The 53,591-nt window shown below is 69.7% G+C and carries 56 protein-coding genes (1 of these 56 running past the window's edge); 31 read left to right on the top strand and 25 right to left on the bottom strand.

Translation table 11 applies throughout. The features are described 5' to 3' along the window. Positions 1-137 carry the 5' portion of an ArsC family reductase gene (locus tag ACODSY_RS07755; RefSeq protein ID WP_488951145.1) on the bottom strand. It extends 211 nt beyond the left edge of the window, so the window shows 137 of its 348 coding nt (coding positions 1-137); it begins with the start codon at positions 135-137; its stop codon lies off the left edge, out of view. A 13-nt stretch (positions 138-150) separates the two neighbouring features. On the opposite strand from ACODSY_RS07755, the gene ACODSY_RS07750 reads away from it, so the two are divergent. Further along, complete coding sequence (locus ACODSY_RS07750; protein WP_488951144.1) at positions 151-405, top strand: DUF2164 domain-containing protein; 255 nt, start codon at positions 151-153, stop codon at positions 403-405. Here the strand turns inward: ACODSY_RS07750 and ACODSY_RS07745 are convergent. Beyond that, complete coding sequence (locus ACODSY_RS07745) at positions 395-943, bottom strand: 2'-5' RNA ligase family protein (RefSeq protein WP_488951143.1); 549 nt, start codon at positions 941-943, stop codon at positions 395-397. The genes ACODSY_RS07750 and ACODSY_RS07745 overlap by 11 nt on opposite strands. Positions 944-1,034: 91 nt before the next feature. On the opposite strand from ACODSY_RS07745, the gene ACODSY_RS07740 reads away from it, so the two are divergent. Further along, entirely contained in the window at positions 1,035-1,424 is a 390-nt protein-coding gene (locus tag ACODSY_RS07740; RefSeq protein WP_488951142.1) for a DUF3597 family protein, read from the top strand. 49 nt (positions 1,425-1,473) lie between these two features. Continuing rightward, positions 1,474-1,986, top strand: coding sequence for a peptide-methionine (S)-S-oxide reductase MsrA (msrA, locus tag ACODSY_RS07735; RefSeq protein WP_488951141.1), 513 nt, complete (start codon positions 1,474-1,476; stop codon positions 1,984-1,986). A 3-nt stretch (positions 1,987-1,989) separates the two neighbouring features. On the opposite strand, the gene ACODSY_RS07730 is transcribed toward msrA, so the two are convergent. From ACODSY_RS07730 to ACODSY_RS07720, 3 genes are all read right to left on the bottom strand, one after another. Continuing rightward, the gene (locus ACODSY_RS07730) at positions 1,990-3,225 is read right to left on the bottom strand and encodes a DUF6880 family protein (RefSeq protein WP_488951140.1); all 1,236 of its coding nucleotides are present in this window, start codon (positions 3,223-3,225) and stop codon (positions 1,990-1,992) included. Between the two features lie 47 nt (positions 3,226-3,272). Beyond that, positions 3,273-4,046 carry an SDR family NAD(P)-dependent oxidoreductase gene (locus ACODSY_RS07725; RefSeq protein WP_488951139.1) on the bottom strand — a complete coding sequence of 258 codons (774 nt, stop codon included), beginning with the start codon at positions 4,044-4,046 and terminating at the stop codon, positions 3,273-3,275. 87 nt (positions 4,047-4,133) lie between these two features. Further along, positions 4,134-5,093, bottom strand: a complete 960-nt coding sequence (locus ACODSY_RS07720) for a GlxA family transcriptional regulator (protein WP_488951138.1) — start codon at positions 5,091-5,093, stop codon at positions 4,134-4,136. Between the two features lie 88 nt (positions 5,094-5,181). On the opposite strand from ACODSY_RS07720, the gene ACODSY_RS07715 reads away from it, so the two are divergent. Genes ACODSY_RS07715 through ACODSY_RS07700 form a run of 4 tightly spaced genes read left to right on the top strand, consistent with a single transcriptional unit; the run spans position 5,182 to position 8,712 of the window. Next, a complete protein-coding gene (locus ACODSY_RS07715) occupies positions 5,182-6,030 on the top strand; it encodes a dienelactone hydrolase family protein (RefSeq protein WP_488951137.1) in 849 nt (282 codons plus the stop codon). Then, positions 6,027-7,076, top strand: a complete 1,050-nt coding sequence (locus tag ACODSY_RS07710) for an alpha/beta hydrolase (RefSeq protein ID WP_488951136.1) — start codon at positions 6,027-6,029, stop codon at positions 7,074-7,076. Before ACODSY_RS07715 ends, ACODSY_RS07710 begins: the two co-directional genes overlap by 4 nt. 26 nt (positions 7,077-7,102) lie before the next feature. Beyond that, on the top strand, positions 7,103-7,918 hold the full coding sequence (locus tag ACODSY_RS07705; protein WP_488951135.1) for a PhzF family phenazine biosynthesis protein: 816 nt from the start codon (positions 7,103-7,105) through the stop codon (positions 7,916-7,918). Then, positions 7,918-8,712 carry an enoyl-CoA hydratase/isomerase family protein gene (locus ACODSY_RS07700; protein ID WP_488951134.1) on the top strand — a complete coding sequence of 265 codons (795 nt, stop codon included), beginning with the start codon at positions 7,918-7,920 and terminating at the stop codon, positions 8,710-8,712. The genes ACODSY_RS07705 and ACODSY_RS07700 overlap by 1 nt, the downstream gene beginning before the upstream one ends. Positions 8,713-8,736: 24 nt before the next feature. Here the strand turns inward: ACODSY_RS07700 and ACODSY_RS07695 are convergent, their stop codons facing one another. From ACODSY_RS07695 to ACODSY_RS07685, 3 genes are all read right to left on the bottom strand, one after another. Beyond that, positions 8,737-10,506 carry a methyl-accepting chemotaxis protein gene (locus tag ACODSY_RS07695; protein ID WP_488951133.1) on the bottom strand — a complete coding sequence of 590 codons (1,770 nt, stop codon included), beginning with the start codon at positions 10,504-10,506 and terminating at the stop codon, positions 8,737-8,739. A gap of 141 nt (positions 10,507-10,647) precedes the next feature. Beyond that, the gene (gene rpiB, locus ACODSY_RS07690; protein ID WP_488951132.1) at positions 10,648-11,088 is read right to left on the bottom strand and encodes a ribose 5-phosphate isomerase B; all 441 of its coding nucleotides are present in this window, start codon (positions 11,086-11,088) and stop codon (positions 10,648-10,650) included. A 173-nt stretch (positions 11,089-11,261) separates the two neighbouring features. Next, positions 11,262-11,612, bottom strand: a complete 351-nt coding sequence (locus tag ACODSY_RS07685) for a hypothetical protein (RefSeq protein WP_488951131.1) — start codon at positions 11,610-11,612, stop codon at positions 11,262-11,264. Between the two features lie 353 nt (positions 11,613-11,965). Between ACODSY_RS07685 and ACODSY_RS07680 the strand changes: the two genes are divergently transcribed. Beyond that, complete coding sequence (locus ACODSY_RS07680) at positions 11,966-12,340, top strand: hypothetical protein (protein ID WP_488951130.1); 375 nt, start codon at positions 11,966-11,968, stop codon at positions 12,338-12,340. On the opposite strand, the gene ACODSY_RS07675 is transcribed toward ACODSY_RS07680, so the two are convergent. Further along, positions 12,337-12,621, bottom strand: a complete 285-nt coding sequence (locus tag ACODSY_RS07675; RefSeq protein ID WP_488951129.1) for a helix-turn-helix domain-containing protein — start codon at positions 12,619-12,621, stop codon at positions 12,337-12,339. The two genes, ACODSY_RS07680 and ACODSY_RS07675, sit on opposite strands and share 4 nt — an antisense overlap. A 247-nt stretch (positions 12,622-12,868) precedes the next feature. On the opposite strand from ACODSY_RS07675, the gene ACODSY_RS07670 reads away from it, so the two are divergent. From ACODSY_RS07670 to ACODSY_RS07640, 7 genes are read left to right on the top strand one after another with little or no spacing between them, the layout of a single operon-like run. Continuing rightward, positions 12,869-13,474: a lytic transglycosylase domain-containing protein gene (locus ACODSY_RS07670; protein WP_488951128.1), complete on the top strand. Its 606-nt coding sequence runs from the start codon at positions 12,869-12,871 to the stop codon at positions 13,472-13,474. Beyond that, a complete protein-coding gene (locus ACODSY_RS07665; protein ID WP_488951127.1) occupies positions 13,471-13,779 on the top strand; it encodes a TrbC/VirB2 family protein in 309 nt (102 codons plus the stop codon). The genes ACODSY_RS07670 and ACODSY_RS07665 overlap by 4 nt, the downstream gene beginning before the upstream one ends. A gap of 1 nt (position 13,780) precedes the next feature. Then, positions 13,781-14,119, top strand: coding sequence for a VirB3 family type IV secretion system protein (locus ACODSY_RS07660; RefSeq protein WP_488951126.1), 339 nt, complete (start codon positions 13,781-13,783; stop codon positions 14,117-14,119). Further along, positions 14,112-16,496 (top strand): VirB4 family type IV secretion/conjugal transfer ATPase, encoded by a 2,385-nt coding sequence (locus ACODSY_RS07655; RefSeq protein ID WP_488951125.1) that lies wholly within the window; start codon positions 14,112-14,114, stop codon positions 16,494-16,496. Before ACODSY_RS07660 ends, ACODSY_RS07655 begins: the two co-directional genes overlap by 8 nt. Beyond that, positions 16,493-17,197, top strand: coding sequence for a TrbJ/VirB5 family protein (locus tag ACODSY_RS07650; protein ID WP_488951124.1), 705 nt, complete (start codon positions 16,493-16,495; stop codon positions 17,195-17,197). Before ACODSY_RS07655 ends, ACODSY_RS07650 begins: the two co-directional genes overlap by 4 nt. 8 nt (positions 17,198-17,205) lie before the next feature. Continuing rightward, entirely contained in the window at positions 17,206-17,415 is a 210-nt protein-coding gene (locus ACODSY_RS07645) for an EexN family lipoprotein (protein ID WP_488951123.1), read from the top strand. Further along, positions 17,415-18,353 carry a TrbL/VirB6 family protein gene (locus ACODSY_RS07640; protein WP_488951122.1) on the top strand — a complete coding sequence of 313 codons (939 nt, stop codon included), beginning with the start codon at positions 17,415-17,417 and terminating at the stop codon, positions 18,351-18,353. The genes ACODSY_RS07645 and ACODSY_RS07640 overlap by 1 nt, the downstream gene beginning before the upstream one ends. Positions 18,354-18,452: 99 nt before the next feature. Here ACODSY_RS07640 and ACODSY_RS07635 read toward each other — a convergent pair whose 3' ends face one another. From ACODSY_RS07635 to ACODSY_RS07615, 5 genes are all read right to left on the bottom strand, one after another. Continuing rightward, positions 18,453-18,923, bottom strand: a complete 471-nt coding sequence (locus ACODSY_RS07635; protein ID WP_488951121.1) for a DUF305 domain-containing protein — start codon at positions 18,921-18,923, stop codon at positions 18,453-18,455. A 235-nt stretch (positions 18,924-19,158) separates the two neighbouring features. Continuing rightward, entirely contained in the window at positions 19,159-20,538 is a 1,380-nt protein-coding gene (locus ACODSY_RS07630; RefSeq protein WP_488951120.1) for a calcium-binding protein, read from the bottom strand. 317 nt (positions 20,539-20,855) lie between these two features. Further along, on the bottom strand, positions 20,856-23,210 hold the full coding sequence (locus tag ACODSY_RS07625) for a heavy metal translocating P-type ATPase (RefSeq protein WP_488951119.1): 2,355 nt from the start codon (positions 23,208-23,210) through the stop codon (positions 20,856-20,858). A gap of 190 nt (positions 23,211-23,400) precedes the next feature. Then, entirely contained in the window at positions 23,401-23,553 is a 153-nt protein-coding gene (locus ACODSY_RS07620; RefSeq protein ID WP_488951118.1) for a four-helix bundle copper-binding protein, read from the bottom strand. Between the two features lie 134 nt (positions 23,554-23,687). Further along, entirely contained in the window at positions 23,688-23,930 is a 243-nt protein-coding gene (locus tag ACODSY_RS07615) for a heavy-metal-associated domain-containing protein (protein WP_488951117.1), read from the bottom strand. 171 nt (positions 23,931-24,101) lie between these two features. On the opposite strand from ACODSY_RS07615, the gene ACODSY_RS07610 reads away from it, so the two are divergent. From ACODSY_RS07610 to ACODSY_RS07575, 8 genes are all read left to right on the top strand, one after another. Continuing rightward, positions 24,102-24,326: a hypothetical protein gene (locus tag ACODSY_RS07610; RefSeq protein WP_488951116.1), complete on the top strand. Its 225-nt coding sequence runs from the start codon at positions 24,102-24,104 to the stop codon at positions 24,324-24,326. Further along, the gene (locus ACODSY_RS07605; protein WP_488951115.1) at positions 24,323-25,003 is read left to right on the top strand and encodes a VirB8 family type IV secretion system protein; all 681 of its coding nucleotides are present in this window, start codon (positions 24,323-24,325) and stop codon (positions 25,001-25,003) included. The genes ACODSY_RS07610 and ACODSY_RS07605 overlap by 4 nt, the downstream gene beginning before the upstream one ends. Next, positions 25,000-25,851 (top strand): P-type conjugative transfer protein VirB9, encoded by an 852-nt coding sequence (gene virB9 / locus ACODSY_RS07600; protein ID WP_488951114.1) that lies wholly within the window; start codon positions 25,000-25,002, stop codon positions 25,849-25,851. The genes ACODSY_RS07605 and virB9 overlap by 4 nt, the downstream gene beginning before the upstream one ends. Beyond that, positions 25,848-26,948, top strand: coding sequence for a type IV secretion system protein VirB10 (gene virB10 / locus ACODSY_RS07595; RefSeq protein WP_488951113.1), 1,101 nt, complete (start codon positions 25,848-25,850; stop codon positions 26,946-26,948). Before virB9 ends, virB10 begins: the two co-directional genes overlap by 4 nt. Beyond that, positions 26,945-27,946, top strand: coding sequence for a P-type DNA transfer ATPase VirB11 (gene virB11, locus ACODSY_RS07590; RefSeq protein WP_488951112.1), 1,002 nt, complete (start codon positions 26,945-26,947; stop codon positions 27,944-27,946). The genes virB10 and virB11 overlap by 4 nt, the downstream gene beginning before the upstream one ends. Beyond that, entirely contained in the window at positions 27,912-29,777 is a 1,866-nt protein-coding gene (locus ACODSY_RS07585) for a type IV secretory system conjugative DNA transfer family protein (protein WP_488951111.1), read from the top strand. Before virB11 ends, ACODSY_RS07585 begins: the two co-directional genes overlap by 35 nt. Further along, positions 29,770-30,345, top strand: a complete 576-nt coding sequence (locus ACODSY_RS07580; RefSeq protein WP_488951110.1) for an LPD7 domain-containing protein — start codon at positions 29,770-29,772, stop codon at positions 30,343-30,345. Before ACODSY_RS07585 ends, ACODSY_RS07580 begins: the two co-directional genes overlap by 8 nt. Before the next feature lie 146 nt (positions 30,346-30,491). Further along, positions 30,492-31,202: an alpha/beta fold hydrolase gene (locus ACODSY_RS07575; RefSeq protein ID WP_488951109.1), complete on the top strand. Its 711-nt coding sequence runs from the start codon at positions 30,492-30,494 to the stop codon at positions 31,200-31,202. 227 nt (positions 31,203-31,429) lie between these two features. On the opposite strand, the gene ACODSY_RS07570 is transcribed toward ACODSY_RS07575, so the two are convergent. Beyond that, entirely contained in the window at positions 31,430-31,987 is a 558-nt protein-coding gene (locus tag ACODSY_RS07570) for a TIR domain-containing protein (RefSeq protein ID WP_488951108.1), read from the bottom strand. Beyond that, on the bottom strand, positions 31,987-32,772 hold the full coding sequence (locus ACODSY_RS07565) for a macro domain-containing protein (RefSeq protein WP_488951107.1): 786 nt from the start codon (positions 32,770-32,772) through the stop codon (positions 31,987-31,989). The genes ACODSY_RS07570 and ACODSY_RS07565 overlap by 1 nt, the downstream gene beginning before the upstream one ends. Positions 32,773-33,341: 569 nt before the next feature. Between ACODSY_RS07565 and ACODSY_RS07560 the strand changes: the two genes are divergently transcribed. From ACODSY_RS07560 to ACODSY_RS07550, 3 genes are read left to right on the top strand one after another with little or no spacing between them, the layout of a single operon-like run. After that, complete coding sequence (locus ACODSY_RS07560) at positions 33,342-36,974, top strand: S8 family serine peptidase (protein WP_488951106.1); 3,633 nt, start codon at positions 33,342-33,344, stop codon at positions 36,972-36,974. A gap of 1 nt (position 36,975) precedes the next feature. Beyond that, positions 36,976-38,508, top strand: a complete 1,533-nt coding sequence (locus ACODSY_RS07555) for an MBL fold metallo-hydrolase (protein ID WP_488951105.1) — start codon at positions 36,976-36,978, stop codon at positions 38,506-38,508. A 59-nt stretch (positions 38,509-38,567) separates the two neighbouring features. Then, positions 38,568-39,827 carry a ComEC/Rec2 family competence protein gene (locus ACODSY_RS07550; protein WP_488951104.1) on the top strand — a complete coding sequence of 420 codons (1,260 nt, stop codon included), beginning with the start codon at positions 38,568-38,570 and terminating at the stop codon, positions 39,825-39,827. 17 nt (positions 39,828-39,844) lie between these two features. Here the strand turns inward: ACODSY_RS07550 and cap2-3 are convergent, their stop codons facing one another. The 8 genes from cap2-3 to ACODSY_RS07510 all read right to left on the bottom strand — a co-directional run bounded on the left by cap2-3 (position 39,845) and on the right by ACODSY_RS07510 (position 47,148). Next, complete coding sequence (gene cap2-3 / locus ACODSY_RS07545; RefSeq protein WP_488951103.1) at positions 39,845-42,085, bottom strand: anti-phage 6A-MBL system cap2_3 protein; 2,241 nt, start codon at positions 42,083-42,085, stop codon at positions 39,845-39,847. Then, on the bottom strand, positions 42,086-43,213 hold the full coding sequence (gene mblB, locus ACODSY_RS07540; RefSeq protein WP_488951102.1) for an anti-phage 6A-MBL system MBL-fold protein: 1,128 nt from the start codon (positions 43,211-43,213) through the stop codon (positions 42,086-42,088). Between the two features lie 714 nt (positions 43,214-43,927). Next, a complete protein-coding gene (locus ACODSY_RS07535; protein WP_488951101.1) occupies positions 43,928-44,950 on the bottom strand; it encodes a relaxase/mobilization nuclease domain-containing protein in 1,023 nt (340 codons plus the stop codon). Further along, positions 44,947-45,471, bottom strand: coding sequence for a MobC family plasmid mobilization relaxosome protein (locus ACODSY_RS07530; protein ID WP_488951100.1), 525 nt, complete (start codon positions 45,469-45,471; stop codon positions 44,947-44,949). Before ACODSY_RS07530 ends, ACODSY_RS07535 begins: the two co-directional genes overlap by 4 nt. Before the next feature lie 161 nt (positions 45,472-45,632). Continuing rightward, positions 45,633-45,977, bottom strand: a complete 345-nt coding sequence (locus ACODSY_RS07525) for a hypothetical protein (RefSeq protein ID WP_488951099.1) — start codon at positions 45,975-45,977, stop codon at positions 45,633-45,635. 4 nt (positions 45,978-45,981) lie between these two features. Next, complete coding sequence (locus ACODSY_RS07520) at positions 45,982-46,554, bottom strand: hypothetical protein (protein ID WP_488951098.1); 573 nt, start codon at positions 46,552-46,554, stop codon at positions 45,982-45,984. A gap of 1 nt (position 46,555) precedes the next feature. Next, complete coding sequence (locus ACODSY_RS07515) at positions 46,556-46,717, bottom strand: hypothetical protein (RefSeq protein ID WP_488951097.1); 162 nt, start codon at positions 46,715-46,717, stop codon at positions 46,556-46,558. 119 nt (positions 46,718-46,836) lie between these two features. Next, the gene (locus ACODSY_RS07510) at positions 46,837-47,148 is read right to left on the bottom strand and encodes a DUF736 domain-containing protein (protein ID WP_488951096.1); all 312 of its coding nucleotides are present in this window, start codon (positions 47,146-47,148) and stop codon (positions 46,837-46,839) included. A gap of 593 nt (positions 47,149-47,741) precedes the next feature. Between ACODSY_RS07510 and ACODSY_RS07505 the strand changes: the two genes are divergently transcribed. Further along, on the top strand, positions 47,742-48,050 hold the full coding sequence (locus ACODSY_RS07505; RefSeq protein WP_488951095.1) for a DUF736 domain-containing protein: 309 nt from the start codon (positions 47,742-47,744) through the stop codon (positions 48,048-48,050). Positions 48,051-48,092: 42 nt separating this feature from the next. Here ACODSY_RS07505 and ACODSY_RS07500 read toward each other — a convergent pair whose 3' ends face one another. After that, on the bottom strand, positions 48,093-48,356 hold the full coding sequence (locus ACODSY_RS07500; protein WP_488951094.1) for a helix-turn-helix domain-containing protein: 264 nt from the start codon (positions 48,354-48,356) through the stop codon (positions 48,093-48,095). A gap of 98 nt (positions 48,357-48,454) precedes the next feature. On the opposite strand from ACODSY_RS07500, the gene ACODSY_RS07495 reads away from it, so the two are divergent. The 4 genes from ACODSY_RS07495 to ACODSY_RS07480 all read left to right on the top strand — a co-directional run. Then, entirely contained in the window at positions 48,455-48,970 is a 516-nt protein-coding gene (locus tag ACODSY_RS07495; protein ID WP_488951093.1) for an RNA polymerase sigma factor, read from the top strand. 8 nt (positions 48,971-48,978) lie between these two features. Next, complete coding sequence (locus tag ACODSY_RS07490) at positions 48,979-49,980, top strand: FecR family protein (protein ID WP_488951092.1); 1,002 nt, start codon at positions 48,979-48,981, stop codon at positions 49,978-49,980. 197 nt (positions 49,981-50,177) lie between these two features. Further along, on the top strand, positions 50,178-53,189 hold the full coding sequence (locus tag ACODSY_RS07485) for a TonB-dependent receptor domain-containing protein (protein ID WP_488951091.1): 3,012 nt from the start codon (positions 50,178-50,180) through the stop codon (positions 53,187-53,189). Further along, positions 53,189-53,591: hypothetical protein (locus tag ACODSY_RS07480; protein ID WP_488951090.1), on the top strand; the 403-nt coding region annotated here is incomplete at its 3' end. The genes ACODSY_RS07485 and ACODSY_RS07480, both read left to right, overlap by 1 nt.

Raw genomic sequence — 53,591 nt, 5'->3', positions numbered from 1 at the left:
CAGCCCTCCAGGGTGGCGCGGTCGAGGCCGGCCTTCTTATAGTCGTGGAAGTGGTAGGCGACGCCGGCGCCATCGAGGAAGGTCCAGGCCTTCTTCATCGTGTCGCAGTTGCGGATGCCGTAGAGCGTCGTCGCCATCGAGGTCCTCCAGATGTCCAAGATCGAGCTGCCGAAAGAGACCCGCGACGCCCTGGCCAAGGCGCTCAGCCGCTATCTCAAGGACGAGCTGGACCTGGAAGTGACCGGATTCGACGCGGTGTTCCTCACCGACTTCGTCACCGAGCACCTCGGGCCCTACTTCTACAATCAGGGGCTGGCGGACGCCCAGGCCCTGCTGGGCAAGAAGCTGGACGAGATGGGCGAAGCCATCTGGCAGCTGGAGAAGCCGGTGAAGCTCAGCCGCTGAGGGGCACGCGGCCGACCACGTCGAAGCGCCCCTCCCCGTGGACGGCGTGGATCAGGACGAACTCGTCGACGGTCCAGCGAACGGGTTCGACGGGCGTTTCGGGTAGCTCGACCTTGTCGTAGATCAGGGTCATGTGCGGCTCGAAGGCCGGCTCGCGGCGCGGCGCCATCTCGACACGGCGCAGGGCGCGGTGGATGTCGGAGTAGAGCCCGCCCACGCCGATGACGCCCTCGTCGCCCCAGAGCACGATCGGACGGGGCGGCTCGGCGCGGGTCCAAGTTCCCAGGCGGTTGAACTCGACCATGAAGCGGCGGGTCGCGACTTCGGCCACAGCGTCCATGACCTTGTCGAACACGGGCGTTGGCGGGCGCTTGAACTCGCCGATGCCGAACAGCGAGACATGGAGGCGCGCGTGCGGGATCGGCTTCGCGGAGAGGCGCCGGCGCAGCGGATGGGCGTCGAGGCGGGCCAGCGCCTCCGCGGCCGCTTCGGGCGGGGGCTGGAGCGCCAGGTAGACGACGTGCTTGCCACGGATCATGGCGTTCCATGCCGCGCGATTTGAGCGATGCCAAGGCGGCTTGGGCGGAACCGGGCTTCAAGGCGCGGGTTTCCCGCGCTCAGGAGCCGACATGAGCCTCACGCACCGGATCATCGAACGCATCTTCCACGGCGACAACGGCCTGGCCCCGCGCGACTGGGCCGGAGCCGCGTCCGCCCACGGCCACCAGTCGCCGCCCATCGAGCGGACCGCCATGGCGCCGCCGTCCGACCTGGCCGCCGTGTTGTCGGCGCGGGCCGAGCGGGAGGGCCTGGGCGACGAATGGCGACGGTCGCTGGACGGTCTGCTGACCCTGCTGCACCTCGATGCGACGGACGAGGAGCGTCGGGCGCTGGCGGCGGACCTCAACCTCGACGCGGGCGAACCCGGCGCGCCGGGATACGACGCGGCGCTCTACGAGGCCCTGATGCAGCGGCTGGCCGAGAACGGCGCGATGGCGCCCGAGAACTTCTACAAATAGCCGGGCGAACGCCTATCTTAGCGGGGTCCATTTCCGAAGGAGCGCGCCCATGACCGCCAAGACCGAAACCGCCATCCTGGCCGGAGGCTGCTTCTGGGGCGTGCAGGACCTGCTGCGCCGCTATCCGGGCGTGCTGGCCACCCGCGTCGGCTATTCCGGCGGCGACGTGCCCAACGCCACCTACCGCAACCACGGCACCCACGCCGAGGCGATCGAGATCGTCTTTGACCCGGCGGTGATCTCGTACCGCCAGATCCTGGAGTTCTTCTTCCAGATCCACGACCCGACGACGGTGAACCGCCAGGGCAACGACATCGGGACCAGCTACCGCTCGGCGATCTTCTACCTCAGCGACGAGCAGAAGCGCGTGGCGCTGGACACGATCGCCGACGTCGACGCTTCGGGCCTGTGGCCGGGCAAGGTGGTGACCGAGGTGACCGCCGCCGGCCCGTTCTGGGAAGCCGAACCCGAGCACCAGGACTACCTGGAGCGAATTCCGAACGGCTACACCTGCCACTTCATCCGGCCGAACTGGAAACTGCCGGTCCGCGCGACGGCATAGGCCTCAGCGCAGCTCTATGGTGTCCGCCTCCTGAGTGAGGCGGTCGCACGTGGCGAAGTCGCGGCGGCGAAAGGCGGCCGCCGCGGTCTTACGCAGCAGCGTGTGGGCGGCGTTGGGCTGGCGGGCGCGCAGCTTGCCAGCCCATAGCTCGGCCTGTTCAGGCGAGATCTGAAGGTCGTCCGCGCGGGCCTGGATCAGGGTCGCGGCCTCCGGCAAGGCCGGCCATTCCATCAGGAAGGCCAGGGCGCGTCGCAGATCCAGGTCGCGAGCGGCGTGCTCGAAGGCGCGGTGTTCGGCTTCGACATCCTCGAAGTCCGGCAGGCGCCGCGCGAAGGCCCGGAGCCGCTCGGCCGAGAGCGTGCGCTCGAAGGAGGACCAGCGGGCCGCCTGCGCCGCCTCGCCCTGCCCTGCCGCGTCGAGGTAGTCGATCCAGGCGCTCTCCCAGTCGAAATCGGGCTCGGCGGTTTTGGTGGCCGCCTGGAGCAGACGGCCGGCCTCATCGACCCGCCCGGCGGCCAGCAGGCGGCGGGCGGCCTCGGCGGCGATGGCCGGCGTGCGCGCGGCCTGGGCCGTCAGGGTGGTCAGGAAAGCGTCGACATCTCCCGCGGCGTCGGCCACCTGGCGCAGGACCGCCGCCCAGCCGGGCGTTCCGCCCTGCCGCTCCCGCAGCCGGGCCAGCAGCATCTCCAGGGCGGGCTTCGGCGCCGAGGCCAGCGCGGCGGGAAGCCAAGCGGTCCAGGCGGCGGGATTGTCGGCGATGGCGTCGACGAGACCATCGATCGCCCGCGAGTCGTGGCGTTCCGCCAGAAGCCGGCCGACGTCCGCCGCGGCCCGCTCGAAGACGGCCGCGACGCCGCCGTCCTTGTCGCGCACCCGGGTCCCCAGACGACGCGCCAGCTGCATGAACGGCCACATCCGGGCCAGGGCGGCGACGGGATCCAGTTCGGCCAGCCGCTCGGCGATCAGGATGCGCAGCGCCTCGAGGTCGGCGACGAAGCTCGGCCGCTTGCGCCAGGAGACCTTGGATCGGCTACCCTCCAGGGTGGTCAGCCGTTTGTCGAGCTCCAGGGCCAGGTGCTCGGATCCCTGCGCCGCGGCCAGCTCCATCCGCAGGCGCCGCTTGAGATCGGGCCGCGTCTCGGCCGCGTCGGCCACGATGGCGGCGAGCCGCTCGGCGCCGAGCCGTGCGAGGTTCTCGGCGTTCACCTTCTTGAGACTGGCGACGGTGGGCGTCTTCATGGGGCCGTTCATCTGGCCCCGTTCAAGGGCGGCGCAAGACCCCGCGTCTAACGGCCGCCCTGCCCGTCGTCCACGCGGATGACCGTGCCGGTGACGGTCTCGGACGCCGGGCCGACCAAGTAGAGCAGCGTCGAGTCGAGCTGGGCCGGGTCGCCCAGGCGCTTCCGGGGAAAGTGCTCCGTCATGTCGCCGACGCGACTCAGCATGCCGTCCATCATTTCCGAGGCGAAGGCCCCGGGCGCGATGGCGTTCACGTTGATGTTGTAACGCGCCCACTCGACCGCCAGCACCTCGGCGGAACGGGCGACGGCCGCCTTGCTGACCGAGTAGAGCGCGGCCCCACCGCCCCCGTAGCTGAAGGCGGCGACCGAAGCGATGTTGACGATGCGGCCGGGTCGCTCGGCGGCGATCAGCCGGCGGGCGACCTCACAGGCCAGGACGAACGGCGCGCGGACATTGATGTCGAGCACCCGGTCTATCAGCTCCAGTGACATCTTGTGGGCGCGCTGGGCGTCGGGGATGCCGGCGTTATTGACCAGGATAGTCACGAGGCCGAGTTCCGCCTCGGCCTTGGCGACCGCCGCGACGAGTTGGTCGGCGTCGGTTGCATCCATCGCGATCGGCAGCGCGGTCCCGCCGGCGGCGCGGATCTCGCCAGCCAGGGCCTCCAGCTTGTCAAGGCGGCGCGCCGCGATGGCCACCTTGGCCCCTTGGCTCGCCAACACCTTGGCGAAGCGGTAGCCGAGGCCGGACGAGGCGCCGGTGACCAGGGCCACCTGGCCGGTCAGATCGGTGGAGATGTTGGGCAGCGGAAACGACATGACGGACTCCTCGTGCGTCGACTGAGCGCGGAGCGAAGGTCCGCGCCTTGACCTGAGGGGAGTCCAGGGGGCCCAGCGGCGGGGTCGCTAAAGAGCGCTGCGAATCTCGCGGGCCCCGGGCGCACCGTTCCGGCGGAGGAGTCGGCGCAGCGCCGAGGGCTCGGCGTAGCCGACGCGGGCCGCAATCTGATCGAACGAAAGACGGGTCGTTTCCAGGAGCTCGATGGCGCGTTCCACCCGCAGACGCTGCAGGAAGCGGACCGGCGAAAGGCCGGTGATGCGTTCGAGCCGCCGGGCGAAAGTGCGGGGCGCGAGGCCCGCCGCGGACGCCATGGCCGCGACCGAGATGTTTTCGTCCAGCCGCTCGGCCAGCCACCGCTCGGTCCGCGAGATCCGCTCGTCCGCCCCGCTAAGGAACGAGATCGCCATGTAGCGCGCCTGCGAGGCGCGCGCCTCGAGCAGCATGTAGCGGGCGCACCGCTCCGCCAGCGCCGCGTCGCCGTGCCGGGCGATCACCGAGAGCATGAGGTCCATCTGCGCCATCGCCGCACCCGCCGTGGTCACGCGGCCATCCGTGATCACCATGGCGTCGCTCTCGAGGTTGACGGCCGGAAACATGCGCCGGAACAGCGGCGTCAGCCACCACGACGTCGTGGCGCGCCGCCCGTCCAGGAGACCGGCCGAGGCGGTCAGGAAAACGGCCGAGCAGGAACTCGCGATCTCGGCTCCGTTCCGATAGGCGTCGACGATCTGCTGGCGGGCGGTCGAAACGTCCTTCCTCGCCAGACCTTCCGTCATGGCGCGCTCGTCCGCCAGCGACAGGCCCGGCACGACCACGACGTCCGCGGGTCCCGCGTCTCGGCTTTCGAGGGTGGAACCGAACATGACGCGGGCGGCGCGGGCGCCCGATCCCGATAGGCGCACCGCAAAGGCCGGCGAGCGCTTCGCCGTCGCGCGTACGCGGTTTGCCGTTTCGAGCAGCTCGCAGCTGATCGCGACGCTGGAAGGCGAGGCCCCCTTCAAGACCATGACCTCGATCGTCACCATGTCTGAAATCACCCGATCAATGTCGTTTCTGACACTTCGCCGCTTAGCGCGTCCGGGGCAACTTGGCCATGGATGTTGGAGGGTCCGGATGACCGACAACCTTTTGCAGGACGACGCACTGACCGACTTCGTGGCCGAGGAGATCACCCTGCTGGACGTGACCAAGCGGGTATACGTGAGCGGCCATGGTCCGGCGGTCATCGTGATGGCCGAGATGCCGGGGATCAGTCCGCACGTGGCCCGTTTCGCGCGCTGGGTGCGGGACGCGGGCTTCACCGTCTTCATGCCCTCGCTGTTCGGTTGCGACGGCGCCGTGCCAGACGCGGACACCGCCGCGGGGGTCTTTCGCCATGCCTGCGTGAGCGCGGAGTTCCGCGCCTTCGGCGCCGGCGGCTCCAGTCCCGTGACCCAGTGGCTGCGAGCGCAGGCGCGCCATGCTCACGAAGCTTGCGGAGGGCCCGGGGTCGGCGCCATCGGCATGTGCTTCACCGGCAATTTCGCGCTGACCATGATGCTCGAGCCGGCGGTCCTCGCACCTGTTCTCTCCCAGCCGTCGCTGCCGCTCGATGAGCCGGGAGGCCTGGAGATCTCGCCGGACGATCTCGCCGCCGTGAACGCACGTCTCGAGCGGGAGGATCTCACCGTTCTGGCCTATCGGTTCGCGGGCGACGCCTTCTGTCGCGCCGAACGCTTCGCGGCCTATCGGCGGGTGCTGGGCGATCGCTTCGTGGCCAAGGTGCTCCCGGACGAAGCGGCGAACCCTGGACCAAGGCCGCCCTTCTTCCAGAAGTTCGTCGGCACGCCTCACAGCGTGGTCACGGTCGACCTTGTCGACGAGGCCGGTCAGCCGACCCGTCTGGCGCGCGACGAAATCCTGGCCTTCTTCCGCGAGCGCCTTCGACCCGGGCCGTCGGCGACGCGGGAGCAAAACCAATGATCCGGGCGGGCGTGCTGGCCGCCCTCGCCGCGATCATCACGCTGCCCAGCAGCGCCCGGACGGGCGACCTGGCGCCGGAACTCGGCCACGACTATGCGCGAGCCCACGAGGCCATCGATGTGCGAGGCCGCCGCCTCAACCTGTTCTGTATGGGCTCGGGGCCTCGAACGGTTCTGTTCGACGCCGGTGGCAGCGACTGGTCGGACGTGTGGGCGTTGGTGCAGCCGGCCATAGCCACCCAGGCGCGCGCCTGCGCATACGACCGGGCGGGCCTCGGTCACAGCGATCCGGCGCCCCTGCCCCGGACGCCCGTCGAGATCGCCCAGGACCTGCACGCCCTCGTCGCCGCGGCGAAGCTCCAGACGCCCCTGGTGGTGGTCGGGCACTCCTTAGGTGGCTTCAATGTGAAGCTCTACGCGGCCATCTATCCAGACGAGGTGGCCGGGCTCGTGTTGGTCGATCCCTCCGAAGAGCGCACTCCTGAGCGGGCCCGCGCGATGCTTCGCAAGCGCTTCGGCGCCTCGATCGCGGCGCGGTCCGAACTCGCGGACCTGACGCTCTTCGCCTGGCTGACCGAGCGCTACACCCGCTGCGCGGCCGCTGCCGCGGAAGCGCCGCTGGAGGCGGCCTCGCCGATGTACCGCCGCTGCACCGACCCGGTGCGGAGGCCCCTCGGCCCCGAGATTGCGGCAGCTCGGGCCCAGATCCAGGTGACCGCCGCATACCAGCAGGCGCAAGCCTCGGAGATCCTCAACAGTGTCTACGCCGGCGAACGCGCCGACGCGGTCTACCGCGATCTCTTTCGGCCGGGAGCCCTAGGCCGCAAGCCCATGATCGTTCTGACCCACGGCCTCTATGACCCGCGCGACCCGCTCGATGCAGCCGGACAGGCCGCGGGGGTCGCGCTGCACGAGGAGACGGCGCGTCTCTCGCGGTCCGGCAAGCATCGCGTCGTTCCAGCGACGACCCATTACATTCAGCTCGACGCTCCGGACGCGGTGACGCGCGCCATCACGGAAGTGCTCGGCGCTCTGCCGCCGCCTTGACCCGCCAATTCGCCGAGAGAGCTTCCATGCGCCAGTGGACCATCGACGCCTTCACGTCCCGACCCTTCCGGGGCAACGCCGCCTGCGTGGTCGAACCCATGGACGCCTGGCCGTCGGACGACTGGATGCAGCGGCTCGCCACCGAGAATGCCGCCGGCGCAACCGCCTTCCTTCGCAGGACCCAGGTTCCGGACCGCTTCGGCCTGCGCTGGTTCACTGCGGCGACCGAGGTCCCGCTTTGCGGTCACGCGACGTTGGCGGCGGCGCATGCGCTGGTCCGCGAGATCGGGTCGGCTGCCGGGGCGTTCACGTTCGACACCGCCTCGGGACCGCTCATGGCCGAGGCTCAGTCCGACGGTTACGAACTCTCGCTGCCCCTACCCCCGTTTCGGCGCATCCCGACGCCGTCCGGCCTGGCTCGCGCGCTGGGCGCCCAGCCCGCTGAGGTGTGGGAAGCTCCGTATCTGGTCGCCCTCTTCGATGACCCCGAGGTGATCCCGCGCCTTCGCCCCGACCTGCCAGGGCTGATGGAGATCTCGATGGCGCGTGGCGGACAGGGCAATGTCGGCGTGGCGGCGCTCGCTGCGCCTTCGAGCGGCTTTCATGTCATCGACCGGTTCTTCGCCCCCGGATACGGAATCCCTGAGGACGCCGCGACGGGCTCCTTCCATGCGATCCTGACCCCTCTGCTCGCGCCTCGGCTGGGACCGGGTCAGATCCGCTTCCATCAGGTCTCCCCCGGCCGCGGCGCGGAGTTGCGCGGCCGGCTGGCCGCGGATCGGGTCAGGGTCGGCGGTGCGGCCGTCACCGTGGCCGAAAGTCGTCTGCGGGTGGCCCTGTGATGAATCGCACCGGACCTCCGACCGTCCAGCTGGAGCGCCACGGCGCCGTCTTCCACATCGTGCTCGCGAGACCCGACAAGGGGAACGCCATCGACCTCGACACCGCGCGGGCGCTCCGCGCCGCCGTCGCGTCCTGCGCCACAGCGCCCGCCGTCAGGGCCGTGCTCCTCCGCTCGGAGGGCGCTGCGTTCTGTGTCGGCGGCGATCTGGTCGAGTTTGACGCCAAGGGCTCGCTCCGTCCTGAACATCTGGCGGCGCTCGCAGCCGAGTTCCACGCGGCCCAGGAGGGTCTGATGACCATGGCCGCGCCGGTGGTGGTGGCGGTGCAAGGACCGGCGGCGGGCGCCGGCGTGGGTCTCGCGCTGTGCGGGGATATCGTGCTGGCGGCCGAGCCGGCGCACTTCACCCTCGCCTACACCTCGGTGGGCCTGTCGGCCGATGGCGGTTCGACCTATCTGCTGCCGCGCCTGATCGGGCTGCGCCGCACCCAAGACCTGATGTTCACCAACCGACGCCTCGCCGCAGCGGAGGCGCTGGAATGGGGCCTCATCACCGGGGTCGCGCCCGCTGCCGAGCTTCGCCTCCGCGCGGAAGACATGGCCCAGCGGCTGGCCGATGGTCCAGGCCAGGCCCACAAGGCGATCAAACACCTTCTGGCCACTACCTATGAGCGGACCTTCCGGGCGCAGACCGACCTGGAAGGCCGTGAGATCGCGCGGCTGTCCGGTGGACGCGACGCCGCCGAGGGCATCGCCGCCTTCCGGGCCACGCGCCGACCCACCTTCGAGGAATAAGACCCTCCGACCGAAGTCAGGCCGTCAAAACTCGTCCCAGCCGTCAGAGGCGCCGGCGCCCACCACCATGAGGCGACGAGGCGCTGCGGCCGGCGCGCGGACCGGGTCGGGCGCCGCTGTCCGCCCGACCGGACGGCGCTCGGTCACGACACCGGCGTCGAACTGGCCGACGAGGTCTTGCAGATCGGCCGCTTCGCGACGGAGCTGCCCCGCGGCGGCCGTGGCCTCCTCCACCATGGCGGCGTTCTGCTGGGTGACCTGGTCCATCTGGTTCACGGCCGTGTTCACCTCGCCGAGCCCGGTCGCCTGTTCCTGGGCCGACAGGGCGATCTCCGCGATGAGGCGGTCGATTTCGGCGACCTTGTTCACGATGGCGCCCAGCGCCTCGCCGGTCTGACCGACCAATTGGACGCCTCGTTCGACCTGCCGGGAACTGGCGTTGATCAGGGCCTTGATCTCCCGTGCCGCCTCGGCCGAGCGTTGGGCCAGCGCGCGCACCTCGGAAGCAACCACGGCGAAGCCGCGGCCCGCCTCACCCGCTCGCGCGGCCTCGACGCCGGCGTTGAGCGCCAGCAGGTTGGTCTGGAAGGCGATCTCATCGATCACGCCGATGATCTGGGTGATCTGGCGCGAACTGGCCTCGATCTCAGACATCGCCTGAATGCCTTCGCGCATCACTTCGCCTGAGCTGGTGGCGTCCTGGCGCGCCGCAGACGCCGCACCGTTGGCGGCGCGGGCGCCCTCGGCGCTGCGCCGGACCGCAGCGGTGATCTGGTCAAGCGCCGCAGCGGTCTCCTCCAGGCTGGCGGCCTGCTGCTCGGTGCGCCGCGAAAGGTCGTCGGACGCGCGAGAGATCTCGTCCGCGCCGGAACTGACCGCGTGAGTCACGCCCGCGATGCCGGCCATGGCCGTGCGCAGCGCCCCGGCGGTGGTGTTGTAGTCACGACGCAAGGCTTCGAACGTCGGGTCGAAGACCGTATCGATCGTGTGGGTGAGGTTGTTCGAGGCAAGCTGCGACAGCCCCTCGCCGATCTCGTTGACCGCCTGCACGCGCGGCGTCACGTCGGTGGCGAACTTGACGACTTTGGTGACGCGGCCCTTCAGATCAAAGACCGGATTGTAAGAGGCCTGGATCCAGACCTCGCGGCCACCCTTGCCGATCCGTCGGAATTCCGCGGCGACGAATTCGCCGGCGTTCAGGCGAGCCCAGAAAGCGGCGTACTCGGGGGCCTGGGCCTCCTCGGGCCGAACGAACATACGGTGATACTTGCCGACGATCTCATCGAGCGCATAGCCGAGCGTGGTCAGGAAATTCTCATTGGCGCCGAGGATGCGGCCGTCGATGTCGAACTCGATGATCGCCTGCGCGCGGGACAGGGCTTCGATCCGCGCCTGGGCGTCGAGGGCGCGCAGCTTCTGGGCGGTGATATCGGAAGCCACCTTGACCACCTTCGCCACCCGCCCCTGTCGGTCGCGCACGGGGTTGTAGGAGGCCTGGATCCAGACCTCGCGACCGCCCTTGCCGAGGCGGCGGTACTCGCGCGTGTCGAAATCGCCGCGGCCCAGCTTGGCCCAGAACTCGGCGTAGGCGGGGCTGGCCACCTCCTCCGGATCGACGAACAGGCTGTGGTGACGGCCCTTGATCTCGGCGAGCTGGTAGCCGAGCACCTGGCAGAAGTTGGCGTTGGCCGTGAGGATGGTCCCATCCGGCGCGAACTCGATCATCGCCAGCGAGCGATTGAGAGCGTCAAGCGCCGGGCCCGCATCGGCGGAGGCCCTGGAAAAGGCGATCATGGGGAGGTCGTTCCTGCTGCGTTTGTGCGAGGAGGACTTCCGTCGGACAGGCCTAATTGAGCCTTAAGAATCGCTGGCCGTGCGACAACCTGCGCCGCTGTTGCACGAACATCGCTACCCGAAATGGGGCGCGAAAGGCCCCTAGCCTTCCAGGGCCTTGATCATCTCCACCCGCAGCGCGTGCCGGCCGCCATCGAACGGGGCGGCCAGGAAGGCGTCGACGATATCGAGGGCAAGGCCTTCGCCCACCACGCGGGCTCCGAGGGCCAGCATGTTGGCGTCGTTGTGCTGCCGGATCATGCGGGCCGAGAAGGTGTCGGAGCAGACGCCACAGCGGACACCTTTCACCTTGTTGGCCGCCATCATGATCCCCTGGCCGGTGCCGCAAAGGACGATCCCGAACCGGCAGTCGCCCGAGGCGACGCGCCGGGCCGCCTCCGCGCCACGCTCGGGATAGTGCGTGCTCTCGGGCGTGGTGGGGCCGATGTCGACCACCTCCCAGCCTTGCGCTGCGACGTGGGCGGCCGCGGCCAGTCGCAGGGAGATGGCGGCGTGGTCGCTGGAGAGGACGATGCGCTTCACGCTCCCTACTCCCACTCGATTATCTACCCGCACGGTAAGTTTTTGAAATTGTTCTAGAAGCGAATTCACGCAGATTTGAGAAACCGCCAGACATACCGTCAGAATCTTTTGCTGGCGGATTGATGATGTAGATCCACATCATCAATCGACGTCTATCGGAATACGGCACGTTTCTACCGTCGCACCGAACGATCGCCCTCTTTTACGCTGCGGTTGAGCAGCCTGGCCATATGCAGCGCGTCCTCTTCGGACATGTTGTGCTGCGGGGTCATGGCGATCACGGCGATTTCGCCGGTCCAGATATCGACCACCCTGAACCGCTCGGTCTCGGGGCGGACGACGAAGCGGTCGACGCGCTTGCGGCCGGCCTCCATGGCGTCCCACACGCGGCGGTTCGTGGGATCGCGGCGCCAGGCGAAGAACGCCTGCAGTTCGTGGGTGTCGATGCTCGTCCGGCTGAGCTTCGCCACCCATTCGGTGGCGGCGGCGCGGCGATCGCGCTCGAGTTCGTCTTCAGTGCTCATCGCAGCGCCGTTCTCAGTCCAATGCCGCCGCGGCGGCCCAGCCGTGCGGAAGCTAGGCCCGAGCATGGACCGCTGCCAAGGCAGGCGGTGGGGTCGCTTCACCGAAAGCTGGGGACGATCTGCTTTTCGACGCCCGCCGCCCTGGTGACGGTTCGACACGAGCTATTTCCGAGCGCGACTTTGACACAGACGCGGAGTGCATGAACAACATATAACAAGTTCAGGTTGTTCGATTGGCCGCCATGGATGTGTTGCGTGACCAGGATGCCGCTGCGCAGCGAGCGACGCTTTCCCGTGTCCTGAAGATCTTCCGGAAGCGATCTGGGCTGAAATCCGCTGAAGTCGCGAAGCTCATGAATAAGGGCCTGCGCACCTATCAGCGGTGGGAGTCCGGCCACTACGGAGTCCAGCACGACCCCATCTTCCGCTTCGCCGAGATCGTCCAGGCGGACCCCTGGGGCATCATCTTCGCGGTGGAGTTCGGCTCGGTCGACTTCGCCCTCGACGCGTCGCGCAACAACGCCGCCTCCTTCCTCCTGGTGGCGCTGCGCCGCGCCTACCGCAAGTCGCCCCAGCCGTTTCGCGGCCTGGATCCGCGCTCCCTGGTGCTGACCTATACGCGCGGCTTCGACCTGCTGGACCGGCGGTTCGAGAAGTACGACTCGGACCTCGAGCAGTGGATGTTCGACGAGAGCCTGGGGGCGCACGACGACGAGGACGACGGCTAGGCCAGGCGCGGCTTCGTCCGCGGCGGGTCGGCGATGATCCCCAGGCTCCGCGCCCGGATCACCGCCTGCAGGCGTGTCCGGACGCCGAGCTTCTGGCAGGCGCGGAAGACGTGCCGCTCGACGATACGATGCGAGACCCCGAGGATCACCGCGATATCGCGTGAACTCTTGCCCTGCTGAACCCAATAGAGGCACTCGATCTGACGCGGAGAGAGCGAAACCGGCCGCTCTTGATCCTGCTCGGAAAGCTCCGATGCCTGGTGCTCGTGAACTGAACGCATGACGCCAACCCTTGATGTCCGCGCCGCCCTATGGCGCGGCTTGCGACTCCCTCGAATTATTTGCGCCGCCGCGCGGTTCCGCGCCGGAATACCTGACCACCATTAAAGTCGTGCGCCGCGCCAGACCCGGCGCCAAACGCGCCAAATTCTGGCGCGACCGCCAGTTGGGTCGGATTTGGGCAGGGAGAGGTTACGCCCTCGCGCGCCGCGGCCGTCGCGACCAGCCTCCTGCGGGAAAGGAGGCGTCATGCCGCTCTCGCCCGACCTGGTCCTTGCCCTCGCCGCCCAGTGCGCGCCAGGGGTCGCGCCGTCGACCCTCCTGGCGGTGGCTCGGGCCGAGAGCGCCCTCGATCCCTTCGCCATTGGGGTCAACGGGCCGAAGGCGCGCCGGCCATCCGCCCGTTCGGCGGCCGAAGCGGTCGCCACGGCCCGCCCTCTTCTTCAGGCCGGCCACGACCTCGACCTCGGGCTCGCGCAAATCAACGTCCGCAACCTGCCGCGGCTCGGCCTGACGCTGGAGGCGGCGTTCGACCCGTGCCGCAACCTGGCCGCTGGCGCCCGTGTGCTGCGTGAGGGCTATGCCCGCGGCGCCGCGCGGCACGGGCCGGGTCAGGCCGCTCTGCGGGTCGCTCTCAGCTACTACAACACCGGCCGCGCCGAGCGGGGGTTCGCCAACGGCTACGTCGCCCGGGTCACCGCCCAGGCGGGACTTCAGCCGGAACGCATCCATCGCCAGCCCCTCCCCGTCGCCGCAGCGGCCCCGGCCCCTGGACCGTCGGACGCCTTCGGCCGCGCCGGTGGCGCGCGCCTGACCGCCAGCTTCGTCTTCACCTCGTCAGGAGCCACGCCGTGACCTCATCGCGCCGCCCCCTGCGCCTGGCCGTCCTGGCCCTCGCCGCAGCCTCGACCGCCAGCCCCGCCTTCGCCCAGACCGTGGGCGGGGACCTGGGCGGCTTCATTCAGAACATCATCGACCTGCTCAACAGCGGCATCGTCCGGGGACTGGCGGTTCTGGCGGTGATCATCACCGGCATCGTCTGGATGTTCGGCCAGATCGACCTGCGCCGCGCCGGCACCGTGGTCATCGGCATCATCGTGATCTTTGGCGCGTCGACCATCGTCGACCTGATCACCGGCGGCGGCGGCGGAGCGGGCTGACATGCGCGCCAACCCCGAACGGCTTGAAGACGACGTCCTGTTCCTGGCCTGCACCCGTCCAGCGCTGGTGCTCGGCGTCCCGATTGAGGCGATGGGCGTCAACCTGATCGTCTCGTGCATCGCCTTCCTGGCGAGCGGCTCGCTCCTCTACCTGCTCATCGCCCCGGTGCTGCACGTCGTCTTCCAGGCGATCTGCAAGGCCGATCCGAACGCCTTCCGCGTGCTCTACCTGTGGCTCGAGACCCGGGGACGGGCCCGCAACAGCGGCCTGTGGGGCGGCAGCTCCGCCAGCCCGCTGCCCCTCGTGCGCGACGCCGTCCGGCGACGTCGCCATGTCTGACCTGGCCCACCATGCCGCGCCGCCGCGCGCGCGGCGCCGCGAGCTCGACCCCACGCGCACCCTCCCCTATGCGCGTCATGTGAACGAGCGCGTCGTCGCCCTCGACACCGGCGCCTTGATGCTCTGCTTCCGCCTCGACGGCGCGAGCTTCGAAACGGCCGACGTCCGCGACCTCAACGACCGGCATGCCAAGCTCAACGGAGCCTGGCGCAACCTGGCCTCCGACCGCCTGGCCGTATGGCACCACCTGGTCCGGCGGCCCGCCGATCCCCCGGCCGGCGGCGCTTTCCGCTCGGTCTTCGCGCGCGAGCTCGACGCCGCCTATCGCGAGCGCCTCGGCCGCGAGCGGATGTACGTCAACGACCTCTACCTGACGCTCGTGCTGCACCCCGGCCGGGACGCCGCCGACCGAACCCAGGCCTGGGTCGGCCGGCTCCTCAAGGCGAACCAGGTCGATCTCGCGACCGAGGACGCCACGCGGCGGCTCGAGGACGCTGGCCGGGACCTCGTCCAGCACCTGGCGCGCTACGGCGCGCGGCCGCTGTCGACCTATGAGCGGGACGGGCTCGTCTTTTCCGCGCCGCTGGAGATGCTGCGTCTGGTCATGACCGGCGAACCCGCGCGCGTGCCGCTGGTCCGCGGGCATCTGGGGGCGGCGATCTACACCGCGCGCGCGATCTTCGGGCGCGAAGCGCTCGAGATCCGGGACGTGGCCTCCGCCCACTTCGCCGGCCTGCTGGGGATCAAGGAGTACCCCGCCTCCACGCGGCCCGGCCTTTGGGACGGCGTGCTCTCCGCGCCCTTCTCGCTGGTCGTCTCGCAGTCGTTCAGCTTCCTCTCGAAGACCTCCGCCCAGGCGATCCTGACGCGCAAGCAGAACCAGATGCTGTCGGCGCAGGATCGCGCCGCCTCGCAGGTAGACGGGCTGGACGCTGCGCTCGACGCGCTGACCTCCAACCGCTTCGTCATGGGCGACCACCAGGCCTCCGTCCTCGTGCGCGGCGACTCGCCTCGCGCGCTAGCCGACCACCTCTCCCGCGCCCGCGCCATGCTCGCTGATAGCGGCCTGGTCGTGGCCCGCGAAGACCTGGGGCTCGAAGCCGCCTTCTGGGCGCAGTTCCCGGGCAACTTCCAGATGCGCCTGCGACCCGCCGCGATCACCAGCCGCAACTTCGCGGGCTTCGCGCCTTTCCACACCCATCCGACGGGTCGCAGGGAAGGCAATCACTGGGGCCCGGCGGTGACGACGCTGCGCACATCCGCAGGATCGCCCTACGCCTTCAGCTTCCACGTGGGCGACCTCGGCCACACCTTCATCTGCGGGCCCTCCGGCTCGGGCAAGACCGTCGTCCAGAACTTCATGCTGGCCCAGCTCGAACGGTTTGGCGCCCAGCAGGTGTTCATCGACAAGGATCGGGGCGCCGAGATCTTCGTGCGCGCCTGCGGCGGGACCTATCTCACCCTGAAGCCCGGCGAGGTCACCGGCTTCGCTCCTCTCAAGGCGCTTTCCGACACGCCGCCCGACCGCGCCTTCCTGGGCGCGCTGGTGCGCCAGCTCGTGCGGCCGGCGGACCGGGCGCTCACGGCGCAGGAAGACGCGGCGATCGACGCCGGCGTGGCCGGCCTGCTCCCCCTGCCCCCCGCGCAACGCTCGATTTCGGCGCTCCGCGCCCTGCTCGGCCAGAGGGACGCCGGCGGCATCGGCGCCCGCCTCGACCGCTGGCGGCGCGGCCAGGCCCTCGGCTGGGCGCTGGACGGGGACGCCGACGCGCTCAGCCTCCACGCCCGATTCTGCGGCTTCGACATGACCCACCTGCTGGATACGCCGGAGGTCCGCACGCCGATCCTGATGTACCTCTTCCATCGGCTGCAGGGCCTGGTGGACGGGCGGCGCCTCGTCATCGACGTCGACGAATTCTGGAAAGCCCTGGGGGACGAGGCCTTCCGCGCCCTGGCGCAGGATGGGCTCAAGACGTTCCGCAAGCAAAACGCCTTCCTGGTGTTGGGCACCCAATCGCCGGCCGACGTCCTCGCCTCACCGATCGCCCACACGATCGTCGAACAGTGCGCCACCCAGATCTTCCTGCCGAACCCCCACGCCCATGCCCGCGACTATGTCGACGGCTTCGGCCTCACGGAGCGGGAGTTCGCGCTGGTGCGCGACGAGCTCGATCCGGCGCAGCATCGGTTCCTCGTCAAGCAGGGCCTGGATTCCGTCGTCGCCGAGCTCGACCTCAACGGCCTCGACGACGCCCTGGCCGTGCTCTCGGGCCGCGCCGACACCGTCGCCCTCCTGGACCGCATCCGCGCCGAGCACGGCGACGCGCCCGACGCCTGGTCCGCTCCCTTCCACGCCGCCCGGAGGCTGTTGCCATGAAGACGATCGTTCCCGCCGCCCTCGCTGCCTGGCTGGCCCTCGCCGCCACACCGGCCGCCGCCCAGCTGACCGTCCACGATCCGGTCAGCTATGCGAGCCTGCTGCGGCAGGCGACGACCGCGCTCGATCAGCTCAACGAACTGCGCTCCCAGGTCGCCGAGGCGAAGAAGCTCTACGATGGCTTCAACACGGGGTCGGGCGCCGGCGCGCTCGCCGGCCTCCTCAAGGCCCCCGAACTGCGCGCCTTCGTGCCCGACGCGGACAAGTACCTCTCGGCGGCGCGCGGCGACTTCGGAGCCCTCGGCGACATCGGCCGCAAGGCCGCCGAACTCCGCGCCCAGACCCGCCTCTACTCGGCGGCGCCGGATGACCTCCTCGGTCAGGACCTCGAACGCTCCGGCGACCGCGCCGCCCGCGACCTCGCCCTGGGCCAAGCGACGATGAAGGCCGGCGCCGACCGCCTCCGCGGCTTGCAAGACCTGTTGGACGCCCTCGACAATGCTCCGAACGCGCGCGCCGTGATGGACCTTCAGGCCCGCCTCTCGGTTGAGCAGGTGATGAGCCTCAACGATCAGATGCGGCTGCAGGGACTCGCCATGACCCAGGACGCTGAAACCCGGCTTCAGGCACAGCGGGATCGTGAACGTGCAGAGGCGGAAGCGGACGCTCGCCTCACGCTGTTTCGGCGGTCATTTCAATGATCCGTAGATTGGCGTGGCTGGCGTTGCTGCTCGCTGGCTGCCAGCCAGAGCCCCGTGCCGCCAGCTATTTTGAAGCCCACCCGGAAGAGGCGGCCAATATCGTCGAAGAGTGCCGCAGCGGAGCTCACCGGGGCCGCGAATGCGAAGCCGCCCAGACCGGGCTCGCCGCCGTCCAGGCCAACCGACGCCTCGAGCAATTCAAGAAGAGCTTCGAGTGATGGACGGCGACTTCCGCGTGTTCGGACCAGCCTATCTCCTCATCGACGGGAAGCTCGACCAGTTTCTCAACGAGGGCGCCGACAGAGTGGGAGCTGCGGTTTCGGGGCCGCTGCACGCCGCCCTTGTGCTCTACGTCCTTCTCTACGGGTTCGCCATACTGCGCGGAGCCATCGCCGAGCCCGTAATGGATTTCGCGATACGGTCCCTGAAGCTCGCCCTGATCGTCATGCTAGCGACCACTTCCGCCTACGGCGAGTGGGTGACGCAACCGCTCTTCCATGCCCTGCCAGATGCGCTCGCGCGCGCCATCGCCGGGACGCCTTCCGGCGACCCCGGCGCCGCATTTGACCAGTTCTTTGGACGAGCCGCCTACCTCGGACAGAAGGTCGCGAAACAAGCGACGCCGATGAACTGGATCCCGCTGCTCGTGAGTGGGGCCGTCTTCGTGATTGGCGCGCTCGCGGCGGCTCTCGGGTTCGGGATCGCTGTCCTGGCGAAGGTCGCATTGGCGCTGCTGGTCGCGCTGGGTCCCGCCTTCATTGCTTGCGCACTGTTCGAAGCTAGCCGCCGGTACTTCTTCGGCTGGCTCGGCCAGGCGGTGAACTATCTGGTGCTGTTCGCCCTGATCATCGCCATATTCCAACTCGTCCTGGCGGTTGTCGGCGACCAATGGGGCCGGATTGACGGCCAGGATCCGGTCGTTGGCGCGCTCATGTTCATCGCTCTCTGCCTGCTCGGCGCGATCTTCTTCCTGCAGACGCCAACCATCGCCGCGGGCATCGCCGGCGGCGCCAGCGCCGGGCTGGCCGATTTCGGCAACGCCGTCGCCATGGGCCTGCGCGGCGGCGGCTCCTCCTACCGCGCGTCCAGTGGCGGCGGCCGCGCGCAGACACCTCGGGCCGGAGGTTCTATCCAGCCAACCGGAGCGCGGGCCTGATGTGGGTCGGCTGACACTTCGCGGCGCATGCTGCGACGCTCACGCAGAGAGCAACGAGCGGATTTCGCACTGCGGCCGAGCCCGGGCCGGCTCATCCCGCTACTTCAGCGCCTCATCGATCTGCGGTTTCATGTCGGGCGTAAGCTGCGCCGGACGGGCTGGCAGCGCGGCCTGACCGCGTTCGCCATGCGCTTCGATGTCGGCGATCAGCAGCTTCATCTCGGTGATTTCACGAACCTGCCCCGAGATGATCTCATCGGCCAACCGCCTTACGCGCGGATCGGAGAGCTTCGCCTTCTCGGCATTGTTGATGGCGATGGAATGGTGGGGGATCATCGCCTGCATGAAGGCGACGTCGCCAATCAGCGCCTGGCTACGGTTGAGGGCGAAAAGACCGAGGGCCATCACCGAGGCCGCCAGCAGCACGCCAACCTTCGCGGTTCGGCCGGGATACATGGACCACATATAGGCCAGCATGATCACGGCCATCACCGCCCCCATCATCAGGGCGGCGATCAGGCGAGTGAGGCTGAAGGTGGCGTGATCCAGCGAGTAGATGAGGTGGTACATCAGAAAGAACATCACCACGGTCGAGGTGGCGATCATCGCGGCGAACCGCGCCCAACTCATCTTCATCATCGGCTTTTGCTGATCCATTCCAGCGGCTCCTTCGCTTAATCTTTCCCACCGGCCTGGTGGCTTGCGCCGAGACGTTCAATTCGGTGCGGGAGGTGCAGGATCCCACCCCGCCGCCGATGGCGCGACGAGCCCCCGCCTTGCGCCGGGCGCAAAACGGGGCCGTGGGTCAGACGAAGATGTAGTCCGTGCCGGAATAGGTGACGGCGGGATTGTTGACGAAGCCGCCGCCCTCGACGTCGCTGAACATGAAATCGTCCTGCGACATCTGCGAAACCGTCAGGCCTTGCAGGAGGATCGAGGCGTCCGTGCCCCAGGTCACCAGCACACCTCCCGCCGTATCGGTCACCTGCACCTGGTCGGGCATGATGCCGCCCTCGAAGGCGATGTGGTCGAACGCGCCGGGCCCTGCGTCGAAGCCGCCGGTCACCACGTCCTTGCCGCTGGTGGGCGTGACGATGAAGGCGTCGGCCCCATCGCCCCCGTTCAGGGTGTCGTCGCCCGCGCCGCCGTCGACCATGTCGTGACCGCCGCCGGCGAACAGCCGGTCGTCGTCATCCTCGCCCATGACGTTGTCCGCCATGGCGCCGCCAAAGAGCTGGTCGGCGCCCGCGCCGCCGCGGAGGTCGTCCGTTCCGTCCCCACCGTCCAGGGTGTCGGCGCCGGCGTCGCCGGCCAGGTGATCGTCACCCGCGCCGCCAAACAGCCGGTCGTCGCCCCCGAGACCGAAGTAGACGTCACGATCCGCCGTCGCCTGCATCGTGTCGGCCGTCTCAGCGCCCTTCTGCACATGGAAGTCGTCGAAGCTGTAGGTTTCGGCGGCGGTATCGCCAGCCGCCGCCGGGGCGCTCAGGTGGCCGCCCTCTTCCTTGGCGAAGCTCGTGGCGGCGACATGGTCCGCGGTCGCGGTCGTCGGTTGGATCAGGTATCGATCGTCCGCGAACATCAGGTCGTTCTGCGCCAGATCCGACTTGCGGACGCCGAGGAGCAGCACCGAGCCTCGGTCGTCGTCCCAGCTGATCCGCACACCGGCCCAAGTCTCGGTGAACGTCAGGTCTTCCGGCCTGAGCCCACCCATGAAGGCGATGTGGTCGAACATGGCGCGTCCGGCCTTGAAGTCGCTGACCACGTCGTGGCCGCTGTCCGGATCCACGACGAATGCATCCGCCCCCCGGCCGCCCGTGAGCAGGTCATCGCCTTCGCCACCCTCCAGGTCGCCGTGCCCGGGCCCCTCGTTCAGGACATCGCGCCCAGCCCCGCCGTGGAGCGCATCGTCCATGTCGCCGCCGATGAGCAGGTCGAAGCCGTCGCCCCCGTCGAGATGATCGGCGCCGCCTCCGCCGTTGAGGAGGTCCGCGCCCTTGCCGCCCAACAGGTCGTCGCCCATGGCGCCGCCGATCAGCAGGTCGGCGCCACCGCGACCGAACTGCGCACTCATCGGCATGCTGCTGGAATGCAGGTCGCCGTTCGGGCGACCGATGTAGAGATCGTAGTCCCCGAAGGTTTCGTGGACCGTGTCCGATCCGTGCAGACTGTCATTGCTCGCCATGTCAGCTTCCAACCGTTGTAAGGTTTGTGAGGCTGAACCGGCCGCCATCAGAGTTCGGACCCAGCCTTCGTGCCGCCGATAACAATGACGGTACGGACTCCGTTCCGGACATCGAAGCTGCAGATTAGAATTCGATAGCTCGAAGGGGTTTGGTTACTTCGAGGACACAACAAATGACAGTTCCCATGGTTGCCATCATGGGAGACTTTCCGGAGCGACTACTCCGCGTCAGGCCGCCGAGCGCACGGCCGATATGAGACGACCTCGGCGAGGCTGGCCGGAGCACTGGCCTTGGCGGTTGGCCGGCGACCTAGCGGCTAGAGCTTCACCGCGCGCAATCTCAAGGCATTCGCGATGACGCTGAAGGACGACAGCGCCATGGCGGCGGCCGCGATCTGCGGGGACAACAGCCAGCCGAACACCGGGTAGAGCACCCCGGCGGCGATCGGCACGCCGGCCACATTGTAGATGAACGCGAAGACCAGGTTCTGGCGGATGTTGCCCATCACCGCGCGCGAGAGCCGCCGCGCCCGCAGAAGGCCGGTGAGGTCGCCCTTCAGCAGGGTCACGCCGGCGCTCTCGATCGCCACGTCGGCGCCGGCCCCCATCGCGATCCCCACCTCCGCGACCGCCAGGGCCGGCGCATCGTTGACCCCGTCCCCGGCCATGCCGACGGCGCGGCCCTCGGACCGCAGCCTCTGGACCACCTTGGCCTTGTCCTCGGGGAGGACCTCGGCTTCGACCTCTTCGATCCCGAGTCGGGCGGCCACCGCCTGCGCCGTCGAACGATTGTCCCCCGTCATCATCACCAGGCGAACGCCGGCGGCTTTCAGCTCGCGGACGGCCTCAGGCGTGGACGCCTTAATCGGATCGGCGATGCCAACGACTCCCGCCAGGCGGCCATCGACGGTAGCGAAGATCGTGGTCGTGCCGTCCCGGCGGAGCGCCTCCGCCTCCGGCTCCAGAGCGGACACGTCCACGCCCTGCTCGGCCATGAGCCTGGCGCCGCCGAGCGCGATGCGGCGGCCGTCGACCGACCCGAGCACGCCCTTGCCGACGGGCGAGTCGAAGTCGGTCGCCTCGCTCAGTTCGAGGTTTCGCTCCTTCGCCGCCCGCAGGATCGCGTCGGCAAGCGGATGTTCGCTGCCGCGCTCGAGGCTCGCGGCCAGCCGGAGCAGTTCGTCCTCCTCCACGCCCGCGACAGGCTTGATCGCGGTGACCGCCGGACGGCCCTCGGTGAGGGTTCCCGTCTTGTCGACCACCAGCGTGTCGATCTTCTCGAAGCGCTCCAGCGCCTCGGCATTTTTGATGAGGACGCCAGCCTGCGCGCCGCGGCCGACGCCGACCATGATCGACATCGGCGTGGCGAGACCGAGCGCACAGGGACAGGCGATGATCAGCACCGAGACCGCGGCCACGAGGGCGTAGGCGAAGCGGGGCTCCGGACCGACCAGCGCCCAGGCGGCGAAGGCCACCAGGGCGACCGCGATTACCGCGGGCACGAACCAGGCCGCTACCTGGTCTGCCATGCGCTGGATCGGGGCGCGACTGCGCTGGGCCTCCGCCACCATCTGCACGATGCGCGACAGCAGGGTGTCCGCCCCCACCTTCTGGGCGGTCATGACGAACGAGCCGGTCTTGTTGATGGAGCCGGCGACGACCTTGGCGCCGGGTTCCTTGGTCACGGGCATGGATTCGCCGGTCACCAGGCTCTCGTCGATGGAGACCCGACCTTCCAGCACCTCGCCATCCACCGGGATCTTCTCGCCAGGACGGACCCGCAGCCGGTCACCGACCTGGATGAGGTCGAGCGTGACCTCCTCGTCCGAGCCGTCCGGCCGCACGCGCCGGGCCGTCTTGGGCGCTAGGTTCAGCAGGGCCTTGATCGCGCCGGACGTCTGCTCGCGGGCGCGCAGCTCCAGGACCTGGCCCAGCAGCACCAGCACGGTGATGACCGCCGCCGCCTCGAAATAGACCGGCACCGCGCCCGAGGCGGTGCGGAAGGCGGGCGGGAAGATCTGCGGCGCGAGCACCGCCGCCATGCTGTAGAGCCAGGCCACGCCCACGCCCATGGCGATCAGGGTGAACATGTTGAGGCTGCGGGCCCTCACCGAGGCCCAGCCGCGCACGAAGAAAGGCCCGCCGGCCCAAAGCACCACGGGCGTGGCGAGCGCCATCTGAACCCAGTTCGACGCCTGCTGGCTCATCAGCATCGAAAGCCCGGTCAGGTGGCCGCCCATCTCCATGATGAACACCGGCGCCGAGAGCACGAGGCCCACCCAGAACCGGCGGGTCATGTCCTTCAGCTCAGGGCTTGGCCCCTCGTCGGCGGTGACCGACGCGGGCTCCAGCGCCATCCCGCAGATGGGGCAGAAGCCCGGCCCGACCTGCCGGACCTGGGGATGCATGGGGCAGGTGTAGATCGCCCCTTCCGGCGCCGGCGGCGCTGGCGGCCTGTCGGCGGCCGCGAAGTACCGGGTCGGATCGGCCTCGAACTTCGCCTTGCACCCGGCCGAGCAGAAGAAGACCTCCTGGCCCTCGTGCTTCAGATGGTGTGGCGAGGTCGCGGGATCGACCTTCATGCTACAAACCGGATCGATCACCTGCCGGCTCGCCGCGGCGGCGCCGTGGGCGTGGTGGTGATCGTGTTGATGCGGGTGCGTGTCGCTCATGCCATGGCGCTCCGGCGCATCAGGTGTCTCGAAGGCGTCGGTCCGTCCGGCACGGTCCGCCGGATCTCCAAGCGCTTCCAGATTCGAACGGCCCGCGAAACGCCCGTCGCGTCCCGGCCACGTCGGCCGATGGAAAGTCGGCGCGAGCGCGCGTCACGACGGGCGTTCCAAAGCTCAGCCGCCGGAAAGCCTATTGTAGCGTCGGCGTGATGGTCTCCGCGGCTTCGCGGCAGGCCTGTTCGCAACGCCGGCAGCTCTCCGCGCAGATGCGGCAGTGCTCGTGCATCTTCGCGGTCTGGCCGCGGACCGAGGGATGGGTGCTGATCATTTCCTGGGCGTGCATCGGCAGGCTCCATGCGTTGAGGTTGGGGGGACCGCCGGTAAACCGACAGCGCACCACACCGTTCCTCATCCCGATGGAATGATCTGCGATTTCCTAAGGTTACAGCCGCAGGAAGGTTTGAGCCGGCGAAGGGTTCACCCACAGCCGCAGCCGCCCCGCGCCGCGGGCGCGGCGGCCAGGCCGCGGGCGCTGACCGGGTAGCCGGCGTCGGTGATCGCCTGCGCCACGGCCTCACCCGTGGCGCGGGTCTCAACCGCCACGCGCTTGGCGGCGAGATCAACCTTCACGTCGGCCGAGGAATCCAACGCCTTAACGGCTCGGGTGACGGCCTGGACGCAGTGGCCGCAGGTCATCCCATCCACATCGAACTGAAGCATCGCAACTCCTCTCGTCTTCGTTCGACATGGGAGATGGGGCTTCCCACCATGGGAGGGTCAAGAGCGAGCGTGTGAAATTCCTGAAGCTGCGCGGCGGCCGCTGGGACGGGGGCGAGGTTACCTCCTCCCGGCCGGTCAGACGCCGATGCAGGGTGGGCCTCGAGGAGCCCCATGCCCACACGTCTCGTCGATCCTGCATTCCGCGTCATCCCGGTCCTCGCGCTGATCCTGGCCGCAGGCGTCCCGGCCTGCGCGAGCTTGAAGGGCTCGGACGTGCCGGCCTGCCAAGGTCCACGGCGACCCGCCAACCCCCACGGCTCGGTGCTGGCGGAGGCCCCTGCCCCGCAGGCTCCCGCGGCGGCTCCGGCCGGCGCCTGCGGAGCCTCCATCCGGTGACCGGCGTGCCCTCCAGCGACCTGAAAGCGTACTTCGCCGAGGCCCGCACCTGGGACCACGATCGCCTGGCCGCGGCGCAGCGCTCTCGCCGCCTGGCCTGGGGCGTCGCCGCCCTGGCCGGAGTCCTCGCCTGCGCGGCGGTGGCGTCCATCGCCGTCCTCACCCCGCTCAAGACCATCGAACCCTATGTGGTCCGCGTCGACCGCGCGACCGGCGGCGTCGAGGTGCTGCGCGGGCTCTCCGCCCCCGGCCCCGTGGCCTACGAGGAGGCGGTCACCAAGGCCTTCCTGGCCACTTACGTGCGCGCCCGCGAAGGCTGGCTGCCGCAGGCGGCGGAAGCCAACTTCCGCCAGGTCTCGATCATGTCGACCCCGGACGAGCAGCAGCGCTGGGCGGCCGCCTTCCGCCCGAACAATCCAGGCAGTCCGCAGGTGGCCTTCGGCCCGGAGGCGGACGTCCAGGTCGCCGTCCGCGCCGTCAGCTTCGTCGCCGACGGCGTCGCCAACGTCCGCTTCCATCGCAGCCTCCGGCGGCGTGGCCAGACCGACGAGTCCGACTGGATCGCGACGATCGCGTTCGCCTACACCAAGGCGCCGATGGGCGAGAGCGACCGGCTCCGCAACCCGCTCGGCTTCCAGGTCTCCAGCTACCGCGCTGACCCGGAGACCGCGCCATGATCCGAACGCTTCTGGCCCTGCTCCTGGCCGCCGCCTGCGCCACGTCGGCTGCGGCGGTGGAAACCCCGCGCCCCGGCTCCGCCGATCCGCGGATCAAGACGATCGACTACGATCCTCAGCAGGTCGTGCGTATCGTCGGCGTCTTCCGCACCGCGACGCAGATCCGGTTCGCCCCGGACGAGACCATCCTCCACGTGGCCCTGGGCGACACCTCCAGCTGGGAAGTCGCGCCGGAGACCAGCATCCTCTTCGCCAAGCCGGTGGCGCCGCGCGCGCCCACCAACCTCATCGTCACCACCCGCGCCGATACCGGCGAGACGCGGCATTACACCTTCGAACTCACCTCACGGGCCGGATCGGCCGCCCGCGGCGCGCCCGACACCTTCTTCGTCGTGCAGTTCCGCTATCCGGAGACGGAAAAGCGTCTGCTCGCCAAGGCCTTGTCGGCGGAAGCTCAAGCCCTGGAAGCGCGGGTGCTGCAGCTGAAGCTCGAGCGCGGCGTGCTGGAAGGTCCGCGCAACCTCGCCTACGAAGTCCAGGGGTCCGCCGACATCGCACCGTCCGAGGTCACGGACAACGGCCGCTTCACCGTCCTGCGCTTCCCCGGCGCCCAGGCCATGCCCGCCGTCTACGCGGTCTCCCCTGACGGCGCCGAGGCGCTGGTCCCGTTCGATGTGCGCGGCGAATTCCTCGTCGTCCACGAGACCGCCGCGCAACTGCGCCTGCGCCGCGGCGGCGCGGTGCTGTGCATCTTCAATCTCGCCTACCGCCCGGCCGGCCGCCCCACTGGCACGGCCACTGCCGCGCCGGACGTGGATCGGACCGTGCGCCAGGAGCCGAGGCCGTGAGCGACCTTCCGCGCCATGACGCCCCGGCGGCCGAGACGCCTGAGCCGCCGCTCGACCGCACGATCTCCCCGGTCGCGGGGCGGCTGGGATCCGGCGGCCGCGGCAAGGCCGTCGCCTTCGCCGGCCTGCTCGCCGGCTGCGCCGCGGTGGCGCTGGCCACCTGGCGCTCCGAACAGCCGCCGCCCGCGAAGCCGCGGAACATCCCGGCGCGGCAGGTGGTAGCCTACGAGCCGGCGAAGCCGCCGCCGACGCTGGCCGCGCCCGGCCCCGACGCGCCGCGCCTGGACGGCGGGGTGGGCGACGTGCCCGCCCTGGCGCCGCTCGAGGCGGATCGACCGAACACGGCGCCGCCGGGCGGGCCCAGCCCGATCGCCACCGCCCGGCGCTCGCCCCTGATGGCCTATTCCCGGGGCGGCGGCCTCGGGGCCGAGCGCGCCCTGGCGCCGCTCGTCCCCGCCCTGCTGCCGGACCCCGCGCCGAGCGAGCTCGATGCGCTGCGCCGGGGTTCGGCCCTTGCCCGGGCGACCGCGCGGCCGGTCGGCGACCGCAACTTCCTGATCCTCGCCGGCGCCACCATCCCCTGCACCTTGCAGACGGCGCTCGACACCACGGCCGCCGGCTACGTCACCTGCCTGATCGGTCGCGACGTCTATTCGGACAACGGCGCGGTGGTCCTGCTGGAGAAGGGCACGCGGGTGCTCGGCGAGTACCGCACCGGGCTGCGCCAGGGCCAGGACCGCATCTTCGTGCTCTGGACCCGCGCCGTCACGCCAAACGGCGTCGCCATCGCACTGGCGTCGCCGGCCAGCGACGCGCTTGGGCGGGCCGGGTTCGGGGGCCGGGTCGACCGCCATTTCTGGGACCGCTTCGGCGCCGCCCTCCTGCTCAGCATCGTCGGCGACGCCACGGCGGAGCTCATCGATCGCGGCACGGACGGCGCGACCGTCCGCCTGCCGTCCGACGCGGCGGCGATGGCCGTGCAGCAGGGCGCCGGCATTGCGCCCACCCTGCGCCTCGCCCAGGGCGCCGAGGTGGCGATCCAGGTCGCGCAGGACTTCGACTTCTCCGGCGTCTACGCCCTGAAGGACCGGCGATGACCTACGACGCCGCGGTCCTCACCCACTACCTTGCGCCCCTGCGCCGATACCTGGACGCGCCGGAGGTGACGGAGGTGGTGGTCAACCGGCCAGGGGAGTTCGCGGTTGAGGACCGGCGCGGGTGGCTTTGGGTTCCGGCGCCGGAGCTCACCGACGAGGTCGTGGGGCGCATCGCGGTGGGGGCCGCGGCCGCCACGCGTCAGGACGTGACCGCCGAGCGGCCGATCAGTTCGACGGTCCTGCCGACCGGGGAGCGCTGCCAGGTGGTGCTCCCGCCCGCGGCCGAGCATGTGTCGCTCACCTTCCGCAAACCGTCGGACCTCAACTTCTCGGTGGACGACCTGGAGACTTTAGGTTTTTTCGATCGCGTCACGCCGGTCGGCGCGGCCCCGCGACGCGACGACGAGGCCCTGGCCGCGCTTCGGGCCCGGGGCGACTGGCCGGGCTTCTTCCAGGCGGCGGTGAGCGGGCGCCGCAACATCCTCATCTCCGGCGCGACCGGCTCGGGCAAGACCACGCTGGCGAAGGCGCTGATCCGGCTGATCCCGGCCGACGAGCGCCTGATCACCATCGAGGACGCCCGCGAACTCGTGGCGCCCCATCGCAACGCCGTTCACCTGCTCTACGCCAAGGACGGGCAAGGCCTGGCCCAGGTCGGGCCCAAGGCCCTGCTCGAAAGCGCGCTTCGCATGCGGCCCGACCGCATCCTGCTGCAGGAACTCCGCGACGCCGCCGCCTTCTTCTACCTGCGCAACGTCAACACCGGCCACCCCGGCTCCATCACCACGATCCACGCCAATTCCGCGGCGCTGGCGTTCGAGCAACTCATCCTGCTGGTGAAGGAGAGCGAGGCCGGCCGCGAGCTGCCCCGCGCCGACATCCGGGACCTGCTGCGCGGCCTGGTCGACATCGTGGTCCAGGTGGAGCGCAAGGACGGCCGTTTCCGGCTCGCCGAGGTCTGGCATGAACCGTTTCGCGTCCACGCCCTGGCCGCTTAGGGCCGCGCTGGCCGGCTTTGCCGGCCTGGCCGCCCTGGCGGCGCTTCTGGTCCTGGCCGGGACCATCGCGCTCGCGGGTCTCGGGCGGCTCTCCGGCCCGGTCGATCCGGCCGCGGCGCCGGCCTGGTTCTGGTATTTCCGCCAGGATCCGGAGGTGCGGCGCTGGGCCAAGGTGGGGCTGCTCTCTGCGGGCGGCATAGGCCTCGTCGCCGCCCTGGGGGTCGCCAGCCAGATCCGCCGGCCGCTGCACGGCGCGGCGCGGTGGGCGAGCGAGGCCGAGCTGCGGGCCTCCGGCCTGCGCAGCCGCACCGGGATCGTGCTGGGACGCAAGGACGGCCGGCAGCTGGTGTTCGGCGGCCAGGAGCATGTGATGCTCTACGCGCCCACGCGCACCGGCAAGGGCGTCGGCGTGGTCATCCCGAACCTGCTGACCTGGCCGGACTCCACGGTGGTCCTCGACGTGAAGCGGGAGAACTGGGAAGCCACCGCCGGGTTCCGCGCCGCCCATGGGCAGGCCGTCTACCTCTTCGACCCCCTCGATTCCGAGGGCCGCACGGCGCGCTACAACCCATTCGGCCACATCGACCGCGCCGATCCCGTGGTCGTTCTGGACGAGCTGCAGCGGATCGCCGCCATGCTCTTCCCGCACCCGCCGCACACCGATCCGTTCTGGACCGACTCCGCCCGGACCGGGTTCATCGCCATCGGGGCCTACCTGGCCGAGACGCCCGAACGCCCGTTCACCTTCGGCGCGCTCTACGCTGAACTGACGGCGGGCGATCCGCGGGTGCGGCTGCCGGCGCTGATCGCGCGGCGCGCCGAGGCAGGCCGGCCGCTCTCCGCCGGCTGCGCCCAAGCGATCCGCGACTTCTGCGGCGCGTCCGAAAATACCTTTGCCTCCGTGCGCCAGACGCTGACCTCGCGCCTGAACCTGTGGCTGAACCCCCGGGTCTGCGCCGCCACGGACGCGAGCGACTTCGACCTCCGCACGCTTCGCTCAAGACGGGTCTCGATCTACCTCGCGGCCTCGCCCGACAACCTGATCCGCGTCGCGCCCTTGTATGCGCTCCTGTTCCAGCAGCTCGTGGACGCGACCTGCCGCGAGCGGCCCGATCCGAAGCGCCACCCGCACCAGGTCTTGCTGCTGCTCGACGAATTCGCCAGGCTTGGCCACGCCGAGGTGCTGGCCAAGAGCTTCGCCTACGTGGCCGGCTACGGCCTGCGCCTGCTTCCGGTCCTGCAGAGCCCCGCGCAGCTGCGCGCCGAATACGGCGCCGATGTCACCGATGAGATCCTCACCAACTGCGCCGTGGAGATCGCCTTCGCCCCGAAGGAGCTGCGCCTGGCCAACGAGCTTTCCGAGCGGCTCGGCTACACGACAGTGCGCAGTCCCTCCCGCAGCCGGCCCACCGGCCTCTCGCGTGGTCACCGGAGCGTCAGTGAGTCGGAACAGCGCCGGGCCCTGCTCCTGCCGCAGGAACTGACTCAGATGCCGGACGACGCGCTCGTGGTCCTGAAGGCCGGGATCCCGCCAGGCCGTGGACGCAAGATCCGATATTACCGCGAAGCCGCGTTCCGCGAGCGCGTGCAGCCGCCCCCGGAGATCCCGCCGCGGCCGATCCCGGCTCCGCCGCCCGCGCCTGCGGAAGACCCAACGGTGTCGTCGCCAACCGACCCGCTGACGCTCGAAGCGATCGCGCCGGTCCTGGCGGCGGAGGGCCTGGAATCCCTGCCGCCGCACGGCGCCACTCCCGCCGAGGTCGAGGCCTGGGTGGAGCGCTTCATCGACGCCTCGGCGCAACGCACCGATCGGGAGGCCCGCGATGCCTGACGCCCTGAATATCGTCGACCCGGCGCCCGCCGCCGCCTCGCGGCGCCCCGGCGATGTGCCGGAGGCGGTGCGCCGCCGCTACCTCACCGAAGCACGGGATGGACCGGGGCTTGGCTTCTACCATGACGCCCGCGATCCCTCGGCAGCGTTCCGGGACCATGGCGGCCGCCTCGCCACCGACCGCAGCGACCCCCACGTCGTTCGCGACCTGGTGGCGATCGCGCAGCATCGGGGCTGGACGACGATCACCGTGCGCGGACAGACGGCGTTTCGCCGGGAGGTCTACCTCCTCGCGCACGCCGCGGGCCTGGAGGTTCGCGGCTACCGCCCGACCGAGCGCGACCGCCAGCAGGCCGAACGCCGGCGCGAGACCAAGGCCCCTGACCTCGCGCCCTCCGCCGCGGACCGCCTGCGCATCGTCGAGGCCGTGGTCCGCAACCGTGTCGTCGAGCCCGGCGAGCAGAACCGCATTCTCGGCGCCGCGCGGGCGCGGCTCGCCCAGTGGCTGGAGCGGGGCGCGTCCTTCGCCGCGCCCGAGCGGGGCCGGCCCCGCGACCTTTCGCGCTAGGAGCGCGATAGGCTTGCGGGCGCCGCGTGGCGGACCTCCACGCCCGGAAGCGTGAGGCCTGGCCCTGGGTAGATCGCGCTCACTAGCTTGGCGGCACATGGCATACCCATGTTAGCCTGTTCCCACGGGCATAGCGGGGGCTGGCGATGGCGACTTTCGTATTGGTCACGGGGGCGTGGCACGGCAGTTGGTGCTGGAAGCGGGTGCGCGATGCGCTCACGGCGGCGGGACACACCGTCTTCACGCCGACGCTGACGGGCCTGTGCGAGCGGAGCCACCTCTTGTCTCCGGACGTCGACCTTCACACGCACATCGACGATATCGCCAACCTGATCCGTTGGGAGGAGCTGACAGACGTCGTCCTGGTGGGTCACTCCTATGGGGGCTGCGTGATCAGCGGGGTCGCGGACCGAATGAGCGAGAATATCGCGGCGCTGGTCTACCTGGACGCTTTCGTCCTGGAGAACGGCCAGTGCCTGCACGACACCCTGCCGGCGGAACATCGCCAGGGCCAGTTGGACGCGGCGGCGGCGCTCGGAGACGGCTGGCGCGTGCCGCCGATCCCGGCGGAGGTGTTCAACGTCAATGCCGCCGACCGGTCCTGGGTCGACGACCAGTGCACCGATCAGCCGCTCGCCAGTTTCCAGCAGAAGCTGCATTTGGACGCCGGCGCCCCCGCCGTCGGATCGATTCACTACATCTTCGCGGCGGACTGGGAAGGGACACCGTTCACCGGCTTCTACGAGCGCGCCAAGGCGCGGGGCTGGTCGACGCGGGAGATCGCCTGCGGCCATGACGTCATGCTGGACCGGCCGGACGAACTCACAGGGATGCTCTTGCAGGCCGCGGCCTGCTGAGCGCCCCACAAGCCTTCTCGCGCCACCCGCAGTCCGGAAGGTCCTCGGATCGCTTAAGGGCCAAGCTCAATCGACGAACGACGGCTCGGCGCCAAGAAGGGACATTGAGATCGGTGCGGGGAGTGGACGTTCAGCTGCCCTCCTTACCTAAGCCCGAATTCGACCCCTACGGGTGCCTACGGCAGCACGAAGGCGCGTGGCAGTTGGAGTTGGGAGGTTCTGACGCGCTAGCTGACGTTGATCCCAAAGGAAACGTGGGCCTCTTTCGTGTAGTAGGAAAGCGGCCCCTTTGGCATCGCATCGTGGCTATACTGGCCCATGGCGGCGTGAACGGCCTTCCGGTTGAAAGGTATGTGGATCACCCGGGCCGTCTTGTCGTTGATGCGCGTCTTGAGCGCGTCAGGCCACAAGTCTGCCAAGGCCTTTGGGTTCAGGATGACCGGGCTATTCGGATACACAGCGATGATGGGAATTTCGCATGTATCAACGGCGTAGGTGATTTCGTAAGGCACAAAGTCAGTGTCATTCTTGGTGATCGAAGTCACAAACAAGAGCATGTTTCTGGACTTCTTCAGGCGCTCTCTGAGGCTAGCGTAAATCGTAGCCTTCTGGCTGGTGTCTCGAACCGCTGACACCTTCTCATGGCTATTGACCATTCTAAACTCAATGGCGTCATTCTCATGCCACGCCTTCATCATGTTGTAATACTTGATGTCTGAGGCAGTCGGGTCAGTCGTACCGGCAGCGTGAAACGCGATGTACGTGCCGTTGCGGTAGTGGGTCATCAGACTTTCTTCCAGTCGCGGGCAATCTCGCGAAGGTCCAGCTCTTCGAAACAACTGTCGTGCAGGGTCACCGTGACCCGCTTGGGAAGGCGGGCTGTGCTGTTGGTGGCGAAGTCAACCAGCGCCAGGACCAGCAGTCGCAGCAGGTGTTGGGGTGCCAACTTGATGCCCGACTGCCCGTTGCCGAACAGAGGCATGGCCAGGGGTTTCCCGCCGCCGTGGTCGTGGACAGCCTTCAACCCGCCCTTCAGCGCATCCCACAGCGTGGGCACGTCGGAGGCGGCCTTGTAAGTGGCGTGATCGGTCCTCGCCATAGCCATAAGGAAGGCGCTGAACTGACCGTTGGGCACCTTGGCTGTGGTTCCTATTTGATAGGCCTTGCTAGGCTCCACAGGGCGTGCCGTGGGCACTGGCTGCACGCCCGTCGCGGCTAGGGCAGGATCAACGGCGGCACGGAAGGCGGCGGCACTGCTGTTGTAGTTCCGAGCGATGAATTGGCCATGCAGCGTGCTAGGCTCGACGGGAGCGCCAAGTTCGCCATCAAAAAACTCATTCACGCCGATCAGTAGGTTGGCCTTCTCGGCAAAAAGGTCGGCATAGCGCAGCGTGATCTTGGTGTCGGTGTTGGGAACCTTGAACGTCACGTGCCGAGGTTCGCGCACCGTCCAGAGGAAGACGGCCATGAACAAGAGCGCCATGATGACGAGGTAGGCGACGCCGTGAGACTCAAGAGACGCCTTGGCGACGGTCAGCGCGGCTGTCGTCATTTCGGTCAGCGTCCACACGCCGCCTACAGCCGCAAAGCCGTTCCGGGCGGCGGTCCACTTCCGCCGATCCCATCCGACTGTCAGAGATTTTGCCAACTGATTCGCCACGATTCCGCCAGCTTGGCTGTAGGTGACCGGCTCAGCAACATGGAGTTGCACCGGTCCACAGGCGTCCCAAGGATCGCGGCTCCTCGCCTTAATCGGTGTCCGGGTTCTGCCGCACGCTCATCGTTCGGATTTGGATTTAGCTAAGCCTCTTCGGCTCGCCCGACGTCCGCTAGCCACTTGGTCCTGCAGTTCTCGATGTCGGCCTTGCAGCAACGACCCTGGCGTGTGACGGAATAGACCGTTCGGCGCCGGGAGCGGTCAATGGGATCTGGCCGAAGAGCAGACGTGCGAAAGCTCTGCCGTGCTCCGACCGCTACAGGATCCATCGTCGGCGCCACGGGCGTTGTTCCTCATGTCAGCAAGCAGACGGGAGCGCTGGTCTGCAGCATTTAGCTGGAGCGGCCTTGACCTTGCAATCGTGCGGGCAGAACGTTTGCAACCTGGGCGCGGCCTGAAACCCGCCTAGTGCGGGGGCGCACATGTCGGACACCAAGGGACGGCGGTTTCTCGTCAGGGCTGGCGCGGGCTTCGGCACCGCCGGATTCGGCGCGGCACCCGGCGTAAGCACCCGAAAGCTGTTCGATACGACGCCGGACACCGCGCTCGGGGCCGACGCCCAGCCCCGCGCTTGGCACGGGGTCGATTTCGGGGATCTGCCCGAGGCCAATGCATGGGACACCGCCCACGCCATGCTGCGCCCCGAAAGCGCGCTGTTCGGCGCCGGCGGCGTCGATTTCGTCGAGCCAGACCTCTACCAACCGATCGACCGGCGGCCGACGGCGGAGCGAGAGCCCTTCGCCGCCACGAGCGCCCCCTGCGCGCTCGATCCGCAGGACGCTCGCCTCCCCCGCGGCGCTGGGTTCGCCTGGCACCTCGGGCCCGGCCACAGCGGCTTGGCCAAGGCGCGAGAGCAGGCCGCGACCGGCCAAGGGGCAAACGTCGTCATCGCTCACCTGGACACAGGGTTCGACCCCGACCACCTCCTGAAGCCCGCCAAGCTGGACCTCGACCGGCAGCGCAACTTCACCGGCGAAGGCCCGCTGAAGGACGCGCGTGACGTCACCCCCGATCACATGCTGACCAACCGGGGCCACGGCCCGGCAACGCTCGCCCTGCTGGCGGGCGGCTCGACCCAGGGCCTGCAGGCGGCCGAGAATCCCCACGGCATCACGCTCGGCGGCGCGCCGGGCGCGACCGTCGTGCCGATCCGCGTTGCGGACAGTGTCGTGCACTTCTGGACCAGTGCCATCGCTGAGGGGATCGCCTACGCCGCCGAAATCCGCGCGGACGTCCTGTCGCTGAGCATGGGGGGCGTCGCCTCTCTGGCCTGGGCGGAGGCAGTCAACAAGGCCTATGAGGCCGGCGTCGTGCTGGTCGCAGCCGCCGGCAACAACTTCGCCCAGCTCCCGACCCGCAACATCGTATACCCGGCGCGCTTCCGGCGCGTGATCGCCGCCACCGGCATCATGGCCAACCACCGGCCCTATCAGAACCAGCCCGCCAACATCATGCAGGGCAATTATGGGCCGCCCAGCAAGATGGACACGGCGCTGGCCGCCTACACACCTAACGTCCCCTGGGCCAAGCTGAGCTGCCGCGACGTCGCGGGCCTTAACGGTTCGGGCACGTCGTCGGCGACCCCGCAGATCGCCGCCGCCGCCGCGCTCTGGATCGCGGCCCACCGGCCAGCCCTCGCCGACCTCCGCGGCTGGCAGAAGGTCGAGGCGGTGCGCGAAGCGTTGTTCGCGACGGCGGAAGAGCCCCGCGCCAGCATGCGTCGTGAGGAGATCCGGCAGATGCTGGGGCGCGGCGCCCTACAGGCCGACGCTGCCCTTGACCACGGTGTGAACGTCGGCGCCCTGCGGCAGACCCCCGACGACAGCGCCACCTTCGCCTTCCTGCGCCTGCTCACCGGGCTGGGGATATCGGGTCAGGAATCGCAGGCGGCGATGATGCGCCTCGAGATGACCCAGCTCGCGCAGTCGTCGCGCCTCATCGAGGAGGCCCTCGACGATCCCGACGCCGAGTCCGAGGCCATCAGCGACGCCGATCGCCGCCGGTTCATGGACGCGGTAATCGCCGACTCGCGGACGTCGCGCACCCTGCGGCGGCACCTCGAAGGTCGTGCGACGGGCCGCCGTGGCCGCGGCGTTTCGGAGACGCCGCCACCGTCCCCCGGGCAGCCCACCGCGCCGGCCGGCCCGGTGGAGCGCCGGATCGTCGCACCGCCGCCCGAGGAGCGGCGGCTGCGCATCTTCGCCGCGGACCCCAGCCTCGCGGCCTCCATGGACACCGCGCGCCTGAGCGAGGTGACGGTCTCGGTTCCGTGGGAGGGCGCGCGACCCGGCGAGCCGGCGCTGCAGCCAGGTCCGGTGGGCGAGTACCTGGAGGTCGTCGACGTGGATCCGGCCAGCGGCGCCGGCTACGCGCCCGTCGACCTCAACGATCCGCACCTGCTGGCCACCGACGGTCACCGGCCGTCCGAGAGCAACCCGCAGTTCCACCAGCAGATGGTCTACGCGGTGGCCATGACGACGATCCGCCACTTCGAGCATGCCATGGGCCGCGCGGCGCTCTGGGCGCCCGACCGGCGACGGTGGACCGGCAAGGACGGCAAGACGGAGTACGAGAACCGCCCCGTCCGCCGGCTGCGGATCTATCCCCACGCCCTGCGGGAGGCCAACGCCTATTACAGCCCCGCGAAGAAGGCGCTGCTGTTCGGTTACTTCCCGGCCGCCCCGAATTCGGCCGGCTCCACCGTGCCGGGCTCCACCGTCTTCACCTGCCTCTCGCACGACATCATCGCGCACGAGACCACTCACGCCCTGCTCGACGGGCTCCACCGGCGATATGCCGAAGCCACCAACCCCGACATGCCGGCCTTCCACGAAGCCTTCGCGGACATCGTCGCCATCTTCCAGCACTTCAGCCTACCGGGTCTCCTGGAGCAGGAGCTGCAGCGCACCCAGGGCGACCTCCAGCGAGGCGACCGCCTGGCGCAGCTCGCGCAGCAGTTCGGACAGGGAATCGGCCGCTCGGCGGCGCTCCGGACCTTCATCGGCGACGACAAGGCGGTTGACTACCGGACGGTGACCAAGCCGCACGACCGGGGCGCCATCCTCGTCTCGGCGGTGTTCGCCGCCTTCCTGGCGATCTACCGCAGCCGCGCCGCCGACCTCCTGCGGATCGCAGCGGACGGATCGACGCTGCTGCGTCCGGGCGGGGTTCACCCCGACCTCCTGGCGCGGTTCGCCGACGAGGCGCGCAAATCGGCGACCCACGTGCTGCGCATGTGCATCCGGGCGCTGGATTACTGCCCGCCCGTCGACCTCACGTTCGGCGACTACCTGCGGGCGCTGATCACCGCCGACGCAGACCTAGTCCCTGCGGACCGCTACGGCTATCGCGTCGCCTTCCTCGAGGCCTTCCGCCGACGCAGCATCTATCCCGACGGCCTGCGCACCATCTCGGTGGAGTCCCTGCGCTGGCAGGCGCCCGCGATCCCGCTCACCGACCTCGGCGACATCATCGCCAAGCTGGACCTGAGCTGGGACCTTCAGGCGGACCGCATGCGCGCCGCGGGGCTTCGCGAAACAAACGGCGTCCTGTTCCACGATTGGCTCGAGACGCGGCTCACCCCCGACCTGGCCGCCCAGCTCGGCCTGCGGATGAACCTACATCGCGGCGGCGACGACGCCGGGCACGGCCGCTGCACCTGCAAGCGCCCCGATCCCGCGACGCCGGCCCGGACCGTCTTCGAGGTGCATTCGGTGCGTCCCGCCCGGCGTGTGGCGCCGGACGGCTCGTTCCGCACCGATCTGGTCGTCCAGCTCACCCAGCGCCGCTGCGAATGCCTCGACCCGGACCGCCATCCGGGCGCGGACGGTACGCTCAGCGCGCAGGGAACCTGGATCCGCGGCGGCAGCACGCTACTCATCGACACCCGGCGCGGGCAGGAGAAGGTGCTCTACTGCATCTCCAAGCGGATCGACGCCCCGGCGCGCCTGGAGCGTCAGCGGGGATACCTCAACCGCTCGGCCGCCTCGTTGCGGGCGCTCTACTTCGGGGCGGACGAGAACGAGCCCTTCGCCGCCCTGCACAGGGGGCCCTGAGATGCCGCGCAAGCCGAAGGCTCCCACCGTCACCGTCCGGATGTATCGCCACGGGCTCGGCGACTGCCTCCTCGTGACCATGACGCCCGCGGGCGGCAAGGCGCTGCGGATGATGATCGACTGCGGCGTCTATCTGACCACCACCGGCGGCAAGGCCAAGATGCGGAGTGTGGTGACTGACATCATCGCTGAGACCGGCGGCTATGTGGACATCCTCGTGCTGACCCACGAGCACGGCGACCACATCTCCGGCCTCAACCAGGCCGCGGACCTGTTCTGGACGCCGCCGAAGGCCGACGATGCCGAGCTCCCGGCCGCGGGACGCCTGCGCGTGGGCCAAGTCTGGATGGGCTGGACCGAGGATCTCGACGATCCGGTCGCGAGCCGGATCGAGACAGAGAAGCGGGAGGCGTTCGAGGCTATCGAGAGCGCCCAGCGCCTGGCCGAGGGCGTGGCCGCGCTGGACGAGGACGGCGGACAGGCGAAGACGTTCGCCCGGGGGCTCGGCGGCGTGATCGATTTCTTCAGGATCGGCGACGACGGCGGCTTCGCCGCGGCGGGCAGGTCGACCCGCGACGCGATGACCTCAGCCCGGAGCCTCGGCGAGAAGCCGGTCCGGTTCGTCCGCCCGACCGACAAGCCGTTCGAGCTGGCGCCGGGCATCCGGGTGTACTGCTTCGGCCCGCCCATGGACGCCACGTCTCTCTTCACGATGATGGACGAAGACGAAGTCTACCACGCCGCCGCGGTGAGTTTCGAAGCGGCCGCCTACGCGGGCGCCCTGGCCGCACGGATGCCCGGCATCGACCCCACGATGGCCGATGATCCCGGCCAACCGTTCGATACGCCGCACCGGGTCGCGCTCGATTTCGACATGCGCTCCGACGTCCGGCCGCAAGGCCCAGGCGGCGAGATCGATGAGTTCTTCGAGCGCCGCTACTGGGGGGCCAGCGCCGACCCCGGGCAGCCCGACCAGCAGTGGCGACGGATCGACGCCGACTGGCTCGCGCCGGCCGGCGCGCTGGCGCTCAAGCTCGACAACGCCACCAACAACACCAGCCTGGTCCTGGCGATCGAGCTGGTGGAGTCCGGAAAGGTCCTGCTCTTCCCCGGCGACGCGCAGGTCGGCTCCTGGCTGTCGTGGATGGACCTGACGTGGACCCTGCCCGACGGCCGCACGGTCACCGGACCAGAACTGCTGCGGCGGACGGCCTTCCTGAAGGTCGGCCATCACGGCAGCCACAACGCCACCCTGAAGGACAAGGGCCTGGAGACCATGAACGCCGAAGGGTTTGTGGCCTTCATCCCCGTGAACCAGGAGATGGCGCGCAAGGTGGGCTGGGGCGAGATGCCGCTCGCCGCGATCCTGGCGGCGCTCACGCGGCAGACCAAGGGCTGCTGGATCCGCACCGACGAGGACTACAAGCCCGGCGACAACGCGGAAGCCCAAGCCTTCGCTACGCGCCTCAAGCAGACCGACCTGTACTATGAGATCGAGGTCTCGGGCACCCCGGCGGACGGCGAGACCCTATGAACTACTTTCTCACTCCGAACCCGGAGGGCGAACGTCCCGAACGCCCAAAGCGCGTCTACATGCGCCTCGATCAGGTCGACGGTGACCGCGCGCTCTTCGAGGCGGTGTCCGCCGACTTCATGGATGCGCGATGGCGGTCCGAAGGCGACGGGACATTCAGGCAGTGGGTAGGCCTCGCCGAGATGGCGCCGATCTATGTCGTCGACATGCCCTTCGGCGCTGCCGCAGCCTTTTGGTGGTGGTGTAGGCGCCCGTGGCTGTCGCAAGTGGACGCCGAGGGAGCGTCGCCCTGGATGATGGCCGTAGTGGAGCCCGGCAGCCAATCCGAACTCTACCCAAACCTTTTCCAGGCGCCGCTCAGCATCGACGTCGTGCATCTCGAGCCCGCCAACGAGGCCGTCGAGGTGGCTCTGAACCAGCTCTTCGACCTGGAGCCGCTGGAGCGAACCGAACAGGAGATCCAAAACCGCCTCGACTTGGTCACCGGACTGATCGACTGGGTCGGTGTCTACGACGTGGGCCAGGGCAGCGCGAATGGGGCCTGCGACAGCTCGACCCAGCCGCTGATCTACTTCGATCTCGGCGGCGGCGTGCTAGGTAACAGGGCTACCTGGCCCACCGCGATGTCGGACTTCTGCTACGGCGCCGACCCGCCGGTCGTCCTGTCGCACTGGGACTGGGACCACTGGTCGTCTGGATCGCGCCTCGCCGGCGCCCTGGCGCTCGACTGGATCGTCCCGGTCCAAAAGATGGGATCCGTTCATGCGACCTTCGCGGCCACACTCCATGCGGCGGGCCACCTCTTCGTCTGGCCCGGCACGACATCCCAACTGGTCTCCGGCCAGCTGACGGTCAGCAAGTGCCTGGGGCGCGGCGTGGGACGCAACCACACCGGCCTGGCGATGGAGATCGAGGGCCCCAACAACCAGGCGCCGATCCTCCTGCCCGGTGACGCCCGCTACTCCGCGGTGCCCGGTGCCCTCTCGCGCGACTACACGTCCCTGGTCGCGCCGCATCACGGGGCCGACATGAAGAACCGGCAGGTTCCCGCCCACTACCCAAACGCCGGCGCGCGGGTGGCCTATTCGTTCGGGGCGGGCAACACCTTCAGCCATCCGCGCCCCGTCACGGAAGCAGACCACCAGCGTGCGAACTGGGATCACCTCTCTCAGAGGGCGGCAACCCCCATCGATCGCAACACGGCGAACCGCCAGCCGAACGGCTTGGGACACGTGGGCCTCTCGTGGCAGCTGAACCCGGTTCTTCCACTCCACGCGTGTGGCTCCGCCGCCTGCACGGTCAACCTGCAACAGGTCTGATGGCGCGCGGCGCGGTCTTAGGCCTGCTCGGGCGCGCTCTCGGCGGGCACGCCGTCCACCACCACGCTGAAGTGGCCTTCCGCGACGATCATCATCACCGGCGGGTACCCTTCCACTGCCATCTCGTCGGATAGATGGCTATAAAGGCTCAGGTCCTCGCCGCTCGGCAGGGCGGAGGACCCCTTCGGGTGCGAATGCCACTCGCCCACATATCGCAGCATGTCCAAGGTGCGCGCCTGCACGCCCTGCGCCGCTTCCGCGACCCCGAAGGCGCCTCGGACATACCCCGTGACCTCCTCGGTGCTGTCTGGGGGCGACCCCAGGGTCATCGCCAGGTACACCCGCCGTCGGGTGGTGTCGAAGTCACCAAGCAGCACGCCGCCAGTCTCCGCCGGGAGATGCGCTTCCCGCAGCGTGTAGAGGCGCTCGATCAGATCCTCAGCGATGTGCACGGTCCATCCCGCGCTGGGCATGGTCAGCATCGGCCGCAGGTCGAGGTCCACGCGGCGGACCTCGAACGTGGCCTCGTCCAGGCGCCACACGGCCGCCAACGCTGCGTCACCGTCGATCAGGCTTCGAATGACCCCGGCCGCGATCCCGGCGTGGACGGCCACCACCGCCTGCGGAAGCTGCGCCGAGACCTCCCGGCAGCCGCGCGCGTAGCGCGTCGTCAACGGCAGAGCGTAGTGGTCGGCCAGCCGAGGATCCTCGGCGACCGCGCGGTAGTAGCTGAGCTCCAGGTGGTCGAGCCGCACCTCGCGCGCCGCGTCCTCGGCCAGGATGACGAGGTCGCGCCCGTTGGGACTGAGGAAGGCGCTGATGCGGCGGGCGGCGCCCTCGGCATCGACCGCCAGGTAGCGCGAGACCGGCACGGAGGCGGCGAAGTCCAGGACGACGTGGGCGGCGGCCAGGGCTTCGGCGTAGGCGACGGCCGCCTCCCCATCCGGATCGGAAGCGTCCACGAGGATGGGCTTGGGTGTATTGGCACCTGGGAAGCGCCGTTGGGCCATCACCTGGAGGGCGTTGGCCTTCGGGGCGCCCACGAGGTGGTAGTCCCATGCGGCGTGGCGGGCGAGATTGTGCGGCAGCAGCCGATCGTTGTCTGCGACCGCATCCAGCGCCTCGCCCATGCGCAGCAGATTGGCGAGCACCTGGGAGCCCAGCGCGCCGGCGCCCACGGCAACTAGCGTCTTGCCCGACGTAGCGGCATAGCCATTCGCGGCCGCCGCGCTCTGCGCGGACAGCTCGAAGATCGGGTTCATGACCGCGAGCTCGACGGTCTCCTCGCCTTTGGGACCCCGGCGGCTCATGGGGAGAACCCGCCCGCCGCCGCCCTCGGTGCTCCACAGGTCTCGCGCAATCGCCGCCTGACGGACGTCGTCGCCGAGGCCGAATGCCCAGAGATCATGGCGCTCGACCGGGCCGTCGGGGGTCCGCGAAATCGGGGCCTGCACGAGAAGGACGCCGACCGCGTCGAGGTGCTCCTTCTTGTCGAGCCAGGTGCCGATGGCTTCGTCGAGTGCAGCGTCGAAGTCGAAGCCTTCGGTCGCGAAGGTCGTCCGTAGCTCCGCGAGGGTCCGCGGGGTGTGACGAATGCCCGACTGGATACGCGGTGGCAGGACGATGCCGGCGGCCACGATCTTGGCGCCCAGCCCCTGCGGCGGGGTATAGCCCAACCGGTAGGTGAGAGTTTCGACAGGCCCTCCGACCGGTTGGCCATAGACTGTGCGCCGGGGATCGGCCTGGAAGTCGGCGGGCAGGATCAGCACGGCCGGCGATCCCGCGAGGAATGGCTCCAACACCTGGTCGTCGCGGTGCAGGGCGCCCCGGGCAGTGTCGATCAGCCAGGTGCGCAGAAGCCGAACATAGCCGCCATCGCTCCAGCGGCGCTTGGCGTCTTGCCACGGCGCTTCGCTGAGACACAGGGCGGCCGGCTCGCCTTCCGGCACCAGGAACTCATGTGGTAGCGGCTGCGGGAAGTCCGGCCGCAGGGCGCGTACGGACGGCCACGCCCGGTCGTCGGTCGGGAATCCCAGGGCGACATGCTCGCGGCTCCGGATGTCCACCACAGGACGCTGGCCGACATCGACCTGGACCTCGGCGATGACCCAACTGTACCCCTCGGCCTGGCGGCACTCGACGAGACCGCAGCCCATGTCGTCCCTCGCGGCGCGTAACGCCGCGAGGGACTTGGCCCTGGCCGAAGCGAGCGCATCCGGGGCTGCCGGCGCCCCGAACCGCTCGGTGGCATCGTCCACCTACTTGCGCCCGGCGCGCGGCGCCGCGGCGCCGAGCAGCCCGGAAGAGCCCGCCGCGACAGCCGACACGATCCGCGCCTTAGTGGAGTCGATCTGGATCACCAGCGGCTTTGGCGCAGCGATCTTCGGGTGCTGCATGGTGACCTGGAACTCGCCGTTCAGGCCGTTGAACCCCACGACCCGCCGGTAATAGTTCGCCGCCTGGCGGTGCGGCGGCTGGATGTCGTCGCCGGCGATGGGAATGGGGCAACTCGGCGAGATGATGATCCCGCCCCGCTGGCCGTACTCCTCGTACAGGCGCTTCACCTCGGGCACCGGAACCGTCTCGTTCTCGCCCTTCACCGGTCCGAGGGATAGGTAGGAGCAGTGGTGCGGCAGGTGGAAGATGTCCCACTCCAGCCGCTCGGTCCGCCGGTGATACTCCGTGATGTTCACGATCTCGGTGAGCACCTCGTGGTCGGCGTCCGCGCCGAGCATCAGCTTGGTCAGGACGCCGTTCACCTCGAACGTCGCCTGCACGAAGATGCCGTCGGTGTTGCGGTCCATCAGCGAACCGTCGTTGAGCCGGCTGGCGAACGGCGAATGGGCGAAGAACTCCACCCCATGGACGGTCCGGCTGAAGCGCGGAACGACCGTGCCGGCGTCCACGAAGAGGTGCCTGCGGCTGTCGGGGACGATGTTGTTCAGCTTCAGCCAATCACGCACGACGTCCGGCCGGGAGAACACCCGGATGCCCTTGCCCTGCTTCAGGCGATGCCGGGCCTCCTGGCGCCAGATGCGCCCCTCGTCGACGAGCCCGTCCTCGAGGATCACCGCCGCCGGGACCCAGAGTTCGCCGATGCGGATGCGATCGTCGCTCTGGTAGCAGGCGGCATGTTCGAGCCAGAAGAGCTCGCTGGACCGGCAGATGTGGTCCTTGTCCAGGTGCGTGATGCAGAAGACGTCGACGTCCTTGCGGCGCGCCTTGGCGAGATCATCACGGATGGCCTTCTCGAGATCGATCCGCAGATCGTCGGGCTTGTCCGTCTTGGTGTTCGCGTAGTCGAAGATGATCTTCTCGCCGCCGGCGAGGTCGATCAGCGTGCAGTCGGCGTTTCCGATCGGGAAACAGGTCAGCTTGGCGCTCATGGCGTTCCGTCTACTCTGGGTTGAGACGAGCCATTTCCCGCCAGTATGGCGGATTGTGCGCGTGGCGCACGCCAGCTAATGCTGCTTCACCGACTCGTCAGGGTTGGGATTCGGGTGAGAGGGCGGCGCTTTCCGGAGCCCTGGTAAGTTTCTGAAGAAGCTGTCCTCTCCCCACCTTGCGGTTGCAGCCGCCGACGTTCCTCCTCACCGATGGTGACGGTCGACTCCAAGAACGCGGAGCGGCCCCTCGCACGAATATCTGGATTTGGCAGGATCTAAGCCCCGGCCCAGGCGCAAGCCAGACCATGATTCTGGGCTACGCGAATAGCCGCATTAGGGACTTCTTTACCAAACTCCAAACTACGTTGATTCGTACAACACGTCGATTGCTTGTCAACATGTTGTGGTGCGAACCACTAGGAACCCAATATGGCGGCTTCCTGCGGATGGTGGTATAGCGGTCGCGCTCGCCGAGTTCTCCCTGGATCGGCCTGGCGATCTGACCTTCGCGACCGAACGACGGGTGACTTCCAGCCGTTTGCAAGTCGTAGACGCGACGAAGCAACCGGTCCGGCACCTCGGTCCTGATGCAGACCTTCCGAACTACGCCAATGAGTCAGACAGGGCCCTCGGGTTCGACTCCGCTAGGGACTCGCACCGCGCCCTAATGCTGACCTTCCGAATGTCTATGATGAGTCACCTCCAGCCACTTCGTCATCGCGACTTTTCGCGAGCGGCGCGCTCCCTATCCGCCCGCGCTTGCGCGTTAGCGCTCCGCAGAGCCCGCGCCAGAGCCAGGCGCTCGGTGTCCGGCGGCGCCATGCTGCGGACGAAGGCTTCGACGGCATGGCCGAGTTCACGGTCGTCCGCGTGTTCGGACGTCTGCAGGAGCTTCGCCTGCGCCAGGTACAGCCGACGCACCTTCGCCTGCCGCTCGGCAATGCGGCGGTCCCAGTCCGCGGCGTCGACACGCCCGCCGAACGCCGCCCGCGCCGCGTCGCGGATCTTGTCCGCCACCACCCGGGGCATCCCGCCCTTCCCGCTCTCGTGGCGCTCTCGCAGTCGCCGCAATGGTCCGCGCTCCGCCTTGCGGGTGACGCCGCGCGCCCGGCGCGGTGTGGCCTCCGCTGCGATGCCGCGCTCCCGCAGGCATCTTGCAAACACCTGGCGCCACGCCTCGAGGTCGGCCTTCTTCGGACCCAGGCGCACGCCGTCCGAACCCAGGGCGTTCACGGTCAGGTGGACATGCGGATGGGGTGTGTCGGTGTGCAGCGCCAGAACGTACTCGAAGCGATCCGCGAAGGTTTCGCGCGCGAAGGCGCGCGCGGCGTCGCGCAGCCGGATCGCGTCCGTGCCAGCCGGCATCGACAGGATCATCGCGACGCTGAGCGGAGAGTCGGTCCGCCGGCGGCTGTCCAGCAACGCCTCCGCCGACCAGGCGCGCGCCAGCTCCAGCACCTCCGCGCGGCCTTCGATCGGCATGCCGTCGCGATCCTCGGCGGCAAGCTGCCCGTTCCGCGTGATGTAGGAGAGGTGGGCCGCCAGGTGGGCCGGATCGCGGGCGCGGCCCGTCACCTTCACCATCACCTCGGGCGTCCGCGCGGCGATCCTGCGAAGGCGCGCCCGCGCGCCGTCATCCGCCCTACCGCGGAGGACGGTCTCAGGACGGCGAGGCCGGAGGCGCACGGGCGGGCGCCACACATCCTCGAAGCCCGCGATGGTCCGGAACTCGCTCATCGCTCAACCGCCCAATAGGCCAAGTTGCCGGCGAACGCTTCCTGCAGTCCGTAAAGGTGAGCGCCGAGTTCTTGGCGGAGATCCTCAACGGCGGTGAGCTCCGTATCGAGCACCCGGCCCTCCATCACGGCCGTGTTCAGCGCGCGAGCGATCTGATTGACGTTCACGCCGATGCGGCGGAGCTCGCGCACGGCGCCAATCAGCGCAAGTTCGTCGGGCCGCGCGAAGGACGGCCGGCCAGTTGCATGGCGTCGCACCAGGGCGGCGACCCAGGCAGCGCGCGGCATCGCCATGGCTATTGCTTGCCGCTCCACATGGCCGGCTTCTACCGGCGCCAAACGCACCATCAGGCGCAGAGCATCGCGGCGTGGGGCCCGGGCGGCGCCATCTTCAGAAGGCGCCCCCGCGGCGTCCCGAACGAGGCGATGTAGCAGGGCAGAGCGGCCGCCGGCGGGAGCGGCAGCGGCGTCGAACCCGCGGGCCAGGTGGTCCGCGACACGGACGCTGAGCACGACCGACACCCAGGCCTCCTGTCTACAATGCTGCCGGCAAGCCTATCCTGCCTTCGACCTCTGCCTCGCAGATTGGCCCCTCCCCTCGGTCGTCGCGAGGGCGTAGGTCCGCCCCCGCGACGACCACCCGCCACGCCTACGGCGCGCCCCACCCGGGCCAGATCGCGGCCTCATCGCGGGCCGGGATAGGCGCGCTGGCGATTGCGGTAGGCGGTCCGTTCGAGCTCGCCCGGCGGTGCGCTCATCGAGACCCATGAGCCGCCGCGCACGGCCCGGGCGGCGTAATGCAGCACACCGCCGTCGCACTCCAAGCCGGGACAGCGCGGCGTCTGTCCCCACCAGATCGCGTCCGGTCCGAAGGTTCGGATCATGGTCGGGAGATTGGCGCGCAGCTTGATCCCGCAATGGCTGCAGGTGGCCTTCACCTCCCATCGCCGGACGTGCATCTCGGCGAGCGTCAGCGCGGTCAGGGGGCTGGGCGGCGCCACGAGGACGTCCGGCGTCTTGGTGCTCATCGGGTCAGGCGAGGAGATCGTCGACCGCGCGTCGGCCGTTCCGCGCCTTGCGACTGAGCGGCCAGCCCAGGATCAGCCGCCCGCGCCACGCCGCGACGACCCGGGCGCCGAAGTAGGTCTCCTGCCCCGGCAGGCAGGCGCCGACGCGGATGGGGGCGTCCAGGTCCTCCAGGATCGAAGGCTGATGTTCCGGCGTCACCTGTTCCGCCATCGCTCTGATCCGGGCGAGGTCGCGGTCGCTGAGATGACGGCGCCGCGCGGATGGTCGTGGGTCCGGCGGCTGCAGGATAGCCAGCGTCCCCGAGCGCGAGGCGCACCCGGCCTCGCCGCAGACCAGCCGGTCGGCGATGGCGCCGACCGTCAGGCCAGGCGGCGCGCCGGAGAGCTCGGGGGCCAGCCACAGCCGGCTGTGGCCGCAGCGGGCGCAGCCGGCCGCCAGCGCACAGCCGCTGGCGACCACGTCGCCCAGCGTGCGTGTGCGGCTCGCAGCCGTGACCCAGAAGCCCCTGGCGGACGGCTCTGCCGACGTGAGCTGCTCGTCCGGCCCGGGGTCGCTGAGGCGTTTGGCGTGGCCCACCTCACGCCTCCCGAGGATCGTTCGGCGACCCGTCCTGGGGGTCCGGGCGCCGGGTCGCCGATGTGCGGAGCACGACGCGTCCATCCGGCTCGACGCGGCCGAGCACCGGCAGGACACGGCTGGTCTCCGGCGCCGGCGGGCTGTTGTCGTTGTCGAATTCCATGGGGATTGAACAAAAGCAGAACGCGACGGCCTTGGCGAGTCCGAACTGCCGCCCCGGACTCGCCGAACCCCGGTCGGACCGGATGGCTCCCGGAGCGGGAGCCAGCCGGCCGGCGGCGGTCAGTTCATGGTCTTGCTGCGGGACCAGACCAGGCTGTAGCCCTCCTCGGCGTCGACCAGGTTGGCGTAGATCGGGGCCGGGAAGCTGGGGTCGTCGAGCTTGACCGAGAGGTAGTCGCGGTTCTCGCGCGAGGTCTTCTTCCAGGCCGCCCCGAATTCGGTCCCGCCGGAGAAGATGCGGTAGTCGGGGGCGTTGTCGCTCTCCTTGTCGACGGGCCGAAGCTGGGCCTGCTTGACGTTGAGGCTGAGGGTCTTGATCGAGCCCGCGTAGGACCCGTCGCCGGTCTTGGTGAAGGTGCCGATGGTCGCCATGGGAAGTCTCCTGTTCCGATCGGACCGCGCCTGCCGCGGCCTCGATGGCGAAGGCGAGTCGAGGTCCCAGGACCCTGGCGCAGCCCGCAGGGCCCGCAGCGCAGCGCAGGACGTGGTCCGGGGGCTTTCTTGCCTCGCGAGGAATGAGCGCAGCTCAGGGGAAGAAAGCCGCCGGGCCGGGTTGCGGCAGGGGACGGACCTTGACCCCTGTCGGCCATGAGAGGCCTGCGCAGGCCGAGCCGACCGCCGGGAGACGCCTGGCGCCCGAGCAACCCACCGCACCGCGACGGCTCCGGGGGCGGCCAAGCCCCCTCCCCCGTCCAGCTCCGCGGCGCGACCGCGACTTGCGCGACACCGCCGACCTCGCGCCCTTCGCAGAGCCACCGATCTCAAGGACCTGGAATGTCCCTCCCGCGCGAACCGCAGCCGCACGGCTCCATCGGCTCAAGCTCGGCGGGACCGGCCGCCCGGCAACGGCTGCGCCGTCCTCCGCTGACGCTGCGGGCCAAGGCTGCCTGCCGTCCTCAGGTCCCGGCTCCGAGAGCGCCATCGGAGCCGCGGCTGGCGCGGCCCGCATACCAGAGGAGCCCACCATGACCACCATCGGCACCTTCACGAAGTCCGCGGACGGCAGCTTCCATGGCACGATCCGCACCCTCGCCCTCAGCCTGAAGGCCGTGGAGATCCGCCCCGTCGCGCGCAGCGGCGACAGCGGCCCCGATCACCGAGTCTACGCCGCAGGCGCCGACCTCGGCGCTGCCTGGACCGTCACGAAACCGGACAAGCCCGAGTGCCTCTCCGTCCGCCTCGACGACCCGAGCTTCCCCGCCCCGGTCAACGCCCTCCTGGCGCAGGCTGGCGACCGCTACGAGCTCCGCTGGACCCGCCGTCCTCGAGCCTGATGAGCACTGGCGACCTCGGATGCCGAGGTCGCCATCCTTGCGTCAGAGGAGTTCGGCTCCGGATTTTTCTATGGAATTGAAGATCTCCGCGAAGAGCTCCTTTGGATCTCGGCCGAGCGCGCGGGAGATGCGGACGAACTCGACGAGATCCAGTCGCCTCTGCGACCCTTCGATTAGTGAGATGTGGCTTTGGTCTCGACCAATTCGCTCTGCAAGTTGAACTTGCGTGAGACCAGCTGTCTCGCGCGCTAGGCGGATACCCTCGACGATCACCTGATTTGCGCCAGTGAAGATCGTCTTCGGCATGAAGGCCCGTCCGCAGGAGGGCCTTCCAAGTAGATGACGATATTACATATGACGATTTTCCATATTCCGCTTACGCTCCGCTCAGAGTGGAGCGTGGGATGTTGGGTCCTCAAGGAACAAGAAGGCCTCAAAGCTTAGACGGTGGCGAGGCGGTCGGCGACGTCGCCGGCCTCTACCGCACCTATGCCAGCTGGGTCGTAGCCTTCCTGGCCCGCCGCTTCGGCCGCGAGATCGCCGAGGACCTGGCGCAGGAGACCTTCCTCCGCCTCGCCCAGCACCCGATGGAATGGCGCAGCCCCAAGGCGCTGCTGGCCCGGGTCGCCCTCAACGTCGCGCAGGACCACCTCCGTCGCGACGGCGCGCAGAAGCGGCCGCGCCTCGTCGGGACCGACCAGGTCCCGGAAGGCGTCAGCCCGCCGGACCAGCACGAGACGCTCCTCCATCGCGAGGTGGTGGCGAAGCTCCCCCGCAACCTGCGCGACGTATATGTCTTGAGCCGCTTCGGTGGGATGACTTATGCTGAGATCGCCGTCCATCTTGGGATCTCGGTCAAGGCCGTCGAAAAGCGGATGACCCAGGCGCTCAAGCTCTGCATGGCGCGATACCGGGCCTAGGGCGACGCATGAGCGATCCACGTTCCCCACGGACGCGCGCACAGGAAGAGGCGGCCGAATGGCTCGCCCGCCTGGGCAGCCAGCCCATCTCGACCAGGACCGTGCGGGAATTCCGCGACTGGCGCGACGATCCCGCCAACGACGCCGCCTACGAGGAGGCCGAGGCCTTCTGGGACGCCTCCGGCGCCCAGGCCGCCGATCCCGAGATCATGCGGATGACGCAGGCGGCGCTGGACCGCGGCGCGCGTCGCTCGAGCTGGCGCGCCTGGCTTAGAGGCCCGCGGCTCGCCGGCGCCCTCACCCTGGCCGGCGTGGCCGCCGCCGGCGCGACGGTCGTCGGCGTCCAGCAGCTCACCCCCGCCTACGCCACCGAGGCCATCGAGCAGAAGGTGGTGCGGCTGGAGGACGGCACCCGCGTCCACCTGAACGTCGACAGCAAGGTGCGGGTCCGGTTTCGCGACGGCGAGCGCCGCATCATCCTGACCAAGGGCGAGGCGTTCTTCAACGTGGCCCACGACGCGGCGCGTCCGTTCGTGGTCGAGGCGGGCCACGCCCGCATCCGCGCGCTCGGCACCAAGTTCGATGTGCGTCGCGGGGACAGCGGCGTGCAGGTCACCCTGCTGCAGGGGTCCGTCCAGGTCCGGCCCGAGCGCGGCAGCACGGCCGTGGTGCTCGCGCCCAACCAGCAGGCGGTGGTGACCCGCGCCGGCGCCATCCAGCAGGCCTCCGCAGACGCAACGCGAGCGACCAGCTGGACCACCGGCCGGCTGGTCTTCCGCGACACGCCGCTGGCCGCCGCGGTGGCCGAGGTCAACCGCTACAGCGAGCACAAGGTGGCGCTCGACGGCTCGGACCTCGGCGCGCGGCCGGTCAGCGGCTTCTTCGACGTGGGCGATTCCGAGGCCTTCGCCCGCGGCGTCGCCGACCTCTTCGACCTGCGCCTCAGCCAGGCCGGCGACGGTTCGTGGCGGCTCGCCCCGGCCCTCGACGCCGCCGGACCACGCACATGAGAGATTTTTTCCGATCCCCGGTAGGGTCTCCCGCCCCCGTTCACGTCTCCCACGCCTGACGGACCGCCACGTCAGAAGGCCTGGTTGATGCGACCGGCTCGCGCGCGGCCCGCGGGGGAAGCTTTATGCGACGGGTTGCGTTGGGTCCGAGTCTGCGCCGTGTTCTTCTGGGGTCCCTGGCGACAGGCGTCCTTGCCGTGGGGGCCCCCGCGCTCGCCGCCGGCGAGAAGCCGGTCGACATCCCCTCGGGCCCGCTCGAGCAAGCGCTGGGGGTCCTCTCCGCCCAGACGGGCGACCAGCTCATCTTCCCGCCCGACCTCGTCGCCGGCCGCCGGGCTCCGGCGCTGACCGGGCGGTTCACCACCGAGCAGGCGCTGCGCCGGCTCCTCGCCACGCAGGAGATCGACGCCCGGCGCACGGGGCCCAGGCTGGTGGTCCTGAAGCCTCGCAAGGCGCGGGACGCCGCCTCGCCCTCGCCGACCTCAGGGCTCGCCGCGGGGGCGGCGACGCCCCGCCCTTTCGCTGACCCGGCCGCGGACGCGCCGGGGCGGACCGTCCCGCCGTCGGAGACGACGCCGCGGCCCGCGCCTGTGCCCGTGCTCGAGGAGGTGCAGGTCACCGGCACCCACATCCGGGGCGGCAGCCCGGCCGCCCCGGTCCTGGTCCTCGACCGCGAGGCGCTGGAGCGCTCCGGGCACGCCACCGTGGCGGCCGCCCTGCAGGTCCTGCCGCAGAACTTCGCCGGGCAGTCCACCGAAGGGACCGTGACCACGCGAGCCGACCCGCTGGGCACGAACTCGGGCTACGGCTCCAGCGTCAACCTGCGCGGCCTGGGCAGCGACGCGACGCTCGTGCTGGTGAACGGCCGCCGCATGGCGGGCTCAGGCAACAAGGGCGACTTCGCCGACCTGTCCGGCCTGCCGGCGATCGCCGTCGAGCGGGTGGAGGTGCTGCTGGACGGCGCCTCGGCGCTCTACGGATCCGACGCGGTCGGCGGGGTCGTCAACGTCATCCTGCGTCGCAACCTCGATGGCGGCGAAGTCCGCGTCCGCGGAGGCGTGGGCGCCGGCGGTGTCCCGCGCGAGGGCCTGGTGGGCGGCGTGCTCGGACGCGACTGGGGCTCCGGCAACGTCTTCGCCGCCTTCGAGCTCTACCGGCGCGAGGCGCTCTCCGCCGACGACCGCAGCTTCGCCGCGACGGCCGACCTGCGGGCCGGCGGCGGCGCGGACCGCCGCGACACCTTCAGCTTTCCCGGCAACATCCTGCGCACCGACCCCGTCACGGGGGCCAGCGTCCCGCATTGGGCCATCCCCGCCGGACAGACGTGGACCGGCCTGCGGCCCGGTGACTTCACCGCGGGCACGGTCAACCGGTACAACCAGAACCAGCGCGTCGACATCCTGCCCAGCCAGCGGCGCTCGAGCGCCTACCTCGCCTGGCGACAGGATCTCACGCCGGACCTGGAGCTGTCGGGAGACCTCCGCCACAGCTTCCGCAGCGCCAAGATCACCAATTCGGGGATCATCTCGACCCTCTCGGTCGGGCGGAACAATCCCTTCTTCGTCTCGCCGAACGGCGCGGCCTCGCACCAGATCCAGTACGCGTTCGGCGAGCTCCCCAACCCGGAGATCCGGGCCACGACCGAAAGCCTGTCGGGAACCGCCGGCGTGGCGGCCAACCTGTTCGGCGACTGGCGCGGCTCCGGCTATGCGGCCTTCGCCCAGGAGATCATCGAAGGGCGCAGTTCGGGCGTCCTGCAGTCCCTGATCCTGTCCGAAGCGCTCGGCAACACCCCCGACAATCCCGCCACCGCCTACCGGGCGGCCCGCGACGGGTTCTTCAACCCCTTTGCCGGAGCGCCCGCCAACGCGCCGGGAGTGCTGGCGGCGATCGGCTCGGGCTTCAGCCACACCCGCTTCCGCAGCCGCGTCTATTCCGCGAACCTCCAGGCGGACGGCTCGGTGCTCGTCCTGCCGGCCGGCGACCTCAAGCTGGCCGTGGGCGCCCAGGTGCGCCGCGAGACCTTCCTCCGCGCGGGGGCGAGCTACACCTCTACGATCGCCCCGCGGGCGATCGAGGGCCTCTCGACGGACCGGACCGTGAGCGCCCTCTACGCCGAGGCCCGCGTGCCCCTAATCGGGGCGGGAAACCGCCGCCCCGGCGTGGAGCGGCTCGAACTCTCCGGCGCCGTGCGCGCGGAGCACTACAGCGACTTCGGGCGGACGGTGAACCCGCGGGTGAGCCTGCAATGGACGCCCGCCGAGGGGGTGCTGGTCCGCGCCACCTACGGGGAGTCCTACCGGGCGCCGGCGCTGCAGGAGCTCGCGGACTCGCGCAGCAACGGCCCGGTGCGGCTGACCGAGGGCCCGTCGCGGGTGCTGTCGCTCGCCCTGCAGGGCGGCAACCCCGACCTCGGCCCCGAGACCGCCAAGACCTGGACGGTGGGCCTGGATTGGTCGCCGCCGGCCGTTCCTGGACTGAGACTATCCCTCAACGGCTTCAGTACGGAGTTCGACAACCGCATCGATCGCCCGGCCTTCACCAATCGCACGGTGGCGCTCACCGACCCGCGGCTGGCGCCGTTCGTGCGGCGGATCTCGCCCACCACCAACGCCGCCGACCTGGCCTACATCACCGCGCTGCTGGCCGAACCCATCACCACCACCGCCCAGGGCGTGTTCCCGCCCACCGACTACGGCGCCGTGGTGGACATGCGGTTCGTCAACACCGCCGGACTGACCGTGCGCGGCGTCGACCTCCAGGCGCAGTACGCGACCGAGCTGTCGGGCGGCCGGGTGGCGCTGGGCGTCAACGCCTCTCGGCTGCTCGACTACAAGCAGGCGATCACGCCGGCCGCGGACTTCGTCGAACTGCTCGGGCAGCCGGCGTTCCCCGCGAAGTTCCGCGGACGCGCGACGCTGGACTGGACCCGGGGCCAGCTTGGCCTCGGCCTGGCCGTCAACCGCCTGAGCGGGTTCGAGGACGCGCTGGGCGCCGAGATCTCCGGACAGACCACGCTCGACCTGCAGGCGCGATGGACGGGTGCGGCCGGCACGCAGTGGGCCGGCACGAGCGTCCTCTTCGGCCTGCGCAACGCTTTCAACCGCAAGCCGCCGTTCTACGACAATCCCACCGGGTTCGGATTCGACCCCGCCACTGCCGACGTGGTCGGCCGCTTCGCCTCGATCCAGCTCACCCGGAGCTGGTGATGGACGCGCCTGGCTGGTGGCGCCGCGGCCTCCGGGCCGCGGCGGCCCTGATCGTGCTCGCCTGCGCGCCGGACGCCCGCGCCCGCGCCCTGACCGTCGAAGACGTGCTGGGGCGGGAGGCGTTCGGTCGGGTGGAGCTGGGGGCGCGCTGGCTGTTCGTGGAGGTGCAGGGCGCCTACGCGGCGGCGGCCCGGTTCGACTACGACACCCGCACCGACCTGCTGCGAACGACCCTGTACGCGGCGCCGTTGCCTTCGCCGTGGCAGCTCCGGCCGCTCTTCCCTCCGGAGCCCGGCGCCGGATACGCGCTCGGCCCGATCTCGCCCGACGGGGAGAAGATCGCGGTGTTCCGGCTGAAGGACGGCCGCTGGGAGCTGGGCGTGGGGGGGGGGGGGGCGGGCG

The sequence above is a fragment of the Phenylobacterium sp. FG114 genome (assembly GCF_057809855.1).
This window is presented reverse-complemented; position numbering and strand designations above follow the sequence as displayed.

Excerpts from the sequence above, each read along its gene's own strand:
- ACODSY_RS07750 (WP_488951144.1), top strand. The coding sequence starts at position 151 with ATGTCCAAGATCGAGCTGCCGAAAGAGACCCGCGACGCCCTGGCCAAG.
- ACODSY_RS07745 (WP_488951143.1), bottom strand. The coding sequence starts at position 943 with ATGATCCGTGGCAAGCACGTCGTCTACCTGGCGCTCCAGCCCCCGCCC.
- ACODSY_RS07740 (WP_488951142.1), top strand. The coding sequence starts at position 1,035 with ATGAGCCTCACGCACCGGATCATCGAACGCATCTTCCACGGCGACAAC.
- msrA (WP_488951141.1), top strand. The coding sequence starts at position 1,474 with ATGACCGCCAAGACCGAAACCGCCATCCTGGCCGGAGGCTGCTTCTGG.
- ACODSY_RS07730 (WP_488951140.1), bottom strand. The coding sequence starts at position 3,225 with ATGAAGACGCCCACCGTCGCCAGTCTCAAGAAGGTGAACGCCGAGAAC.
- ACODSY_RS07725 (WP_488951139.1), bottom strand. The coding sequence starts at position 4,046 with ATGTCGTTTCCGCTGCCCAACATCTCCACCGATCTGACCGGCCAGGTG.
- ACODSY_RS07720 (WP_488951138.1), bottom strand. The coding sequence starts at position 5,093 with ATGGTGACGATCGAGGTCATGGTCTTGAAGGGGGCCTCGCCTTCCAGC.
- ACODSY_RS07715 (WP_488951137.1), top strand. The coding sequence starts at position 5,182 with ATGACCGACAACCTTTTGCAGGACGACGCACTGACCGACTTCGTGGCC.
- ACODSY_RS07710 (WP_488951136.1), top strand. The coding sequence starts at position 6,027 with ATGATCCGGGCGGGCGTGCTGGCCGCCCTCGCCGCGATCATCACGCTG.
- ACODSY_RS07705 (WP_488951135.1), top strand. The coding sequence starts at position 7,103 with ATGCGCCAGTGGACCATCGACGCCTTCACGTCCCGACCCTTCCGGGGC.
- ACODSY_RS07700 (WP_488951134.1), top strand. The coding sequence starts at position 7,918 with ATGAATCGCACCGGACCTCCGACCGTCCAGCTGGAGCGCCACGGCGCC.
- ACODSY_RS07695 (WP_488951133.1), bottom strand. The coding sequence starts at position 10,506 with ATGATCGCCTTTTCCAGGGCCTCCGCCGATGCGGGCCCGGCGCTTGAC.
- ACODSY_RS07685 (WP_488951131.1), bottom strand. The coding sequence starts at position 11,612 with ATGAGCACTGAAGACGAACTCGAGCGCGATCGCCGCGCCGCCGCCACC.
- ACODSY_RS07680 (WP_488951130.1), top strand. The coding sequence starts at position 11,966 with ATGAATAAGGGCCTGCGCACCTATCAGCGGTGGGAGTCCGGCCACTAC.
- ACODSY_RS07675 (WP_488951129.1), bottom strand. The coding sequence starts at position 12,621 with ATGCGTTCAGTTCACGAGCACCAGGCATCGGAGCTTTCCGAGCAGGAT.
- ACODSY_RS07670 (WP_488951128.1), top strand. The coding sequence starts at position 12,869 with ATGCCGCTCTCGCCCGACCTGGTCCTTGCCCTCGCCGCCCAGTGCGCG.
- ACODSY_RS07660 (WP_488951126.1), top strand. The coding sequence starts at position 13,781 with ATGCGCGCCAACCCCGAACGGCTTGAAGACGACGTCCTGTTCCTGGCC.
- ACODSY_RS07655 (WP_488951125.1), top strand. The coding sequence starts at position 14,112 with ATGTCTGACCTGGCCCACCATGCCGCGCCGCCGCGCGCGCGGCGCCGC.
- ACODSY_RS07650 (WP_488951124.1), top strand. The coding sequence starts at position 16,493 with ATGAAGACGATCGTTCCCGCCGCCCTCGCTGCCTGGCTGGCCCTCGCC.
- ACODSY_RS07640 (WP_488951122.1), top strand. The coding sequence starts at position 17,415 with ATGGACGGCGACTTCCGCGTGTTCGGACCAGCCTATCTCCTCATCGAC.
- ACODSY_RS07635 (WP_488951121.1), bottom strand. The coding sequence starts at position 18,923 with ATGTACCACCTCATCTACTCGCTGGATCACGCCACCTTCAGCCTCACT.
- ACODSY_RS07630 (WP_488951120.1), bottom strand. The coding sequence starts at position 20,538 with ATGGCGAGCAATGACAGTCTGCACGGATCGGACACGGTCCACGAAACC.
- ACODSY_RS07625 (WP_488951119.1), bottom strand. The coding sequence starts at position 23,210 with ATGAGCGACACGCACCCGCATCAACACGATCACCACCACGCCCACGGC.
- ACODSY_RS07620 (WP_488951118.1), bottom strand. The coding sequence starts at position 23,553 with ATGCACGCCCAGGAAATGATCAGCACCCATCCCTCGGTCCGCGGCCAG.
- ACODSY_RS07615 (WP_488951117.1), bottom strand. The coding sequence starts at position 23,930 with ATGCTTCAGTTCGATGTGGATGGGATGACCTGCGGCCACTGCGTCCAG.
- ACODSY_RS07610 (WP_488951116.1), top strand. The coding sequence starts at position 24,102 with ATGCCCACACGTCTCGTCGATCCTGCATTCCGCGTCATCCCGGTCCTC.
- virB9 (WP_488951114.1), top strand. The coding sequence starts at position 25,000 with ATGATCCGAACGCTTCTGGCCCTGCTCCTGGCCGCCGCCTGCGCCACG.
- virB11 (WP_488951112.1), top strand. The coding sequence starts at position 26,945 with ATGACCTACGACGCCGCGGTCCTCACCCACTACCTTGCGCCCCTGCGC.
- ACODSY_RS07585 (WP_488951111.1), top strand. The coding sequence starts at position 27,912 with ATGAACCGTTTCGCGTCCACGCCCTGGCCGCTTAGGGCCGCGCTGGCC.
- ACODSY_RS07580 (WP_488951110.1), top strand. The coding sequence starts at position 29,770 with ATGCCTGACGCCCTGAATATCGTCGACCCGGCGCCCGCCGCCGCCTCG.
- ACODSY_RS07575 (WP_488951109.1), top strand. The coding sequence starts at position 30,492 with ATGGCGACTTTCGTATTGGTCACGGGGGCGTGGCACGGCAGTTGGTGC.
- ACODSY_RS07570 (WP_488951108.1), bottom strand. The coding sequence starts at position 31,987 with ATGACCCACTACCGCAACGGCACGTACATCGCGTTTCACGCTGCCGGT.
- ACODSY_RS07560 (WP_488951106.1), top strand. The coding sequence starts at position 33,342 with ATGTCGGACACCAAGGGACGGCGGTTTCTCGTCAGGGCTGGCGCGGGC.
- ACODSY_RS07555 (WP_488951105.1), top strand. The coding sequence starts at position 36,976 with ATGCCGCGCAAGCCGAAGGCTCCCACCGTCACCGTCCGGATGTATCGC.
- ACODSY_RS07550 (WP_488951104.1), top strand. The coding sequence starts at position 38,568 with ATGCGCCTCGATCAGGTCGACGGTGACCGCGCGCTCTTCGAGGCGGTG.
- mblB (WP_488951102.1), bottom strand. The coding sequence starts at position 43,213 with ATGAGCGCCAAGCTGACCTGTTTCCCGATCGGAAACGCCGACTGCACG.
- ACODSY_RS07535 (WP_488951101.1), bottom strand. The coding sequence starts at position 44,950 with ATGAGCGAGTTCCGGACCATCGCGGGCTTCGAGGATGTGTGGCGCCCG.
- ACODSY_RS07525 (WP_488951099.1), bottom strand. The coding sequence starts at position 45,977 with ATGAGCACCAAGACGCCGGACGTCCTCGTGGCGCCGCCCAGCCCCCTG.
- ACODSY_RS07515 (WP_488951097.1), bottom strand. The coding sequence starts at position 46,717 with ATGGAATTCGACAACGACAACAGCCCGCCGGCGCCGGAGACCAGCCGT.
- ACODSY_RS07510 (WP_488951096.1), bottom strand. The coding sequence starts at position 47,148 with ATGGCGACCATCGGCACCTTCACCAAGACCGGCGACGGGTCCTACGCG.
- ACODSY_RS07505 (WP_488951095.1), top strand. The coding sequence starts at position 47,742 with ATGACCACCATCGGCACCTTCACGAAGTCCGCGGACGGCAGCTTCCAT.
- ACODSY_RS07500 (WP_488951094.1), bottom strand. The coding sequence starts at position 48,356 with ATGCCGAAGACGATCTTCACTGGCGCAAATCAGGTGATCGTCGAGGGT.
- ACODSY_RS07495 (WP_488951093.1), top strand. The coding sequence starts at position 48,455 with ATGTTGGGTCCTCAAGGAACAAGAAGGCCTCAAAGCTTAGACGGTGGC.
- ACODSY_RS07490 (WP_488951092.1), top strand. The coding sequence starts at position 48,979 with ATGAGCGATCCACGTTCCCCACGGACGCGCGCACAGGAAGAGGCGGCC.